This window comes from Chitinivorax sp. B (assembly GCF_005503445.1).
Taxonomy (GTDB): Bacteria; Pseudomonadota; Gammaproteobacteria; order Burkholderiales; family SCOH01; genus Chitinivorax.
Genome location: NZ_SCOH01000005.1, coordinates 115,344 through 173,014 on the forward strand (window position 1 = coordinate 115,344; position 57,671 = coordinate 173,014).

At 53.6% G+C, this 57,671-nt stretch carries 56 protein-coding genes (2 of these 56 cut by a window edge); 30 read left to right on the forward strand and 26 right to left on the reverse strand.

Going from position 1 to position 57,671, the window contains the following annotated elements; translation table 11 throughout:
• Positions 1 to 311, reverse strand: the start of a protein-coding gene (locus tag FFS57_RS05075) for an AAA family ATPase (protein ID WP_137936676.1). Its footprint begins 1,006 nt before the window's first position; only the first 311 of its 1,317 coding nucleotides appear in the window; its start codon is at positions 309 to 311; the stop codon falls past the left edge of the window.
• A 50-nt stretch (positions 312 to 361) separates the two neighbouring features.
• Positions 362 to 1,828, reverse strand: coding sequence for a sigma-54-dependent transcriptional regulator (locus FFS57_RS05080; RefSeq protein WP_137936677.1), 1,467 nt, complete (start codon positions 1,826 to 1,828; stop codon positions 362 to 364).
• A 531-nt stretch (positions 1,829 to 2,359) separates the two neighbouring features.
• On the opposite strand from FFS57_RS05080, the gene FFS57_RS05085 reads away from it, so the two are divergent.
• The 6 genes from FFS57_RS05085 to FFS57_RS05110 all read left to right on the forward strand — a co-directional run bounded on the left by FFS57_RS05085 (position 2,360) and on the right by FFS57_RS05110 (position 6,443).
• Positions 2,360 to 3,175 (forward strand): ABC transporter ATP-binding protein, encoded by an 816-nt coding sequence (locus FFS57_RS05085; RefSeq protein WP_137936747.1) that lies wholly within the window; start codon positions 2,360 to 2,362, stop codon positions 3,173 to 3,175.
• Entirely contained in the window at positions 3,168 to 3,962 is a 795-nt protein-coding gene (gene mlaE, locus FFS57_RS05090) for a lipid asymmetry maintenance ABC transporter permease subunit MlaE (RefSeq protein WP_137936678.1), read from the forward strand. The genes FFS57_RS05085 and mlaE overlap by 8 nt, the downstream gene beginning before the upstream one ends.
• Positions 3,963 to 4,472 (forward strand): outer membrane lipid asymmetry maintenance protein MlaD, encoded by a 510-nt coding sequence (gene mlaD, locus FFS57_RS05095; protein ID WP_137936679.1) that lies wholly within the window; start codon positions 3,963 to 3,965, stop codon positions 4,470 to 4,472. It begins immediately after the preceding gene.
• A 42-nt stretch (positions 4,473 to 4,514) separates the two neighbouring features.
• A complete protein-coding gene (locus FFS57_RS05100; RefSeq protein WP_137936680.1) occupies positions 4,515 to 5,105 on the forward strand; it encodes an MlaC/ttg2D family ABC transporter substrate-binding protein in 591 nt (196 codons plus the stop codon).
• 10 nt (positions 5,106 to 5,115) lie between these two features.
• Entirely contained in the window at positions 5,116 to 5,394 is a 279-nt protein-coding gene (locus FFS57_RS05105; protein ID WP_137936681.1) for an STAS domain-containing protein, read from the forward strand.
• A gap of 263 nt (positions 5,395 to 5,657) precedes the next feature.
• Positions 5,658 to 6,443 (forward strand): MlaA family lipoprotein, encoded by a 786-nt coding sequence (locus FFS57_RS05110; RefSeq protein ID WP_137936682.1) that lies wholly within the window; start codon positions 5,658 to 5,660, stop codon positions 6,441 to 6,443.
• Between the two features lie 463 nt (positions 6,444 to 6,906).
• Here the strand turns inward: FFS57_RS05110 and FFS57_RS05115 are convergent, their stop codons facing one another.
• The 6 genes from FFS57_RS05115 to hutC all read right to left on the reverse strand — a co-directional run bounded on the left by FFS57_RS05115 (position 6,907) and on the right by hutC (position 14,133).
• The gene (locus FFS57_RS05115) at positions 6,907 to 7,128 is read right to left on the reverse strand and encodes a hypothetical protein (RefSeq protein WP_137936683.1); all 222 of its coding nucleotides are present in this window, start codon (positions 7,126 to 7,128) and stop codon (positions 6,907 to 6,909) included.
• 281 nt (positions 7,129 to 7,409) lie between these two features.
• Positions 7,410 to 8,939, reverse strand: a complete 1,530-nt coding sequence (hutH, locus tag FFS57_RS05120) for a histidine ammonia-lyase (protein ID WP_137936684.1) — start codon at positions 8,937 to 8,939, stop codon at positions 7,410 to 7,412.
• Positions 8,940 to 9,113: 174 nt separating this feature from the next.
• Entirely contained in the window at positions 9,114 to 10,775 is a 1,662-nt protein-coding gene (hutU, locus tag FFS57_RS05125; protein WP_137936685.1) for a urocanate hydratase, read from the reverse strand.
• Positions 10,776 to 10,812: 37 nt separating this feature from the next.
• Positions 10,813 to 11,754 (reverse strand): formimidoylglutamase, encoded by a 942-nt coding sequence (gene hutG, locus FFS57_RS05130; RefSeq protein WP_137936686.1) that lies wholly within the window; start codon positions 11,752 to 11,754, stop codon positions 10,813 to 10,815.
• 5 nt (positions 11,755 to 11,759) lie between these two features.
• Complete coding sequence (gene hutI, locus FFS57_RS05135) at positions 11,760 to 12,998, reverse strand: imidazolonepropionase (protein ID WP_137936687.1); 1,239 nt, start codon at positions 12,996 to 12,998, stop codon at positions 11,760 to 11,762.
• 427 nt (positions 12,999 to 13,425) lie between these two features.
• Positions 13,426 to 14,133 carry a histidine utilization transcriptional repressor HutC gene (hutC, locus tag FFS57_RS05140; RefSeq protein WP_171013638.1) on the reverse strand — a complete coding sequence of 236 codons (708 nt, stop codon included), beginning with the start codon at positions 14,131 to 14,133 and terminating at the stop codon, positions 13,426 to 13,428.
• A 363-nt stretch (positions 14,134 to 14,496) separates the two neighbouring features.
• Between hutC and FFS57_RS05145 the strand changes: the two genes are divergently transcribed.
• The 6 genes from FFS57_RS05145 (at position 14,497) to FFS57_RS05170 (ending at position 23,418) form a co-directional block, all read left to right on the forward strand.
• Positions 14,497 to 15,642: a DegT/DnrJ/EryC1/StrS family aminotransferase gene (locus FFS57_RS05145; protein WP_137936689.1), complete on the forward strand. Its 1,146-nt coding sequence runs from the start codon at positions 14,497 to 14,499 to the stop codon at positions 15,640 to 15,642.
• Between the two features lie 48 nt (positions 15,643 to 15,690).
• Complete coding sequence (locus tag FFS57_RS05150) at positions 15,691 to 16,227, forward strand: GNAT family N-acetyltransferase (protein WP_137936690.1); 537 nt, start codon at positions 15,691 to 15,693, stop codon at positions 16,225 to 16,227.
• Between the two features lie 4 nt (positions 16,228 to 16,231).
• The gene (locus FFS57_RS05155) at positions 16,232 to 17,248 is read left to right on the forward strand and encodes a DegT/DnrJ/EryC1/StrS family aminotransferase (RefSeq protein ID WP_137936691.1); all 1,017 of its coding nucleotides are present in this window, start codon (positions 16,232 to 16,234) and stop codon (positions 17,246 to 17,248) included.
• Positions 17,249 to 18,124, forward strand: a complete 876-nt coding sequence (locus FFS57_RS05160) for a GNAT family N-acetyltransferase (RefSeq protein WP_137936692.1) — start codon at positions 17,249 to 17,251, stop codon at positions 18,122 to 18,124. It abuts the gene before it with no gap.
• Between the two features lie 62 nt (positions 18,125 to 18,186).
• Positions 18,187 to 21,588 (forward strand): bifunctional diguanylate cyclase/phosphodiesterase, encoded by a 3,402-nt coding sequence (locus tag FFS57_RS05165; protein WP_137936693.1) that lies wholly within the window; start codon positions 18,187 to 18,189, stop codon positions 21,586 to 21,588.
• 72 nt (positions 21,589 to 21,660) lie between these two features.
• Positions 21,661 to 23,418: a GspE/PulE family protein gene (locus tag FFS57_RS05170; protein ID WP_137936694.1), complete on the forward strand. Its 1,758-nt coding sequence runs from the start codon at positions 21,661 to 21,663 to the stop codon at positions 23,416 to 23,418.
• A 75-nt stretch (positions 23,419 to 23,493) separates the two neighbouring features.
• Here FFS57_RS05170 and FFS57_RS05175 read toward each other — a convergent pair whose 3' ends face one another.
• From FFS57_RS05175 to FFS57_RS05185, 3 genes are read right to left on the reverse strand one after another with little or no spacing between them, the layout of a single operon-like run.
• Positions 23,494 to 23,814, reverse strand: coding sequence for a metal-sensitive transcriptional regulator (locus tag FFS57_RS05175; protein WP_137936695.1), 321 nt, complete (start codon positions 23,812 to 23,814; stop codon positions 23,494 to 23,496).
• Positions 23,804 to 24,010, reverse strand: coding sequence for a heavy-metal-associated domain-containing protein (locus FFS57_RS05180; RefSeq protein ID WP_137936696.1), 207 nt, complete (start codon positions 24,008 to 24,010; stop codon positions 23,804 to 23,806). Before FFS57_RS05180 ends, FFS57_RS05175 begins: the two co-directional genes overlap by 11 nt.
• A gap of 30 nt (positions 24,011 to 24,040) precedes the next feature.
• Positions 24,041 to 26,407, reverse strand: a complete 2,367-nt coding sequence (locus FFS57_RS05185; RefSeq protein WP_249383893.1) for a heavy metal translocating P-type ATPase — start codon at positions 26,405 to 26,407, stop codon at positions 24,041 to 24,043.
• A 92-nt stretch (positions 26,408 to 26,499) separates the two neighbouring features.
• Between FFS57_RS05185 and FFS57_RS05190 the strand changes: the two genes are divergently transcribed.
• The gene (locus FFS57_RS05190; RefSeq protein WP_137936697.1) at positions 26,500 to 27,198 is read left to right on the forward strand and encodes an SMI1/KNR4 family protein; all 699 of its coding nucleotides are present in this window, start codon (positions 26,500 to 26,502) and stop codon (positions 27,196 to 27,198) included.
• A gap of 145 nt (positions 27,199 to 27,343) precedes the next feature.
• Here the strand turns inward: FFS57_RS05190 and plsY are convergent, their stop codons facing one another.
• Entirely contained in the window at positions 27,344 to 27,949 is a 606-nt protein-coding gene (gene plsY / locus FFS57_RS05195; protein ID WP_137936698.1) for a glycerol-3-phosphate 1-O-acyltransferase PlsY, read from the reverse strand.
• A gap of 93 nt (positions 27,950 to 28,042) precedes the next feature.
• Between plsY and folB the strand changes: the two genes are divergently transcribed.
• On the forward strand, positions 28,043 to 28,399 hold the full coding sequence (gene folB / locus FFS57_RS05200; RefSeq protein ID WP_137936699.1) for a dihydroneopterin aldolase: 357 nt from the start codon (positions 28,043 to 28,045) through the stop codon (positions 28,397 to 28,399).
• Positions 28,400 to 28,463: 64 nt separating this feature from the next.
• Here folB and nadC read toward each other — a convergent pair whose 3' ends face one another.
• Complete coding sequence (gene nadC, locus FFS57_RS05205; RefSeq protein WP_137936700.1) at positions 28,464 to 29,297, reverse strand: carboxylating nicotinate-nucleotide diphosphorylase; 834 nt, start codon at positions 29,295 to 29,297, stop codon at positions 28,464 to 28,466.
• A gap of 116 nt (positions 29,298 to 29,413) precedes the next feature.
• Between nadC and FFS57_RS05210 the strand changes: the two genes are divergently transcribed.
• Both FFS57_RS05210 and FFS57_RS05215 read left to right on the forward strand, forming a co-directional pair.
• Entirely contained in the window at positions 29,414 to 30,475 is a 1,062-nt protein-coding gene (locus FFS57_RS05210) for an FIST N-terminal domain-containing protein (protein ID WP_137936701.1), read from the forward strand.
• A gap of 12 nt (positions 30,476 to 30,487) precedes the next feature.
• Positions 30,488 to 30,931 carry a DUF1841 family protein gene (locus tag FFS57_RS05215; protein ID WP_137936702.1) on the forward strand — a complete coding sequence of 148 codons (444 nt, stop codon included), beginning with the start codon at positions 30,488 to 30,490 and terminating at the stop codon, positions 30,929 to 30,931.
• Between the two features lie 50 nt (positions 30,932 to 30,981).
• On the opposite strand, the gene FFS57_RS05220 is transcribed toward FFS57_RS05215, so the two are convergent.
• From FFS57_RS05220 to FFS57_RS05250, 7 genes are all read right to left on the reverse strand, one after another.
• On the reverse strand, positions 30,982 to 31,299 hold the full coding sequence (locus tag FFS57_RS05220) for a c-type cytochrome (RefSeq protein ID WP_349306716.1): 318 nt from the start codon (positions 31,297 to 31,299) through the stop codon (positions 30,982 to 30,984).
• A 20-nt stretch (positions 31,300 to 31,319) separates the two neighbouring features.
• On the reverse strand, positions 31,320 to 31,604 hold the full coding sequence (locus tag FFS57_RS05225) for a c-type cytochrome (protein WP_137936750.1): 285 nt from the start codon (positions 31,602 to 31,604) through the stop codon (positions 31,320 to 31,322).
• Positions 31,605 to 31,887: 283 nt separating this feature from the next.
• Positions 31,888 to 33,126 (reverse strand): UDP-2,3-diacylglucosamine diphosphatase, encoded by a 1,239-nt coding sequence (locus FFS57_RS05230; protein WP_249383894.1) that lies wholly within the window; start codon positions 33,124 to 33,126, stop codon positions 31,888 to 31,890.
• A 118-nt stretch (positions 33,127 to 33,244) separates the two neighbouring features.
• Positions 33,245 to 33,742, reverse strand: coding sequence for a peptidylprolyl isomerase (locus FFS57_RS05235; RefSeq protein ID WP_137936704.1), 498 nt, complete (start codon positions 33,740 to 33,742; stop codon positions 33,245 to 33,247).
• A gap of 77 nt (positions 33,743 to 33,819) precedes the next feature.
• Positions 33,820 to 34,395 carry a peptidylprolyl isomerase gene (locus tag FFS57_RS05240; RefSeq protein WP_137936751.1) on the reverse strand — a complete coding sequence of 192 codons (576 nt, stop codon included), beginning with the start codon at positions 34,393 to 34,395 and terminating at the stop codon, positions 33,820 to 33,822.
• A 95-nt stretch (positions 34,396 to 34,490) separates the two neighbouring features.
• Positions 34,491 to 35,771: a L,D-transpeptidase family protein gene (locus FFS57_RS05245; protein ID WP_137936705.1), complete on the reverse strand. Its 1,281-nt coding sequence runs from the start codon at positions 35,769 to 35,771 to the stop codon at positions 34,491 to 34,493.
• Positions 35,772 to 35,774: 3 nt separating this feature from the next.
• Positions 35,775 to 36,863, reverse strand: coding sequence for a nuclear transport factor 2 family protein (locus FFS57_RS05250; protein ID WP_137936706.1), 1,089 nt, complete (start codon positions 36,861 to 36,863; stop codon positions 35,775 to 35,777).
• 204 nt (positions 36,864 to 37,067) lie between these two features.
• On the opposite strand from FFS57_RS05250, the gene FFS57_RS05255 reads away from it, so the two are divergent.
• The 6 genes from FFS57_RS05255 to FFS57_RS05280 all read left to right on the forward strand — a co-directional run bounded on the left by FFS57_RS05255 (position 37,068) and on the right by FFS57_RS05280 (position 45,472).
• Positions 37,068 to 37,409: a DMT family protein gene (locus FFS57_RS05255; RefSeq protein ID WP_137936707.1), complete on the forward strand. Its 342-nt coding sequence runs from the start codon at positions 37,068 to 37,070 to the stop codon at positions 37,407 to 37,409.
• Positions 37,410 to 37,511: 102 nt separating this feature from the next.
• Positions 37,512 to 39,203, forward strand: a complete 1,692-nt coding sequence (locus FFS57_RS05260) for a glutamine--tRNA ligase/YqeY domain fusion protein (RefSeq protein WP_137936708.1) — start codon at positions 37,512 to 37,514, stop codon at positions 39,201 to 39,203.
• A gap of 103 nt (positions 39,204 to 39,306) precedes the next feature.
• Positions 39,307 to 41,052, forward strand: a complete 1,746-nt coding sequence (locus FFS57_RS05265; protein WP_137936709.1) for a DUF885 domain-containing protein — start codon at positions 39,307 to 39,309, stop codon at positions 41,050 to 41,052.
• Between the two features lie 71 nt (positions 41,053 to 41,123).
• On the forward strand, positions 41,124 to 41,642 hold the full coding sequence (locus FFS57_RS05270) for a dihydrofolate reductase family protein (protein WP_137936710.1): 519 nt from the start codon (positions 41,124 to 41,126) through the stop codon (positions 41,640 to 41,642).
• Positions 41,643 to 42,239: 597 nt separating this feature from the next.
• Positions 42,240 to 44,534 carry a M9 family metallopeptidase gene (locus FFS57_RS05275; protein ID WP_137936711.1) on the forward strand — a complete coding sequence of 765 codons (2,295 nt, stop codon included), beginning with the start codon at positions 42,240 to 42,242 and terminating at the stop codon, positions 44,532 to 44,534.
• Between the two features lie 164 nt (positions 44,535 to 44,698).
• Positions 44,699 to 45,472: an AraC family transcriptional regulator gene (locus tag FFS57_RS05280; RefSeq protein ID WP_137936712.1), complete on the forward strand. Its 774-nt coding sequence runs from the start codon at positions 44,699 to 44,701 to the stop codon at positions 45,470 to 45,472.
• A 149-nt stretch (positions 45,473 to 45,621) separates the two neighbouring features.
• Here the strand turns inward: FFS57_RS05280 and FFS57_RS05285 are convergent, their stop codons facing one another.
• Positions 45,622 to 46,134: a MarR family winged helix-turn-helix transcriptional regulator gene (locus FFS57_RS05285; protein WP_137936713.1), complete on the reverse strand. Its 513-nt coding sequence runs from the start codon at positions 46,132 to 46,134 to the stop codon at positions 45,622 to 45,624.
• 77 nt (positions 46,135 to 46,211) lie between these two features.
• On the opposite strand from FFS57_RS05285, the gene FFS57_RS05290 reads away from it, so the two are divergent.
• From FFS57_RS05290 to FFS57_RS05320, 7 genes are all read left to right on the forward strand, one after another.
• Positions 46,212 to 47,111, forward strand: a complete 900-nt coding sequence (locus tag FFS57_RS05290) for an EamA family transporter (RefSeq protein WP_137936714.1) — start codon at positions 46,212 to 46,214, stop codon at positions 47,109 to 47,111.
• Positions 47,112 to 47,163: 52 nt separating this feature from the next.
• The gene (locus FFS57_RS05295) at positions 47,164 to 47,781 is read left to right on the forward strand and encodes a nitroreductase family protein (protein ID WP_137936715.1); all 618 of its coding nucleotides are present in this window, start codon (positions 47,164 to 47,166) and stop codon (positions 47,779 to 47,781) included.
• 380 nt (positions 47,782 to 48,161) lie between these two features.
• A complete protein-coding gene (locus FFS57_RS05300; protein ID WP_137936716.1) occupies positions 48,162 to 48,488 on the forward strand; it encodes an ArsR/SmtB family transcription factor in 327 nt (108 codons plus the stop codon).
• 16 nt (positions 48,489 to 48,504) lie between these two features.
• Complete coding sequence (locus tag FFS57_RS05305) at positions 48,505 to 48,978, forward strand: ArsI/CadI family heavy metal resistance metalloenzyme (protein ID WP_137936717.1); 474 nt, start codon at positions 48,505 to 48,507, stop codon at positions 48,976 to 48,978.
• A gap of 59 nt (positions 48,979 to 49,037) precedes the next feature.
• Complete coding sequence (locus FFS57_RS05310) at positions 49,038 to 49,514, forward strand: arsenate reductase ArsC (protein ID WP_137936718.1); 477 nt, start codon at positions 49,038 to 49,040, stop codon at positions 49,512 to 49,514.
• A gap of 93 nt (positions 49,515 to 49,607) precedes the next feature.
• Positions 49,608 to 50,267 (forward strand): MIP/aquaporin family protein, encoded by a 660-nt coding sequence (locus FFS57_RS05315; RefSeq protein WP_137936719.1) that lies wholly within the window; start codon positions 49,608 to 49,610, stop codon positions 50,265 to 50,267.
• 179 nt (positions 50,268 to 50,446) lie between these two features.
• Positions 50,447 to 50,962, forward strand: a complete 516-nt coding sequence (locus FFS57_RS05320) for a GNAT family N-acetyltransferase (RefSeq protein WP_137936720.1) — start codon at positions 50,447 to 50,449, stop codon at positions 50,960 to 50,962.
• A 66-nt stretch (positions 50,963 to 51,028) separates the two neighbouring features.
• Here the strand turns inward: FFS57_RS05320 and FFS57_RS05325 are convergent, their stop codons facing one another.
• The 5 genes from FFS57_RS05325 to FFS57_RS05345 all read right to left on the reverse strand — a co-directional run bounded on the left by FFS57_RS05325 (position 51,029) and on the right by FFS57_RS05345 (position 57,479).
• Complete coding sequence (locus FFS57_RS05325; protein ID WP_137936721.1) at positions 51,029 to 52,828, reverse strand: methyl-accepting chemotaxis protein; 1,800 nt, start codon at positions 52,826 to 52,828, stop codon at positions 51,029 to 51,031.
• Positions 52,829 to 52,959: 131 nt separating this feature from the next.
• Positions 52,960 to 54,189 (reverse strand): glycolate oxidase subunit GlcF, encoded by a 1,230-nt coding sequence (gene glcF / locus FFS57_RS05330; protein WP_137936722.1) that lies wholly within the window; start codon positions 54,187 to 54,189, stop codon positions 52,960 to 52,962.
• Between the two features lie 6 nt (positions 54,190 to 54,195).
• Complete coding sequence (gene glcE / locus FFS57_RS05335) at positions 54,196 to 55,251, reverse strand: glycolate oxidase subunit GlcE (protein ID WP_137936723.1); 1,056 nt, start codon at positions 55,249 to 55,251, stop codon at positions 54,196 to 54,198.
• Positions 55,252 to 55,257: 6 nt separating this feature from the next.
• The gene (locus tag FFS57_RS05340) at positions 55,258 to 56,730 is read right to left on the reverse strand and encodes an FAD-linked oxidase C-terminal domain-containing protein (protein WP_137936724.1); all 1,473 of its coding nucleotides are present in this window, start codon (positions 56,728 to 56,730) and stop codon (positions 55,258 to 55,260) included.
• A gap of 74 nt (positions 56,731 to 56,804) precedes the next feature.
• A complete protein-coding gene (locus FFS57_RS05345; RefSeq protein ID WP_171013640.1) occupies positions 56,805 to 57,479 on the reverse strand; it encodes a substrate-binding periplasmic protein in 675 nt (224 codons plus the stop codon).
• Here FFS57_RS05345 and FFS57_RS25135 point away from each other — a divergent pair.
• Positions 57,478 to 57,671, forward strand: the 5' portion of a protein-coding gene (locus FFS57_RS25135; protein ID WP_171013642.1) for a hypothetical protein. 19 nt of this gene lie beyond the right edge of the window; only the first 194 of its 213 coding nucleotides appear in the window; its start codon is at positions 57,478 to 57,480; the stop codon falls past the right edge of the window. The two genes, FFS57_RS05345 and FFS57_RS25135, sit on opposite strands and share 2 nt — an antisense overlap.

The following is a 57,671-nucleotide window of genomic DNA, read 5'->3' on the forward strand; positions in this document are numbered from 1 at the left end:
ATCGGCCGTGTCGTATCCCATGGCAGTTTCAGCTCATCGGCGATAGCAAACAGAATGTCATCAGGTGAAATAGCTGGGTTAGACAAATAGACCAGATCGACACTACCCGGTAGGCGGTCGATCAGCATCTGGCACAGCATGGTCTTGCCGCTGCCAACCTCGCCCACCACCTTGACAATGCCTTCACCACTGGTCACGGCATAAAGCAACGCCTCCAGCGTCGCACCACGTTGAGCCCCGTCATAAAAGAAATCGGGATGCGACGTCAACTTGAACGGCGGCTCGGTCAAGCCGAAGTGGGACAGATACATGTGGCCTCCTCTTGCTCAGCATGTAAACCAACTATGGGCCGCCTGCCGTATTATCCCGCGCCACCCGATACACGCTTATCCTCATTACTCAGCCTACCGTACAACGTGGTTCGGTTGATCCCCAGCAACTTTGCTGCCTGGCTGACATTGCCACCGGCCAGCTTCATGGCTGCATCGATATAGCAGCGTTCCCACTCCTTCAGCATTTTGTCCAAATGAAAATCCGGATGGCGCTGTAATTCCTTCATGGCTTGCTGTAGCTGACTGGACAGCACCTGCGCATGTGAACCGGAAACAGGTTGAGGATCAGGTGGCGGCGATGTCAGTTCGAATTCCGGCAACAGTTCTGCTTGATTTAACGTTCTGCCGGGATAGCGGGCAATCAATCGAATAACGATGTTACGCAATTCCCGCACATTACCTGGGAAGGAATAATCCAGCCACGCCTGCTTGCATTCGTCCGATAATTCAAAAGGTGGCATCCCAGCCTGCTCGGCATATCGCTCTCGGAAATGGGCCATCAACAATAGTTTGTCTGGCCCCAGTGTTCGCAAGGTTGGCATTTCAATGGTAAACACGCTCAAGCGGTGGTAAAGATCCACCCGAAACCGCCCATGACGCGATTCCTCGCGTAAGTCGCGATTGGTCGCCGCCAGAACGCGTGCTCGGTTGAATCGAGGCTGCGTCTCGCCTACCCGTTGAAAATCTCCAGTCTCCAACACACGCAACAATTTGGCTTGCAGCTCCATCGGCAATTCGCCGATTTCGTCCAGAAACAACGTACCCTCGCCCGCCCCCTCAAAAAAACCGGCCTTGCCACCGATAGCCCCCGTAAAAGCCCCTTTACTATGACCAAACAAGGCTGCCTCAACCAAGCTGGGGGCAATGGCAGCACAGTTGAATACCAGATAAGGCCGATCTGCATGTGTCCCCTGATCATGCAGACTACGCGCCACCAGCTCCTTGCCCGTGCCTGATTCGCCGACAACCAGCACCGGGAACGGCGCCGACGCATATTGTCTGATTTGCATCCGCAACTTGCGAATGGGCGAGCTATCGCCAATCAGCCCTCCCTCAACCGATGTCTGTTCTGTCGCCTGCTCCCACTGCAGTAGATTGCAACCGCGTTGTAAAGCCGCTTCGATCAGATCCGGCGCGCACGGTTTGGCAACAAATTCAATCGCCCCCAGAACACGCGCATGACGGGCATGGGCTTCATCATTTTGGCCTGAGAGGACAACAATTTTCATCTCCGGCGCAAAGGCAAGCAATTCTGTTATCAGACGATAGCCTTCCGTCGGTGAATGTGGATCAGGCGGCAATCCCAAGTCCACCAGTGCCAATGCGGGTGGAACTGGCATAGCGCGGACAGCGGCCATAGCCGATTCCACGGTGTTGGCCACGGTAACATCAAATCGTCGCCGTAATACAAATTGTAGTGACTCCGCAATCAATGGATCATCATCCACCAACAGTACAGCCCGATGTGGTAATACTACTGTGCCTGCCTTAGCCAATCCTCCACTCCCTGCTGGATACAAGCATATTCCGCATCAATTGACGCGCTGACAGATGGGAACCAATACCGATGGTGCAGTCCAATCCACGATAAACACACCATGACACCTTGCATACACAAACTCAGTATAGGTAGTGGAAAAATAGAACCAACCATGGCCCCGTATTGAACAAACCTATCGGTCGTCAGGCTTGGTTCATCAAACATTGCTGAAAATGGATACCCGGAAAAATGTAACTGCTTGAATTGGCCGGCGTGTCATTGGCTTCACTTTTGGCATTCAGGAACACCAGCATGCGTTGACAGATGCAGCTTGTGTTAAATAGACATGATTGGAATGCAATCTTGATTACAGCCATGCCAGCCAAGTATCCATAATGGAAATGGCATGTCATATGACACCGAAGAAATAGAGTTAACACTCAAATTATTGTTGCATTAATACAACGAATTTCAAGTATTGTTGTGTATCAATATTGCAATGCGACATACTTACTTTAAAATCATGGAATTTTGATTGGGTTCAGTTGTGTCCGCCGAAAATCTGGTCGAACTCGACCATGTCACATTTGCCTACGACAAGCGCCGTGTCATCTTGCGTGACATCAGCCTGCGCATTCCGAAAGGCAAGGTTGTAGCCATCATGGGCGGATCGGGATGCGGCAAGACCACCATCCTTCGCCTGATTGGTGGCCAGATCAAACCCAGCAAAGGCAACGTCAAGGTTGCCGATCAGGTGGTGCATGAGCTACCTGAAGACGGTCTTTACCAGTTGCGCCGCAAAATGGGCATGTTGTTCCAGTTTGGCGCACTGTTCACCGATATGTCCGTTTTTGACAATGTCGCCTTTCAGATGCGCGAGCATACCGATTTGCCAGAAGAACTGATCCGCGATCTGGTATTAATGAAACTGCATGCAGTTGGATTACGTGGTGCACACAAGCTCAAGCCATCTGAATTGTCCGGCGGGATGGCTCGCCGTGTTGCGTTGGCCCGAGCCATTGCGCTTGACCCTATGCTGATGATGTATGACGAACCATTTGCCGGCCTTGACCCCATTTCACTTGGGGTGGTTGGTCAGTTGATTCGCAAATTGAATGATGCGCTGGGTGCCACGTCTATTCTGGTGACGCATGATGTGCAGGAATCATTGCAGATTGTCGATTACGTTTACTTCGTATCAGAAGGTACGATTGTTGCCGAAGGCACCGCACAGGAAATCCGTGCCTCCAAAATGGATTTCGTCAAACAGTTCGTCAACGGCGAACCGGATGGCCCGGTTCCGTTCCACTACCCCGCGCCTGATTACAGTGCCGATCTACTAGAGGGGGTGAAACGTGCTTGATCAGATTGCAGCTGGTTTTCGATTGGTAGGTCGTAAAGTCATCAATGGAATATGGCGACTAGGTTTTATCACCCGCTTCCTGTTTGCCATTCTGATGTACTCAGGTACCAGTTTCCGCCGTTTTGGCCTGACCATTCGGGAAATCTACTTCGCTGGTGTCCTGAGTCTGATCATCATTCTGATCTCGGGATTGTTCGTTGGCATGGTACTGGGTCTGCAGGGTTACGACACACTGCAACGCTATGGCTCATCAGATGCGCTCGGTGTCCTGGTTGCCCTGTCGTTGACGCGCGAACTGGGCCCGGTAATTGCGGCGCTGCTGTTTGCAAGCCGTGCGGGCAGTGCAATGACTGCAGAGATCGGCCTAATGAAAACCACCGAGCAGCTTGCGGCCATGGAAATGATGGCCGTCAACCCGATTGCACGAGTGGTCGCACCACGCTTCTGGGCCGGTGTGCTATCCATGCCATTGCTTGCCGCCATGTTCTCGGCGATGGGCGTACTGGGTGGTTATCTGGTCGGTGTCCGCTTGATTGGTGTTGACGATGGTGCGTTCTGGTCTCAGATGCAATCAGCAGTCGATTTCCGCTTCGACATTGTCAACGGCATCATCAAAAGTGTGGTGTTCGGCATTGCCATCACCCTGATTTCAGTGTTTGAAGGTTACGATGCACCGCCAACCGCGGAGGGCGTCTCTGGCGCCACCACCCGTACCGTGGTGACGTCTTCGCTGGTGATCCTGGCGCTGGATTTCGTGCTCACCGCGTTCATGTTCAAAGGGATTTAAATGAACCGTACTACCATCGACCTATGGGTCGGCATATTCGTCACACTAGGCATTGCCGCAGTGATCTTTCTCGCACTCAAGGTAGGGAATCTGAGCACCTCTTTCAACAGTGAACAGACCTATACCATTACCGCTAATTTCGACAACATCGGCGGACTGAAGGCACGCGCCCCAGTACGGAGTGCCGGTGTAGTAGTGGGCCGCGTGACCAGTGTACAGTTCGACACCAAACAATATGTTGCAGTCGTCACCATGAATATCGACGAACGTTATCCTTTCTCCAAAGACACATCAGCAGCCATCTTGACCTCCGGTCTGCTTGGGGAACAATACATTGGCCTGAAAACAGGTGGCGATGAGGACAATCTGAAAAATGGCGACCGCCTCACCATTACGCAATCCGCTGTTGTATTGGAAGACCTGATTGGACGATTCCTGTTCAGCTCGGCAGAAAAGTCTGCCAGTCAACCCGCAGCCAGCAATCCCCCTGCTGCAACGGCGACCGAATAATCCGTCGTTAATAACGATAAGACAACAAATGCTGGAGTCGACATGAAAAAGTTAATCAGTTTATGCGTACTTGGCTTGGCTTTGCTAGCTGGTAGTGTACGTGCGAACGATGCAGAAACCTTGGTTCGCAATACCTCCAATGATGTATTGGAGATGATGAAAAAGGAAAAGAACGACAAGAAACTGCGCGAACAGATTGAACAACGCGTTCTACCCTATTTCGATTTTTCGCGCATGACCGGCCTGGCAGTGGGTTTGCCCTGGCGCAGTGCCAGTGATCAGCAAAAATCTCAGTTGACTGATGAATTCAAGACCTTGCTGATTCGTACTTATTCATCCACGCTGACTTCTTATAAAGTACAAGCCATCGAAGTCAAACCCGTTAGAGCCGATGCCAATGCTAATGATGTCACCGTCCTGACTGATGTATCAGTATCGGGGCAACAACCTGTCGCCATCAATTACAAGTTGCGCAAGGTCGAACAGAATTGGCGCGTCTATGATGTCGTGGTCGGTGGGGTCAGTCTGGTCACCAATTATCGTGGCAGCTTTGGCGACACCATCAAGCAAAGCGGTATCGACGGCTTGGTCAAGTCGCTGAAAGACAAGAACACTGCCAACGCCGGCAAGTGACAGGATCATTATGCGCATTCCCTTATCAGGTAGCCTGACTTACCGTGAAGCAGTTGACGTGCTGGATCGCATTGCCGCACAGTTGACCGCACCAGAAACCATTCTGGACATGAGCGGTGTTGACGATGTCGATTCCAGTGCCGTTGCACTGCTATTGGCGTGGGCACGTCGAGCCAGAGAACAATCGATTTCCATTCGATGCGAACAGGCGCCGGACAACGTATTGTCGCTGGCCGCTCTGTATGGGGCCGATGGTCTGCTCGCACTCTCTGGCAGACAAACCAGCTGAGCAAGTGGGCGCGGAGTGATTGGCTGCGCCCACCAGTCCTGGCACTTAGGTTAACGACAACAATTTATCCTCACTCGACAACCGAGACGTGACCTGCAGAAAAGCAAAGAAAACAGCACCTACTTGTCAGCACATGACCGTCTGATGTTATACCTCGCGCCCTTGCGTGTTCAGCAGTCAAGGCTTGTCGAGGCCCTTAAACTTGGCATTTCCATTCGCCGGACGAATAATGACATTACGCCCCGGCCGTTTCAGGTACGAACATGCGTTATCCCTTTATGTTGTTGTTCAGCGTCCTTGTTCTGGTATTGACGGGCTGTGCCAGTGCTCCTGACAAACGCGATCCACTGGAGCCGTTCAACCGCAAGGTGTACTCGTTTAATGAGCATGCCGATCGCATGGTTGTCAAACCCGTTGCAGAAACCTACACCACGGTCATTCCCAGTCCGGTTAGAACAGGCATACACAACTTCCTTGGCAACCTGAAGGAAGTTACCTACTTTATCAACAACATGCTGCAAGGTAAGGTAGAAGGTGCGTTGATCAGCATGGGCCGCTTTACCTTCAACTCAACACTGGGGCTGGGTGGCCTGATCGATATCATGACCCCGGGTGGCTTCCCCGTACAACCTGAAGACTTCGGCCAAACGCTGGGTAAATGGGGTGTTGGAACCGGTCCCTATGTAATGCTGCCCTTACTTGGGCCATCCACAGTACGTGATGCCAGTGGCTTGTTAGTCGATACCGCCACCCATATCAATGCCCCTGCCCGTGAACCAGCTGCACGTTATGGCATTGTTGGCTTGAACATTGTCGATAAGCGTGTAGAACTACTGGGCGCAAGCAATTTATTGGATTCCGCGGCACTGGATCCATATGTGTTCCTGCGTGATGCCTATCTGCAAAAACGGTTGGCTGAAATCTATGACGGGAACCCGCCAGTAACGATCGACCCTGAAGATCCGTTTGCAGATGAAAACAAAACGGAAGACAAGCCAACAACAAGCGAGCCAACAACCTCAGTCACACCGATGCCGGTAGGTAGCTGATACATCATCACCAGATACACTACCAGTTGAACCACCGGCAGCAGAAACACCTGCCAATCCACAACAATAAGTAGCAATAAACCAGCTTGGGCACACGCCCTGGCTGGTGTCATGCAATCAAGTCTGACCCATACACAGCGTTACTGCGCTGGGTCGATTTCTTCAGTTGGCAAAAAAGAAAGGGAGCGTTGCGCGGCCCCCACGACCGACACAACCTCCCGACGACAACGCATCTGCTGCGTTATTGGTTTGAATGTTAACCTGAATCGGCCCACATTCGAACAAGCCCAAATCACCAAGCCATGGCACTTGGCAGCATTTGATCTTGTCTTTGTTATCCAGTTTGACAGCCTGACTGGGGTTCAATTGACAATCTTATGAATCACAGATTGTCTTGTTCGATACCACTGCGCTGGTTCAACACTTTGCTTCCAGCACAATTCAAATTCATCCACATCGTGGCTTATGCTGCCAAACGTGCGTTGTGGCCCAGTTCCGGTTGTTCACGCAACCAAGCATAGGCTGCATCCACCGTTGGAAAACGGCTACGCTTTGCCACCACATCCAGATGGCTACCGCGTTCACGCAATACTTCAGCACGCAATACGCTACCCAGCGAATACACGCGGCCGATATAGTTTCCCCCGAGGGCCGGGGCTTCAAGGACGATCAGATTGTTTTCCATAGCAGTTCCCCTGGTTGAGGTAATTTGAGAGACATTGCATTTTGTGCAATGCACAAATATTACTGCGATCCCTACTTAACAATCCATGCGGACAAACCCTGAAACCCTGTCTAGGCTTAGAACTCTAGTAAAATCAACTTCATACATCAGATAATTCTAATTTTGCTCCGCAACATCATCAGCCCATAAAAAATGCCCTGACAAGCAGGGCATTTTGTCATCCATATCGGGGCAAGCAAGATTCTTGCTGTTCAGGCAGATAGCCCGGTCACCACTATTTCTTACAATGACGGCAGCAGGCCATTTGGCAAGAAGCGGTCATAGCCACCTTGCTGAATCAACAACTTGGCACGTTCAATATCTGGCGCAAAATAACGATCCTTGTCATAGAACGATACGCGTGCGCGCAACAGTGCCTTTGCCTGCTCCAATTCAACGGAGGTTTTCAAGGGTGCACGGAAATCGATACCTTGGCATGCAGCCAACAGCTCCACCGCCAGAATACCTGCGGTGTTATCCGCCATATCATGCAGGCGGCGTGCTGCAAAAGTAGCCATCGACACATGATCTTCCTGATTGGCAGAAGTCGGCAGACTATCGACTGAAGCAGGATGTGCAAGTGTCTTGTTTTCGGATGCCAATGCAGCAGAGGTCACTTGAGCGATCATAAACCCGGAGTTCACCCCGCCGTTGTCCACCAGGAACGGTGGCAAACCAGATAGCTTGGAGTCAATCAACAGTGCCATGCGGCGCTCAGACAGCGAGCCGATTTCCGCAATCGCCAATGCCAGATTATCTGCGGCAAACGCGACCGGCTCCGCGTGGAAATTGCCACCGGAAATGATGTCGTTATCTTCTGCAAATACCAGTGGGTTATCTGATACTGCATTGGCTTCGGTCAACAAAATCTCGGCCGAGTTACGGATCTGCGTCAGGCAAGCGCCCATTACCTGCGGTTGACAACGCAAGCTATAAGGATCTTGTACCTTGCCACAATTTTCATGGGAATGTTCAATTTCAGAATGATCCAGCAGATGACGATACGCCCCCGCTACATCAATTTGGCCGGCATGGCCGCGCACTTGGTGGATACGATCATCAAATGGGCGACGCGAACCTTGAGCAGCCTCCACTGACAATGCCCCTGTCACCACGCCTGCAGCAAACAGATCTTCAGCAGCGAACAAACCTTCCAATGCAAAGGCAGTACTGGCTTGGGTACCGTTCAACAAAGCCAGGCCTTCCTTCGGCGCCAGGGTAATTGGCTCCAACCCGGCCAGCTTCATGCCTGCCGCACCGGACAAGCGCTCCCCATGGAAAGTGACTTCGCCTTCACCAATCAACACACACGCCATATGCGCCAGTGGTGCCAGATCGCCCGATGCGCCCACCGACCCTTTTTGCGGCACAACAGGATATACCTGTGCATTGACCAATTTGATCAACGCCTCGATTACTTCACGACGAATGCCCGAAAAGCCGCGTGCCAGCGAATTGATCTTCAGCACCAGCATCAAACGTACAGTCTCATCACGCATACGCCCACCCACACCAGCAGCGTGAGACAGCACGATGGAGCGCTGCAACAGCTCCAGTTCTTCAGTGGCAATACGGGTATTGGCCAGCAGACCAAAGCCCGTATTGATGCCGTAGACTACCCGCCCCTCAGACAGAACACGCGATACAGTCGCTGCAGATTCTTCGATGGCAGGGAAGGCTGCCGGGTCCAGCGTGAATGTGGCTGGGGCACGCCAGATTTGGCGCAGTTCGCTCAAGGTCAGCTGACCTGGTTTCAACAGAAATGCAGTCATTACAGTCTCATCCGATCAAACGGGCAAAGGTTGCCCGATATACTCATTCTTGGTGCATCCAGCTGTTTCTGATTGCAGCGGTAGATAACCTTTACCAATACAACATCCAGAATCAACCTGATCAACACCACAATGCCGGTTGAACGTTCAACCGGCATACCGCTTAGTGATCAATCACAGCATGGGCAGATCCAGGCCATTTTCACGTGCACATGTCTGTGCGATGTCGTAACCAGCATCCGCATGGCGCATTACACCCGTACCAGGATCGTTGCGCAGCACGCGGCCAACGCGCTTGGCTGCGGCATCCGAGCCATCACACACGATCACCACCCCGGAGTGCTGGCTGAAGCCCATTCCCACACCGCCACCATGGTGCAGCGATACCCAGGTCGCCCCGCCGGCTGTATTCAGCAATGCGTTCAACAAAGGCCAGTCGGATACTGCATCCGAGCCATCTTTCATGGCTTCAGTTTCACGGTTAGGGCTGGCCACCGAACCAGAATCCAAATGGTCACGACCAATCACGATAGGCGCTTTCAGTTCGCCTTTGGCAACCATTTCATTGAATGCCTGGCCAAGGCGGGCACGATCCTTCAAGCCCACCCAACAAATACGTGCAGGCAACCCCTGGAAGGCGATCCGTTCACGGGCCATATCCAGCCAATTGTGCAAATGCTTATCGTGCGGAATCAGCTCTTTGACCTTCTGATCGGTCTTATAGATATCTTCCGGGTCACCCGACAACGCCACCCAACGGAATGGGCCTACGCCTTCGCAGAATAACGGGCGGATATATGCAGGAACAAAACCTGGGAAATCAAAGGCATTCTGTACGCCCTCTTCCAATGCCATCTGGCGGATGTTGTTACCATAATCCAATGTGGCAGCACCACGCTTTTGCAAGTCCAACATGGCACGCACCTGTACTGCCATGGAGGCCTTCGCAGCCTTGATCACTGCCTGCGGCTCACTCTGGCGACGCGCCTTCCATTGCTCCACCGTCCAGCCCTGGGGCAGATAGCCATTCAATGGGTCATGCGCACTGGTTTGGTCAGTCACCACATCTGGCGTGATGCCACGGGCAACCAACTCGGCAAACACATCTGCTGCATTACCCAACAAACCAACAGAAATCGCCTTGCCGCTGGCATTGGCTTCATTGATGATGGCCAGCGCTTCATCCAGCGTCTTGGCCTTGAAATCGACATAACGGGTACGCAGACGGAAATCGATTCGGGTTTCGTCACACTCCACCGTCAGCACGTTGAAACCAGCCATGACACCTGCCAGCGGTTGTGCCCCACCCATGCCGCCCAGGCCACCGGTCAGAATCCATTTACCTTTGGCATTGTCATTGAAATGTTGCTTGGCCACGGCAGCAAAGGTTTCATATGTACCCTGCACAATGCCCTGTGTGCCGATATAAATCCACGAACCGGCCGTCATCTGGCCGTACATCATCAAGCCTTTTTTATCCAGCTCGTTGAAGTGATCCCAACTCGCCCAGTGTGGCACCAAGTTGGAATTGGCCAACAGCACACGTGGTGCATCGGCATGGGTCTGGAATACGCCAACCGGCTTGCCGGACTGGATCAACAGCGTCTGGTCATCTTCCAGGCGCTTCAAAACTTCCAGAATCTTGTCATAGCATTCCCATGAGCGGGCAGCACGGCCAATCCCACCGTACACCACCAGATCTTCCGGGCGTTCCGCCACATCCGGGTCAAGGTTGTTCTGGATCATGCGGTAAGCCGCTTCGGTCAGCCAGCTTTTGCAGGTGCGTTCGCTGCCACGTGGTGCACGAATGACGCGGGACGGATCATGTCGGTTCATGGGTTGTCTCCAAACAGAAAGTCGGGCCAGGCCCGTATTATTTGCTCAAACGATAGACCAGCCGCGCAGCCGTCTTGGCGGTGCGATGATCGATATCAAATTCAGGATTCAGTTCGGCCAGATCGGCCACGCGCAACTTGCCAGATGCCTTGACCATATCCACGATGGCTTCAACCACTTCAAGTGCCACACCACGCGCTGCAGGCGCCGATACACCGGGAGCCTGATATGCAGGTAATACGTCGATATCAATGGTCAGATAAATATGGTCAACCTTGGCGATGAATTGCTGTAGCTGTTGTAAGGTAGGCAGCAATTGGGCCACGCCCATGTCTTCATCCAGGCGGTAGCTCACGCCCAATTCATGGGCCCGGGCAAACAGGGCTTCGGTATTCGATGGTTCTGCCACACCAAAGCAAGCGTAATGAAATGGCCATCCATGTGCTTCACAGGATTCAGCAATCTGCCGGAACGGTGTACCGGAATTGGCTTCACGCGCCAAACGCAGGTCAAAATGCGCATCTAGATTGATGATGCCAATGTGCGGCACTTGGTGGTAATTACCCAGATAGCGGGCCAGACCACTGAATGTACCGAAGGCGATTTCATGACCACCGCCCAGCACGATCGGGAAATGTCCTTCGGCCAACAGGCTGTCCACCATGACCGCCAGCTCGGCTTGGGCAGCTTCCAGGTCGTTGCCTTCACAAACAACATCGCCCGCATCCAGTACCGTTTTATCGGCGCCATGCCATGCCAGATTCGCCAAGGCCTGGCGGATCACTTGGGGCCCCTTATGGGCACCTGGCCTGCCATGATTACGCTTCACCCCTGCATCGCAAGCAAAACCCAGTAAAGCGATTCCAACCCCATTGGCCGTTCGCTCACAGCGAACTTGCTGATGCCAGCGGCGGACATCCCCCACTTCCTCACTATCCAACCTGCCCTGCCAACGGGCAGGATCTGGTTTGCTCCACATTCGTCTTACCCTTCAAGCTTGGCGCCACGCCATACCCGGCAGCGCAACGGGTTCACACCCATCTGATAGGCCAATTCGGCCGGATGCTGAATATTCCACACACAAAAGCTGGCTTCCCGGCCAATTGACAGTTCACCCAAGCGGTCAGCACGCCCCAGTGCCTTTGCTGCATGTCGTGTTACGCCGGCAAAAGCTTGCTGCGGAGTCAGGCCAAACAGTACACACGCCATATTCATGGCCCAACGCAACGACGCAAATGGGCTGGTACCGGGGTTCAGATCAGTTGCCACCGCAATCGGGATATTGGCTGCCTGCAAGGCAGCGACAGGTGGTAACTGTTTTTCCCGTAAGAAATAGAAGGCTCCCGGCAGCAATACCGCTGTAGTTCCACTTTGGGCCAAGGCAACTATGCCCTTTTCGCTCAGGAACTCTACATGATCGACTGACCAAGCTTGATAGGCAGCGGCCAATGCAGAGCCATCCAGATCAGATAACTGCTCCATATGACCTTTTACCGCCAATCCATGCTGGCGGGCCACCGCAAATACCCGCTCTGTCTGGTCACGGGTAAAGCCGATGTGTTCACAGAACACGTCAACGGCATCCGCCAGCCCTGCTTCAGCAGCAGCGGGAATCATTTCTTCACAGATCAGGGTGACATAATCATCCGTGCGGCCGGCATATTCCGGTGGCACGGCATGTGCTGCCAGCAAGGTCGTCGATACTTCGACCTGCGCCAGATCACCCAGTCGGCGTGCCACTCGCAGCATCTTCAATTCATCGGCCAATGTCAGGCCATAACCGGACTTGATCTCGATACAGCCTACGCCTTCACTGGCCAACGCTTTTACCCGTGGCCAGCTGGCTTCGATCAATCCTGCTTCGTCCAGTGCTCGGGTCGCCCGGACCGTAGAAAGAATACCGCCACCTTGTTTGGCGATTTCAGCATAAGGGACGCCGCTCAGACGCATTTCCCATTCTTGCGCACGGCTTCCGCCATACACCGCATGGGTATGGCAATCAACCAGGGCAGGCGTTACCCATGCCCCCTTTACATCCACTTGATCCACAGGCAAGTCTGAATGATTCACCTCAACCATTGGCTGGATACAGGCCAAACGACCGTTTTGCACACCCAGCGCAACCAGTGTGGTATCGGTCATACCATCCACCCGAGTACCCCATTGTGGCGATGCCTGCGCATTCAACCAAACACGTTCACATGCCGAGAGAGAAGTTTGCATCTTTCAAATGTATAGTTTTGGCTTAATTTGTATATACATTAAACAGACAACTGCATCACGTCAAGCTTCTTGATAGTGATGCCAGCACCTGAAAGGACGGAATCACTGCCGAGTGGAATAGCAGGCTGACGTCAATGCCGACCTGCTGAAGTACACATAACATCAGCGTGTTAGCACAGACCTATCGCAGATTGTGTTCAGTGTGTATAGCAGTGTAGATGGCCAATTCAGATATGCACTGAATCAAGCAATGAAGGATAGGACGCGGAATGTGGCAACGAGTTGACGCCGTGCACAAAACGCGATGAAGTACTTCTGGATGAGACGCGCAAATGCAGACCGCACGTAGGCGGGACAAACTTGTACAACACCGTCAGAAGGCGTGTATCAACGACACTAAGTGGTGTAAGCCCTACCAGCACAAGGCTTATACATCGACATGAACCTGCGAACGGAGCTTATAACGGGTACCTGGATGGGTCAGGCGGGCAAAACTGACCAAACGATCAGCCGACCATGTACGACGATGCACCAACAGGCAGGGCTCGTTTGGTGAGATCTCCAGTAGGCGCTGAGTTTCCTCGTCCGGCATGATGGCTTCGACAATATGTTCGATATCCGAAAGGGGGCAGGCTTGTGTCAAATACTCATTGGGTGTGATATCGGCAAAGTCCTGCTCAAGATAGTTCGGTACCCAGCGCGGATTCAAATAACGGTCTTCCAACTGGATAGGAATGCCATTCTCCCGGTGCACGATCATCGAATGGTACACAGCGGTACCTACCCGTACCCCCAAACGCAGGGCAATCGTGTCATCCACTACCTCACTACGTAGCATCAACACGGTATTGTCATACTCATGGCCACGACGGCGGATTTCACCTGCAATGCTGCATACCGACAATAATGGCGATTCTGCACGGGTATCCGCCACATAAGTGCCATCACCCGCAAACCGCACCAGCATGCCATCACCTACCAGGTCGCGAATGGCCTTGTTCACGGTCATCCGACTGACGCCAAACTGCTCGGCCAGCTGTACCTCCGGTGGAATCTTGCTCCCCGGCTGGTAAGTCTGTTCGCGAATGCGCTGCAGCAAATAGGATTTGATGGCTTGATAACGGGGCTGTGTCATTGCAGTTATATTGTCTATACAAATCTGTCATTTATTGTACAGCATAATCTGTCATCCCACTTGTCACATGGTGTGTATGTGGTTTAAGCATCATCTGCAAAAGCCTCTTTACAAGCCAGTTAAGAGTAAATACTCTATTCATACTATCGATAGCCACCGCTTTGCTGAATTCCGAATATTTTTTGTAATGTTGGCAAAGCGACAAATGCACCAAGCAAATCAAAAGCCTGATACAGGCACGGCAAAAATAAAAACAGGGCAACGATGGCGGAGAAGGCACAGGTGTTGCAACCCATACCGGTCAATACACAAGTCGGCATGACGTGTTGTGACACAGGATGAGGACGAAACGGGTGCACTGGCATGAAAAAAATTCCCTTGCTTGTTCCTTCACTACCCTCGGCAGAGGAGCTACTCCCCTACTTGCGAGAAATCGACCAGCATCGCTGGTATACCAATTTCGGGCCACTCAATCAGCGTTTTGAACGACAACTCGCGGCATCCTTTCCGGAACAGCCAGGTGCAGCCATCACTACCGTCAGCGATTGCACCGCAGGGCTGGAGCTGGCCCTGCAAGGACTGGGTTTGGCATCCGGTGCCAAGGTGCTGTTACCAGGCCTGACATTTGTTGCATCCGCCACGGCCATCACACGTGCCGGTTTGACACCCGTCATTGCAGATGTGGATGCTGACAATTGGCTATTGACCCCAGCCATCGCGCGTCAATATCTGGAACATATCTCGATTGATGCAATCATGCCTGTCACCACGTTTGGGGCCGAACAGGATGTAATGAGCTGGGATGAGCTGAGTGAAGCAACCGGCATACCCGTGTTGATCGACGCAGCTGGGGCATATGGCAACCAACGACTCGGCCGGCACGTTACCTTGATATTCAGCCTACACGCCACCAAGGCCATGGGGATCGGTGAAGGCGGTTTTGTAATTGGCTGTAATTCGGACACGGTACAACAGGCTCGCCGTTTGAGTAATTTTGGCCTGAATCTGGAAACAGGCTTGGTGGAAACGGCCGGCACCAATGCCAAACTAAGCGAATACCACGCCGCCGTGGGATTGGCAGCCATGGATCGCTGGCAACATATACAACTGCAACGGCAAAAGTTACAACAAAATTATCTGGCGGCCCTGACCGAACGTGACCTACCCATTCGCTTTCAGCAGAAGGACTATACCAACGGTATCTATCCGACCTTTCCAATCCTGCTACCCACTGGTATGGATATGAAATCGACTCGGGCACAGCTTGCCGTACAAGGTATCGAGACACGACAATGGTACTGTCCTCCCATCCATCGGCACCCAGCCTTCGCGCAATTCCCCTTACCGCAACATCTACCCGTATGCGAGACAATCAGTCAGCGCTTATTGGGCTTGCCCTTTCACCTGTATTTGAGCGAGGATGATATTGAATTCGTCGCCGATACCCTGGCTGAATTACTCGCCGATGTGCCGGCAGACCATAACAAGAGCGCCATACTGGCAGCGTGACCACACATCGAGCAGGTCACTGCAGTCACTGACCGGAATCCAGACATCATGCACATCGCCGGGTCACGCATTTTCCTGCGCGCCGTTGAGCAGCGCGACTTACCTCAGCTGCATCGCTGGGCAAATGATCCGGTTATCTGGCAACAACTGGGTGGCTGGCATTTTCCTTATTCAGAAACCGATCAACATCACTGGTTCACCTCATTGTCGTCCCATTCCCCGAATCAGCGATGGTGTATCGACGACCTGGAGAGGGGGCTGATTGGCACGGCCAGCCTGACAGAAATCAACTGGAAAGACCGGAATGCCTTTGTTGGCCTGTTGATAGGTCAAACAGAACTGCGTGGCCAGGGATATGGTGAGGAAACCCTGCGCACCTTGATGCGGCACGCCTTTGACGAGCTGGGCCTGCATCGGTTGGAAAGTACCATCATTGAATACAATGCACCATCGCTCAAATTGTTCACAGACAAATGCGGCTGGCAGGTCGAAGGCCGGCAACGGCAGTGGTATTACCGCCAAGGCCAACGCTGGGACCGCATCTGGGTGGGCATTACAGCTGACGACTACCGACAGGCAGGTTGAACTTATGCATTTCGATCGCCCCATTGGCGGCTTTTTCGAGCTGGAACTGCCCGCCCCACAATCAGGTAATTTACTGGCTCACTGGCAAGCCGACGCACTCAACAGCCGATGGTACGCCAATGCACGCTCCGCGCTGGCCCATTTGTTGCGTCACAAACAATGCACACGAGTCTGGTTGCCCGCGTACCTGTGCGACGCCTTGGTGGACGCCATCCTCTATGCTGGTTGCCGGGTACAGTTTTATCCGGTAGACGAACAGTTGCATCCGGATAGCAATTGGCTGGTCAGTCGTATCAATACTGGTGATGCGGTGCTGGCCATCGACTATTTCGGCCGCTCCCCGAACTCACTGTTTAGGGGGCTGGTACAAAGCCGGCAAGATGTAATCTGGATTGAAGATCGGGCACAAGCTATCGACACGGGACAGCCTCCATGGGGCACATGGCAATTGTTCAGCCCACGCAAACTGCTGGGTGTGCCAGATGGTGGATTGCTGGTCGGGCCACAGCTGGCCGACTTACCCACACCACATGGTATACCCCCCATTCATGTCTCGGCATGGTTGCGGCGGGAAGATAGCCATGGTAGCCGCAACAGCGAATGGTATGGGCGTTTCAAGCAGGACGAAGCAGACATGGATATCGATTTGCGCCCCGCCAGCAAGCTGACTCAGCATCTGTTGGCCTGTACGCCTGCCCATACATTGATCCAGGCACGGCGACAAAACTACGCTCGTTATCAGGCTGCGTTACCCTATATGTCTTTTTTGGGTGAGACACGTGCCTTCGTTCCATTCGGGTTTGTCATCCGAACGCCACATGCCGATGCCCTGTGGCAGCACCTGATCGATCAACGCATCTTTGCACAACGGCATTGGCGTGAATTGAGTACAGCGGTAGAAGAATTCCCTGTCGCCCATCAATTGGCCGGGGAGCTGCTGACGCTACCTTGCGATCATCGGTTGAACAACGCAGACGTCGATCGGGTGATCGCTGCCATCCAGGTTTTCTTCGACGAATAAATGATGCAGCATCCCTATGCCAGTTCAGACTATGCATACTGCTTCAGCGAATGGGGGCAGCCAGTACCGTTAGGCAAGCAGACAACACTGTTAGCCAGATCGTTGCCCCACCATTCCGGTCACGATCTGACCGGCCTGTATCCGCGCTTACCCCTGTCCGAGATGCTGAACTGGCCATCGGAGTTTGAAGCACTGGCGGCACAGGGGTATGTCAGCCTTGCCTGGGTGAGCGATGTATTCTTCGCTCCGGATCCAGCGCAATTGTCGATCTTGCTGGATCGCCATTTCGCGTTCAAGACCCATTTCATCCACGATCGGCAGCAGCCATTTGCTTATGACCGCCATCACCGCTACGAAGTGAACAAGGCGCATCGACAGTGCCAATTTCGCGAAGTCGCACTGGCCGACATTCTGCCGGCATGGCAGACCCTTTATGCCGAGCTGGATACCAAGCATCAGCTCGAAGGATTCGCCAGATTCTCTCCGGCCCATTTTCAGCAACTGGCCCATCTACCATGGCTGCGTAGTTTTGGCGCCTTCCATGAAGATGAGCTGATTGCAGCGCAATTGTGGGTGATCGATGGTGACTATGCTTACTATCACCTCAGCGCGGCGTCATCTGTCGGTTATCGGCGTAGTGCCTCCTACGGTCTGCTGGATGTCGCACTACAGGCCTTACCCGTTCGTCAGCTGGATCTGGGTGCCGCTGCCGGACTCAATCCAGCACCTGACGATGGTCTGACAAGATTCAAACGCGGTTTCGCCAACAGAACCGCTGCCGCTTATTTTTGCGGCAAGATCTTGCACCAACCTACTTATGCCACACTCTGCAACGGGTTGGCTCCCACCTCATTCTTCCCGGCATATCGGCAATAAGCGGGGGTGCAAACATCTTCCTATAATGCAGTTGCACGCAGCCGTAACTAGCACGGAATCCAATGACCGAACCTGCCGTACGCCAACCGCTGACCCATCCTCTTGTGATCGCCTTGGTGATTTTCGCATGCGGTATCGCCCTGACATTACTCGTGATCTGGCTGCATCAAACCACACTGAGTACCGAACAAAGTCGAGCCAGCCGGCTGTATCTCAATATTGCCAAAGAGCGCATGACAGCCCGATTCAACCGGACTGCCGATATGTTGCGTGGGACACGCAATATCTGGACAGAGCCTAAAATCGATGTCATGCGCTTCAATCGAGCGTTGCACCAATTCGGATTACAAACTCACCTCCCAGAAGTCGCCTCAGTCGCTTACTTGCAATATTTACCTGTTCCAACAGGAAACGCACAGGATAAGGAACGCCTTCAAGTCCGTTTCGTCATCCCCTCTCGCAGCAATGAAAACCTGATTAACCGTGATTTGTTTACCGACCATGCCACTGCCATCAAGGAAACCCGGCGGGCCGGCACCACCCTGTTTCTGTATCCCAGCCCGTTGCAGATCGACCAGCGCATGCCGACCATTGGTGTAGGAGTACCGGTTTACGAAGCCAGCGCCTCCATAGAAAGTGCCAGTCAACGACAACGGGCCTTTGCTGGCATGCTGCTGGCGACAATTCGCTTGGGGGCCATGCTGGCAGAGCTGCAGGATACGGCCCAGCACCAGGGTTTGACCCTGGCGGCGAGCATCAGTACTTCATCAGGTAGCAGCACCCCATTGGTCGACAATGTTCCACTGACCCTGCCACCCACCAAAACAAGACAAATATTGGATGTACCGATTGGTACGGTCACCATCCGGCTGATGTCAGCCGCAGACAGCAATGGGCATCATACGGAGTCCTACACCATTTTAGCCGCTGGCCTCTCCGCCAGTACCGTGCTGGCTTGGCTAATTGGCTTACTATGGGCGCGTGGTGAACGACAACGTGCTGACTTATTGGTGATGCAGCGCGACATTCAGCAACTTCATGAGACCCGACATTTCCATCTGCAACTGCTGAACTTGGCAAGCGAAGGGCTGCTGGCCACCGACAAAGATGGTGGCGTTACGTTTGTGAATGATCGGGTCGCCGCCTTACTGGGTATGCCCATTCAGCAGCTACCCCAACACACCATCGCATCACTTGGCATTCAAAGTCAGGCCGACCAGATCGAGATCTTCCGCAATCTGGCCAATGGTGAAGGGGTTGTCTACACCCACACAAGCGAACGTAATAATCAACTTCACTCGCTGGAAGTCCACCAAGCTCCTTGTTTCAAGGCAGATGGTCGTCGGCAGGGCTACTTACTGACCATGCAGGATACCTCGATCCTGACCATGAAGGACCAGATGCTGCAAGAGATACATCAGCGGCTGGATGATCTGATCGATCTGTCATCAGATTGGTACTGGGAAACAGATGTCGAACACCGCTTACGCGTCTTGTCGCGCGGAGCATCAGACTCACTGGGTGGTGCCGTCGAACGCAACATAGGTAAAACCCGCTGGGAAATCGATGGATTCGAAGCAGAGCCAGGCGTACTTGACAAGCACATGGCCGACTTGCGCAAACGAGCACCGTTCCGAAACTTTGTATACAAGACCAAACACCTTGATGGCAGCGACCGTTATATCTGTGTCTCCGGCAAACCCATTTTCGACGCTGCTGGCAATTTTCTGGGTTATCGGGGGACAGGCCGTGACCTGACTGAAACGAGATTGGCAGAAATTGCATTATTTGCAGAAAAGGAACGTGCTCAGGTCACGCTCGAATCAATTGGTGAAGGGGTCATCACCACCGATATCGAGCTACGTATCCAGTACATGAACCCAGTTGCTTCACAAATGACCGGTTGGTCGCTGCAGGAAGCTGTCGGCAAACCGCTCAGTTTCGTGTTCAAAACCATCCACGACATCACTCACGAACAGTTGCCAGATCCGGTTCAACAAGCACTGACTCTTGGTCGGACAGTGACCCCTAGTGGCCATGCCGAACTACTGCGAATGGATGGCGAAGAATTTGCCATTGAAGAAACTGCGTCACCAATTCGCGACCGGACCGGTCGACTGATTGGTGGTGTTCTGGTGTTCAGAGATGTCAGCCATTCCCGCGAACTGGCAGCCAAACTCACCTATCAGGCCACTCACGATGCGTTGACCGGCCTGCTGAATCGTCGTGAGTTCGAGATGCGTCTGAACCGGTTGCTGATGCAGGAACGCGCCGATACCAGCCATGCCCTGTTGTACCTGGATCTAGACCAGTTCAAAGTGGTCAACGACACCTGTGGCCACATCGCCGGGGACGAGCTGCTCAAGCAGCTTTCAGCCTTGATGCAAACCCAGCTGCGCGTATCCGATACCTTTGCCAGAATGGGGGGGGATGAATTTGCCGTGCTGTTGGAAAAATGCCCGACCAACATTGCCAGCCGCATTGCCGAGCAGCTGCGTTCGGTTGTAGCAGAATTCCATTTTGCGTGGGACAACAAACTGTTTTCCGTGGGCGCCAGTATTGGCTTGGTCAGTTTTGCCAGTGGCAGCCTGGATATCGCCACGCTGATGAGTGCCGCCGATACCGCTTGCTATCTGGCCAAAGAAAAAGGCCGAAACCGGGTACATGTGCACCACGCAGAAGATACGGAAGTCCAGATGCGGCATGGTGAAATGGAATGGGTTGCCCGTTTGCACAAGGCCCTCAACCAGAATCGCTTCCAATTGTGCTATCAGAAAATTCAGCCGGTTGGCGTGGAAGAAAACGGCCTGCATTTCGAGGTATTGTTGCGAATGATCGATGAAAATGGTGACACGATCCCACCCGGTCGATTCATCCCCGCGGCCGAACGTTACAACCTGATGCCTGCCATTGATCGCTGGGTCATTCGAAACCTGTTTGCCTTCATTCATGACCACCGGACCCGATTGCCCGCCTTGTCAGCTTGTGCAATCAATCTATGCGGGGGGTCGTTGGGCGATGAATCATTATTACCATTCATCCGCGCCCTGTTCGAGGAGTACCTGATTCCACACGAACTGATCTGTTTTGAGGTGACCGAAACTGCGGCCATTGCCAACCTGAACGGCGCGACCTTGATCATTCGCGAACTGAAATCGTTAGGTTGTCGTTTTGCTCTGGACGATTTTGGCAGTGGCATGTCGTCATTCGGATATTTGAAGCACCTACCTGTCGACTACCTGAAAATCGATGGTAGTTTTGTCAAAGATATGTTGCATGATCCGATTGACACAGCCATGGTGCAGGCTATCAACAATATTGGCCACGTCATGGGTTTGCAGACGATTGCCGAATTTGTGGAAAACGACGATATTCTCGCCCGTTTGGCGGAGATCGGCGTCGATTTTGCACAAGGCTATGGCATTGGAAAGCCGTTGCCTATCGATACCCTGATTGAGTATTAAGAAATCCAATCTTTCCTTTAATTTATACCGTCTAATATCCACATAAACGCATATCCATGAGGGTGTGGCGGCATGATTGTTGAACAACCATGGCAGAAAGATATACCGCGGGCACATAACCGTGCAGAGCTTTGTGGTCAGCTCGCCCTCAATAGCACCCGTGCGCACAGCCCCCTGGGACAACACCTGCTGCAATCCAACCTGATCACCACAGAGGCGTTGAAACAGGCCCTCAGCAAGCAAACCAAGCAACATGGCAAAAAATTGGGCGAGCTATTGCTGGAATCCGGCGCGCTCAGCCGCGAAGACCTGGAAATAGCACTGGTTGAGGCCCTGAACGTACCACGAGTCTGCTTAGGTGACTTCGACATTGATTCCGATGCGATTCACTTAGTGCCAGAATCGCTAGCCAGACGGTATCGTGTCATGCCGTTGATGTTGTCGACCGATACCCTGGTTGTGGCCGCTGATTCCATCTTATCTGGCGAGACCCTGGATGCATTGCGGTTCGCCACACAACGGCGGATTCTGCAAACCATCGCCAGCAGTCACGATATTGATGAATCCATCAATCAGCATTTTTTCCGCCTGGCGGATAGCCCGGTCCTACAACAGTTTGAAGCGCAACTAGTCGAATCGGAAGCAGATCAGGTCGACATCAAGGAAGCCGAACAGCTCGCACATCGACAGCCGATAGTTAAGCTGGTGGATTCAATGTTGCTGAACGGCGTACAACAAAAGGCCTCGGATATCCATATCCGCCCAGAATATCGTCATTTCGAACTGCTCTACCGGATTGACGGCACATTGGTCAAAGTGCGCGAGTTCCCGAAAGCAGTGCTGGCGGCTATCGTCAGCCGGATCAAGATTCTGGCTCGACTCAATATTGCGGAACGTCGTCTGCCCCAAGATGGCCGAGTACGCTATTCCGTCGATGGCAAAGCCGTGGACCTGCGCATTTCCATCATCCCAATGATGTGTGGCGAGAGTGTCGTGATCCGGGTATTAAACAAAAGCCAGGGCATGCGCAGCATTCACGATATTGGGCTGGCCGGTGAAGATGAAGCTCGATTCATAGACCTGTTGGAGCACTCGCACGGCATCATTCTGGTCACCGGGCCAACTGGCTCAGGCAAATCCACCACGCTGTATGCCGCCTTACAGGAAATCCACAAACAGAACGCCAATATCATCACCGTGGAAGATCCGGTGGAGTATGAAATGCCTGGCGTCAGGCAGATTGAAGTTCATCCGCACATTGACTACACCTTTGCCAAAGCCTTGAGATCAATCCTGCGACATGACCCGGATGTGGTCATGATCGGCGAAATGCGGGATGGCGAAACCTGCAAGATCGCCGTAGAAAGCGCCTTGACTGGCCATTTGGTACTATCGACCTTGCACACGAATGATGCAGCCAGCTCGATCGTGCGACTGATGGAAATCGGCATCGAGCCTTACATGATTCGGGCTGCACTGATCGGTGTCATGGCCCAACGACTTGTGCGGATGAACTGCCCACACTGCCTGGAAGAGGAAAAAGTCTCGCCACTGATGCGGCAGAATCTAGGACTACACTCGGATGAAGTGTTCTATAAAAGCAAAGGATGCGACCAGTGCCATGGTACTGGCTTTTCCGGGCGGCGGGCGGTGTATGAACTGCTCACGATGAGTGACATGATTCGTGAGCACATACAGCCTCTTGTCTCGACCGATGTGCTGCGCACACTTGCCATTGAAGGGGGCATGACCCCCATTCACCTCAATGGCCTGTCTCTGGCACGCAAAAAACTGGTATCTGCTGCAGAGATCTATCGGTCTTGTATGTAACCCTTTGGTCAGCTGTGCTGATGGTGCATATGATCCAAGTATCATTGATGACAGCAGTACTTACCCACTACCTGATCACCCCTTCCACTTGGCCAGCAATGTGGTGATTTCCTCGATCGCTTGGTCTCCCTCGCCATGCTGTACCGCCTGCTGTACACAACCTCGCAGGTGATCCTGCAGAATCTGCAAGGACACCGCATCCAGCGCAGCGCGTGCCGCCTGGATCTGGGTCAACACATCTACGCAATAGCGATCCGATTCAATCATGCTGGCTATGCCTCGAACTTGGCCTTCAACCCGCTTCAAACGCTGCAGCAACTGTCGTTTGTGCGGTTGTACGGTCTGGCGATCTGGTTGCTCATCATGGCAACATGCTGAATTCACCTCAGACGACATCGTAGCCCGCCGCTTCCACGGCAGCTTTAAGCTGCTGTGGCTGCACTTGTACCGGGTCATAGGCAATCTGTACTTGGCCACTGGCCAGTTCCACATTGACAACCCCTACCCCCACCACTGCCTGCAACGCCTTGGTGACGCTGTTGACACAACCGCCACAACTCATTCCACCCACCTTGATTTGCAACTGTTCCATGATTCGCTCCTTGATTACAAAGAAAAGTCTTTATCGATTTGGCCGCCAACGCTTCAGCAACAATGCATTCGATACCACCGATACAGAACTCAACGCCATGGCCAACCCGGCGATGATCGGGCTCAGCAAACCAGCAGCGGCCAATGGGATACCCAATATATTGTAAAGAAACGCGAAAAACAGGTTCTGCCGGATTTTGTTCAGGGTGGCCCGCGATAGCTCAATCGCATCGGCCACCGCATGCAGGCTATTGCGTTTGAGCGTGATATCCGCCGCAGCCATCGCAGCATCGGTACCGCTCCCCATGGCAAAGCTGATATCTGCTGCAGCCAGGGCTGGTGCATCATTGACCCCATCGCCAACCATGCCAATATGCACTCCACTGGTTTTCAATGCCGCAATTGCTTCCGTTTTGTCTGCCGGCATCAGTTGCGCCTGCCAAGACTCGATATGTGCTGTATTAGCAATAGCCTGCGCGGCAGTGGCATGATCTCCAGTCAGCATCAGGCTTGTTACGCCCAACCGTTTTAACCTGGCCAGTGCCTCGGGCGAGTCGTCCCGAATTGGGTCTGCCATGGCAAATCCAGCCAGCAATCGATCGTCACATGCAAATCCACTGACAGCCCAACCTTTGCTACGCCATTCGTCAGCAGGCAATAAATCAGTTGCCACCCCATGTCTGGCCAACCAGCCCAGCGCACCAAAACGATAGCGGTGATTACCTAGTTGAGCCCAGACCCCTTGCCCCGCTTCATTGTTGACCGCTGCACCAGGTACAGGTACCACATCCTGCCCATGCAGCCAATCAGCCACCGCTGTGGAAAGTGGGTGGGTCGAACCAGCAACCAACGCCGCGAGCACTGCTGGCATCGGCGTATCTTGCATGATCGATTGCGGCCAATGTGCCACCACAGCGGGCTGACCTGCCGTCAATGTTCCAGTTTTGTCAAAGGCTACCGTTGTCAGCCGGCCAGCGTGCTCCAATGCCGTAGCGTGCTTGATCAAAATGCCATGCCTAGCTGCCAACCCACTGGCGACAATCACTGCAGTTGGCGTCGCCAAGCCTAGTGCGCATGGGCAGGCAATGACCAGTACAGCCACCGCATTGATCAGCCCAGTTTCAAATCCATCAACCCACCACCACCCCAGCCAGGTCAACAGTGCAAGCACCAATACCACTGGCACGAAAACCGCTGAAACCCGATCTGCCAACTGTTGAATGGGAGCCTTGCTACCTTGTGCCTCGCGAGTCAACTTGATGATTTGCGCAAATTGGGTATGTGTACCGGTTTGTGTTGCACGGCCGTGCAATGTCTGATCTTGATTGATGGTGGCTGCAAATAGCGGGCTACCTTGAGCTTTACCGACTGGCAAACTCTCTCCGGTCAAGGTCGATTCATCCACACTGCTTACGCCTTGTTCAACTACGCCATCGACCGGGATGGCATCCCCTGGCAGCACCACAAACAGGTCACCGGGCAACAAGCTGGCAGCAGGTACCTTAACCAGACGGCCATCTCGCTCCACGTTAGCGATCTGGGGTGCCAGTTTGGTCAATGCCTGCAAAGCCTCCAAGGTGCGGTACTTCGCCTGCCCTTCTAGCCACTTGCCAAGCAACACCAATGTGATGACGGAGGCACTGGCCTCAAAATATACATGGCCGTGGTCCTGAGTCAGCCATATCACCGTACTGAACAGCCATGCAGCCGACGTACCCAATGCTACCAGTACATCCATATTGGCAGCCCCACCACGCAATGCGTTCCAGGTCCCGCGATAAAAACGCCAACCTGCCACAAACTGAACTGGGGTTGCCAACACAAATTGCAACCACAGCGGGAGCATCCACTCATGGCGATCTGCAAACATGCCAACCATCTGTATCACCAACGGTACAGTCAGCATTATGGATACCCCCATCAGGTACCATTCGCTCCTCGCCGGCCCTGCAGATAGGGCCCCACCTACACCAATGGGAGTTGCACCATAGCCCGCTTTCTCAATTGCGGCCAGCACACCATCAAGGCTGGTCTGCCCCGGCTGAAGCGTTATTTGCGCGGTTTCTGCCGCAAAATTCACCTGGGCCATCACACCTGGTAGTCGATCCAATACTTTCTCGATTCGACCGGCACAGGCGGCACAGGTCATACCAAGAATTGCCAGCTCATGTTCTGCAGGTGATACTGCATAGCCAGCTCGCTCGATTGCCTGTACTACTGCACTGGTATTCGTACCATCGAGTAAATCCACCTCTGCCGATTCGGCCCCAAAGCTCACGCTGGCCGATACCCCAGGCAAGCGATTCAGTACCTTCTCGATTCGCGCAGCACAGGCCGCACACGTCATACCAGAAATGGGAAGGCTGAGATGGCGAAATGATGAATGCTTGATGGCCATGATGCTTACCTAGTGAAATGGTTGAGATCAATATACCCCTAAGGGGTATAAAAATTCAAGCGCAAATTAACTGTCAAAGTAGACTAAATTGCATGGAACATTCACCTTCGCTATTCAGGCTTGCATCTGAAATCGGGATCGCCATACCGGCGTTACTCAGTAGTCTGCTTGAATCCGGCAAAACCCAATATGTGTTCAGCAAGGAAAATTCATCTGGGGAACATGACCTGATTGATCCACCCGCCCTGTTCAGTTCAATTGATTTCGAATGGATCAGTGCAGCGGAAAGTGCCGAGATCATGACGGATTGGCTCCATCCTCGATTTCAAGCAGGCCGCCGCTTTTTGCCATTTGCTCAATCTGGCGCTGGTGATAGCTATTGCTTGATGCCTTTGGCCAATAGTGAAACTGGCGTGGCTTTGATCTGGCATGACAGTGATGAAAGCCTGCTGGAGCATGGCAGCTTTTCTGACTTTGTTTGCGTACAGTTTTTACAAGCGTTTTCGAATTTGAATCACCTGCTTGATCACTATACTGAATCAGACACGGTCAAGCTTGTTCGAACCGACGTGGACAACATCACCCGATTCATGGCGCCGGAAACACGTCAGCTGCTGCGGTCTCTCTGCAACCTTGAGCCAACCTACCGACCATTCGTATATGGGCCAAACGCACGACCCAAACAGGTGTTGTCCTTCATCTCACAAGCCCAACTTGAAGAAGTCCTGCTTAATTTCCCACAACCCAATGAGCCCCCTTTCCCCGTGACGCCCCGGTGGGATTGTGAATGAAATCACTTATGAACAGCATTGTATGAACGTAGTCCGGGTCTGGTAACAGGTAATCTCGCCTGGGCTACGCTCTGCAACAAAAAACGGCACCCATTCTTCTGGTGCCGTCATTCTTCCTTCAGTCCACAGCTTTCGCTGTCAACGTTCATTCGGCCCGCTCGCCTATCCGCCCTTCCTTACCGGCCAACAGACCCAGAATATTCTGCTTGTGACGCCAGATCAGCAATGCGGCGATCAATGTCACGGCAATCACCGTCTCGGTATGACCAATGAAGCGATAAGTGACGATGGGGCTAGCTATCGCAGCACACAAAGCAGCCAGCGATGAAATCCGCAACAATAACGCTACCACCATCCATACCAGCAAGGTGGCCAAACCGACCCACAGATTCAATGCGAACAACACCCCGGCAGCGGTTGCCACGCCCTTACCGCCCTTGAAGCGGAAAAACACTGGCCACATGTGACCAACCACCACTGCCAGGGCCACCAATGCAATGTCGTTTTGAGTCAGACCCAATTGCGGCGCCACCATGTTGGCCAAAAACACTGCCAGCCAGCCCTTCAAGGCATCCCCCAGCAAGGTAAGCACAGCCGCTGCTTTGTTGCCGCTACGCAACACATTGGTTGCCCCCGGATTGTTTGAACCGTAGGTGCGAGGGTCTGCCAAGCCGAATACGCGGCTGACCAAAACGGCAAAGCTGAGTGATCCAATCAAATAAGCAACAACAGCTGACGCTATCGAGAGCATGGCAATTCCACTAAAATAGACAGCTTTGATTGTAAGGCATCGCGCCACGCAGCCATATCGGGACAACCCCGTCGACCTGCCGCGCCTATCACGATGGATATCATTTTCCTGCACGAAGTCCGTATCGACACGCTGATTGGCGTGTATGAGTGGGAACGCCAAGCGCCCCAAACCCTACAATTGGACCTCGAAATCGGTTTGCCACAAACGGTAGCCTGTCAAACCGACAATATCGACGACACCATTGACTATGGCAAGGTGGTCGAACGCCTTCGCCAAACCCTGGCGGAACAACATTTCCTGCTGCTGGAAGCGCTGGCAGAACACATTGCCCAGCTGATCATGCTCGAATTCGGCGCCCCTTGGGTCCGCATCAGCGTGGCCAAACTTGGCCTATTGCGCGGGGTGAAGCGGGTTGGGGTCAGCATCGAACGTGGCAAGCGAGGCTAAGCAATACAACAGGATCGGCATGAACAGAGATAAGTCGCCAGTTCATGCCAATCCTCGTGCGACATTACATTTTGAAGCGCATCGATAAATCGACGGCTTTGATGTCTTTGGTCAAGCGACCGATCGAAATGCGGTCGACACCGGTAGCAGCGATATCGGCCACCGTATCCAAACCCACGCCACCGCTGGCTTCCAGCTCGGCACGACCTGCTGTCATTGTCACAGCTTCCTGCATTTGATCCAGGCTCATATTATCCAATAGAATCAACGTCGCACCGGCCGCCAACGCTTGCTTCAACTGGTCAAGCGTCTCCACTTCGATCTGGATGGTGACACCTGGTTTGGCCAACGTCAGGGCTTGTTGCAGTACAGCGCCGATTGAGCCTGCAGCCATGATGTGGTTTTCTTTGATCAGAATGCCATCAAACAGCCCGATCCGTTGATTGTGGCCACCACCCACGGTCACCGCGTACTTCAACCCCAGGCGCAGACCAGGCAAAGTCTTACGGGTATCCAGAATCTTGGCCCGAGTTCCCTTTACCGCCTCTACATATTGACGGGTCAAAGTAGCAACTGCCGACAATGTCTGAAGAAAATTCAACCCACTGCGTTCAGCGGTCAAGAGTGAGCGTGCTGGGCCCGACAGTTCGCACAAACGCTGTCCCGGTATAACCAGCTCACCTTCCGCCACTTGCCAGGCCACTGTAACGTTCGGGTCAACCTGCCGGAAGACTTCCTCAAACCATGCCGTACCACATACCACCGCTGCTTCACGTGAAATGACCGTTGCCACACCCAGTCGATCAGCCGGGATCAGTTGAGCTGTCAAATCACCATCACCGATATCTTCGGCCAAGGCGGAAGTAACGTTCTGGCGGATTACATCATTGAGTGTCATGCTTAAATGGCTCCTGCCCGGTTGAAGTATCGCCCCGCACTTTACTGAAGCCAGCCGGCCGCTGCAACTTGCGGCAGCATGCGTATAATGCCTCTCTTTTTGATTTGAGCCACCCGATGAAAGTTGCCTCCAGTATTGCTACCGCCCGCCAGGCCAGCGCCGAGCTGGTGGTCGAGGTCATCGAGGCGGCGCGCGATATGGCAGGGTTGAGCCGAGTGGAAAGCACGTTACTGTTTCTCACCAGCGACTTTTCACCCGACATCGCCAACACGCTGCGAACTGCGGCCAGGGCTGCTGGTACAACTCAAATCTTCGGTTGTACCGCAATGGGGCTGGCCACTGAAGAAGAATGGGTCCTGGATGGTGCCGCAGCCTGTGCCATGGTCTTTGGTGAAGGTGTTGGTATCGGCCCTGCACCGATCGGCCGAGAGCGTGAACAACTACTGACGTTGGCAGCACCTAGTGCTATCAATCAACTATGGCTGAATTCCCCTGGCAGTCGTTTTGGCGGTGTGGCAGGTGATGCCACTGGGCACGGGCCGTACGCCATTTTCCGCAACGCGGGATCTGTCATGGAAGGTCATATCGACTTCCGATTGACAGGTATGCGTTGTCGCGTAGCGGCAGCCCACGGCTATCGACCATTGGCCGACGGCTTACCTGTCACCGCAGTCAACCGCTTCACCATTACGGAATTGGATGGCGTACCACCCTGGCAAACACTACAGCGCGTATTGCCTGGTTATGAACGGGCCACGCCGATGCGCCAACTGGAAACGCGTCTGGCCCTGCTCGTCGAAGCTGGCAACGATATCGTACCCTGCCCTTTGTTATGTTTGGATGAGCATAGCATCACCATGACTCGCCAGCTGGAACCTGGTCAACGGGTGTTTTGGGGGTTGCGGCAAGCCTTGTATAGCGAACAGGAAACCGCCAGCTTGCTGGAGACCATGACGACAGACATGACTGAGCCCCCCAGCTTTGGTCTGATGTTTACCAGCGCCGGCCGGGGCCCCGCGTTTTATGGTGGGGAAGATCTGGACTTGGTCCAGTTTCGTCGTCAATTTCCCAATGTCCCGCTGTTGGCCTTGTACGGCAATGGCCAGATCGCGCCTGGCCAACCTGCCCGTATGCTGGACAACAGCGTAGTATTTGGCCTGTTCTGGCCCACTGCATGATGGAAGTTTGAAATGTTCAATCCAACCCGAGATCAGGCCCGCCAGTTTTTATTCGATACATGGCGCAAGTATCGCGAACAACAACCTCTGACCGATCTGGAAAAAATCACGATCGGTATTCTGGTGGCACACCCTGAATACCACACTATGCTGGACCAACCTGATCGTTATCTGGATCGGGACTACCTACCCGAACATGGCAACACCAACCCGTTCTTGCATCTGTCCATGCACCTGGCTATTGAAGAACAGTTATCAATCGACCAACCGGCCGGGGTCAAGGCGCTGTACTTGAAACTATGCGAGCAGCAACAGGATGAGCATGCCGCGTTGCACGATATGATGGATTGTCTGGCAGAAATGATCTGGCATGCCCAGCGTTATCAGACCTCACCCGACCCGGCGATCTATCTGGGGTGCTTACGTCGTAAATTAGGGCAACAGGATTCAGCATAAACAATGGCCGGGTCAACCGGCCATTGTTACTGACTGCTTCAACAAAATGATCAGCGCTTGATGGTCAGATCACTCGGCTGGCTGGCAAAGTAGGCTGCCAGATTGTTGATGTCATCCTTGCTCAGACCCTGAGCCTGTGGTGCCATGATGGCATTCTTGCGTTTGCCGCTCTTGTAATCTTTCATTGCCTGAATCAGGTAATCCTTGTATTGCCCTGCCAGTTTTGGGAAATCCGGATTGGTGCTGTTACCGCCTGGGCCATGGCATGCTACACAGACCTGATCTGATTTGCTCTTGCCCGCCTCGATATTGGCCGCACCTGCTTGCACCACCCACATACAGGTAGTCAGTGCGCATATTGTGATCATCGATTTCATCATGCACCCCTTCATTTGGCTTTGCCGTAATAAGCAGCCAGATCTTCCATATCCTGATCGCTCAGACTACTGGCAATGCCGCGCATGGAGGGATGATCACGCTCGCCCGTTTTATAGGCTTGCAGCGCTTTGACGATGTATTGCGGATGCTGCCCGGCAATCTTGGGCACGGAATAGACACTGGGAAATGCGGTTTTATAGGTCTCGATGCCATGACAGCCCATGCACATCGAGTTCTTTTTTGCGCCAGCCTGGGCATCACCCACAGCCTGCGCCTGCAGCGAGATGCTGCCCATCAACACTGCCACCAGCAGTGCTGACCCCTCCACTTTGAAGTTGCTCACTTTCTGCCTCTTGTGTTGTCTGCCTCTGTATCCAATACGGGGGCATTGCAGTATGCCCCTGAACAACGGGCTCGACTGCAGCGAATCCAGCCTCCGCCGGGCATTGTAGCATCGCTTTTTCAGCGGCTACCAGCACCGATCAGCATTTCAATGAATGCGCACATAAACAAGAGTTAATACATTGATGATTAAACAGAAATGGTGTAGCCAACGCTACACCACCATTTGTTTCCTATTAGGCTCGCCACTGGTAAAACGCCACTGCACCCGACTCATCCAATTCATCTCGTTGATGAACAAAGCCCAACTTGCCCAACACACTGGCTGATGCATGATTTTCAGGATCAATCGTTGCCAACAATTCAAGAATACCCCACTGTGATGTCGCATGTGACAGGAATGCCTGCCCGACTTCGGTCGCCAACCCCTGCCTCCAATAGGTCGGAGCAAAAGCGTAGATCAACTCCAGTGGTTGATCGGTCGGTGAGCTGATCCCCACAAAACCGATGATCTGGCCATCTTCTGGCAGTACCACTGCAAATGTGCCATATCGCCAGCGTTCATAGCCAAAGGTCAACCGTTCGATCCAGTAATGGATGGTCGGTACATCCAACGGCTTACCATCCCCCATCCAGCCTATGGTCTGTGGGTCACTGCACAAGCCAAACAGCGCGTCGAAATCAGCCCGTCCAAACTCGCGAACCAAAGTGCGAGAGGTGGTAAACAGCGTCTGCAATACACGCGCCGGGCCATAATGCCGCATGTGCCAACCTTGTTCATCCAGCATCAGGTAACCGCCATTGCCCGCATACCAGTCCGGAAGTACCATCCGCGTACGGACCTTCCCATCGACATCATAGTGATGACGACCGGGACGGTGGGTATGGCCGTGAATCAACAAATCACATCCCTGATCACGGAACAGTGACAATACTGCATCACGGTTCACATCCATGATTGCCGTTGCTTTGTTTTGCTTGGCCATCTCACTTTTTTTGCGGATCTGCTCAATGACAGCCTTGCGTGCCTCCAATGGTTGCAGCAGGAACTGCGCCAGCCATTGCGGATTGCGTACCATGGTTCGGAACTGCTGGTATTCGATGTCGTCGGTACACAATGCATCACCATGTGACAGTACAACCGACTGACCATTCAGTGTCAGTAGATAGGGGTCAGGCAGCAAAGTCAGGCCTGCAGCGCTTGCAAACCCTTCTCCCAGCAGAAAGTCACGATTGCCATGCTGCAGATAAAGTGCCACACCTTGCTGAGCAACGCGCTGCAACGCATCAACAATTTCCTGATTGAACAACGCTGGCAAGTCGTCGTCCCCTGCCCAATATTCAAAGAAATCGCCCAAGATGTATACAGCACCGGCAGCAGGCGCCAATTCACGACAAAACTGGTGAAACAACTCGACAGTTTGTGGCTCATCTGGCGTCAGATGCAGGTCGGAGATGCAATAGATCGGTTTCATGATGACTCGACGAAGAAACGGGCGCATAGCGCCCGTTTGGATGCGGCAAACAAAGGCGTAGTAGAGGCCGATTCGAACCCATACTACTGCTACCAGTCATGCCAGATTCGCGGCAGACTTACAATACCTCGGCGCTCTGAATCACAACATCATCCACTGGTACATCCTGATGGAAACCCTTGGAGCCTGTTTTTACCTGACGAATACTGTCGACCACATCCTGACCGGCAGTGACCTTGCCAAACACTGTATAGCCGTACCCACGTGGATCAGGTGAAGTGAAGTTCAGGAAATCATTATCCCCCACGTTGATGAAGAACTGGGCGGACGCCGAATGCGGATCGGGTGTACGGGCCATGGCGATGGTATAGATATCGTTCTTCAGGCCGTTATCTGCTTCGTTCTTGATCGGGTCACGTGTATCCTTTTGCTTCATACCCGGCTCAAAACCGCCGCCCTGAATCATGAAGCCATTGATCACACGGTGAAAAATGGTGCCGTTGTAGTGGCCATCGCGTACATATTGCAAAAAGTTTTCGACCGTAACGGGCGCCTTTGCCTCATTCATTTCGATCACGATATCGCCAAAATTGGTCACGAGTTTGACGCTGGCCATGGTGGATTCCTTATGTTGAAACGGGCGACACCCTGTCGCCCTGTATTGTGTTACTAAGCAGTGTAGACCGAAATCGTTTATTTGCCGGTTGCCAGCGCATCGCCGTCTTTCAGCAGTTTCACCGATTCAATCACAACCGGTTTTTGCGGCACATTTTGATGCATGCCCTTGTTGCCAGAAGGTACGGCAACAATTTTGTTGACCACATCCATGCCCTCTACCACCTTGCCGAAAACGGCGTAGCCGAAATCGCGCACACCGTGGTCGAGAAAGCCATTATTGTTCACATTGATGAAAAATTGCGCCGTGGCCGAATCCACGTCAGCCGTACGGGCCATGGCAACCGTGCCAATTTCATTTTTCAAGCCATTGTCGGCTTCATTCTTGATCGACGCCTTGGTGGATTTCTCCGTCATATCCGGAGTCATACCACCACCTTGCACCATGAAATTGGGGATGACGCGATGAAAAATAGTGCCCTTATAGTGGCCGTTTTTCACATATTGCAGAAAATTATCCACGGTTTTTGGTGCTTTTTCCGGATACAGCTCCAGCTTGATGGTGCCCATACTGGTCTTCATTTCCACCAAAGGATTGGCGGCGAATACATTGGCGGCCAATGTCAACATGGCGCCGAACACCATCTTTTGCATGATGCGCATATTATCTCCTGAACAATGTGGAATCAGTGCGCGCGGATCAGCGCGCTACGAATAGGTTACCAATTGTGGAACGGACAGACAGTCGGTCAGCCGGTTCCTTCATATACGATCTTCCAGCGGCCCTCTTCGAACGCCCAGAACTGACGCTTCCTGGTCTGATTGACCAGGTTATTGCTTTGATAGTTCTGATCGAAGGTGATCAGGGCCATGGGCGTCGCCCCGGGGTAACGCAGCATGCTGATGTTCAATAGCTGTACGCGTGCCCAGGTTTTGCTTTCGTTAATTTGCTGCTTTTGCCGAGCCCAGTATTCAAGATCACTGCCATCGGCAGAAAATCTGGTGGAATAATGAGTCAAATACCGGCTGGTATCCAGGCTTTCCCAATCCTTGCGCCATCCCTCCAGCTGCTGCGCCAATGCTGCACGTTGCGCTTGCCATTCGGACTGATTGACCCATTGCACACCATTGGAAATCACCACCGGTGTGCCGCCGATGCGCAACCACCGGCCTACTTCGCCCATGTCCTGATTGGTCAACACCACACAACCATTACTGGCCAGCGGCGCACGGCTATAGGTGTCATAGGGCGTGCCATGTAACCAGATACCGGAGCCTCCCCGCTTTTGGCGTTTGTCCCACTCATTGGGGTAATTCAGCGGCCAAGCCCCAATGCCATACAGTTCGGCTTGTCTGCCATACAACTTATCCAGCTTGGCGCGTTCCAGCTTGGAGGTAACATGGTAGACACCGATCGGTGTACGTTGATCACCCTCTTTGGCCTTTTCAAACCCCTTTTTACCGATCGTGATGTAGTAATCGCTGACATAGCGCGGCACACCATTTTCATTACGATAGACAAACAATCTTGAGCGTGTGGTATCCACCACTACCGCGTAGGGTTGATCGGGAGCCAATTGTAAAAGTGCCGACGGTACCGCATTAGCTGGTGGTGGTGCCTGATACCGCGACAAGCGCACCAATGCTTCATGTCGCAAGTCGGACACCACCTCGCCAGAAGCACCATTGGCATCACCCATGGTACTCAATGGCTTGCTACGGGCCAGCAACAGGTCACCTTTGATCAAATGTGCCAACCGGTAATTAGGTTCGATTTCAAGCAGACGATCGACAATCTTCAGTGCCTCACCCAGTCGTCCCTCACGAATACGCTGCAGAGTCGCAACCAGCAAGGGCTCCGGCTTGCTGGGCAACGGAGCGAGCAAATCGCGCATCACTTGTTTGGGCAAGCGCACAATACCAGAACTCATGGAATTGGCCGTCGGCGGTGCCACATACAATACCCCAGCCATCACCACAATCAGCCGTGTGGCGGTTTTAAAGTGGGGGCGACGATTACGTGCGCTCATCGCTTAGCGGCCAAGCCGCTCTTCGACGATTTGCCAGCGACCACCGGTCTTGGCTAACACCAGCGTTTTACCTGTTGTGGATTTCAGCGCATCTGAACTGTAGCGTTGAATAAACGACACTACCGCGCGATCGCTTCCCTCCAGCTTGACTTGTGGCTGCGCCACCCCTATGTCGATACGCTTGGCACGACCAATACGGTCGCGGCGGGAGTCCTCCCACTTGCTACGTGCTTCGCCATTGGGTGGACGAAAACCTTTTGCATAGTGCTCCAGGTAGGCAGCAACCTTGCGGGATGACCAAGCCTGCGCCCAATTGTTTACCGTACGCAGGACATCATCCACCACAGCATCATCACTACTATTCTTCGGTTGCCTCTCAGGCTCCGCAGGTTTGGCCGGTTCCGGCTTTGAATCAGGCGCTGCAGCTGTCGAGGGCTTCTCCGCCGGCTTGCTTATGGGTGCGGGGGTAGCTACGGGCTTGACCACAGGAACTGGCACGGGAGCAGGCGCTGTGGTGGGTGTCGAAGCCTTGGCAGTTGGGGCCGGCGTGGGATTGGTAGCTGGGTTTGTTTGCTGACGACCACTACCTGCACGGCTGAAAAGTTCACGAATCAGTGATAGCTTGGTATTGGCGTTGCTGTTGCTTTTGTCCAGTTGCAATGCCTTGTCATAGGCTTGACTGGCCAGCTTGGCGTAGATGTCACCCAGGTTTTCATGGGCCACGGAATAACTGGGATGAGTCTGAATCGCCATTTCCAGCGCCTGCCGGGCCTTGTCATACTGATTTTGGGCGGCGTACAGCACTGCCAGATTATTGTATGGCTCTGGCAATTCCGGAAAATCTTCCGACAAGGCGGTGAAAACCTTGATGGCTTCCTGTGTACGATTCATCTCCGCCAGTACCAGCCCCTTCTGAAATCGCACCTGGGCATCCTTCGGATTGGTGGCAAGGAACTTGTCAGCGCGTTCCAGCGCTTGGGCATACTGGCCCTGTTTGGCCATTTTGGCGATTTCCTGTGGCTCGGCAGCTTGGACGGACAAGAGCGGCAACAAGGCAAAAACAGCGGCTGAAACAATCGGACGCAATTTCATGGTGAAGGGGGTCACATTCCAAGGACGCATAATTTACAAATTTTATCAGAAGCCGCCCGCAAATTGGCTGCCATGCATTGAGTTACCCATGATGACAGGCTCCGTGCGCTGTCTGGCAGAATAACCCTATCGCTCGAAGGCCAACCAAATCACTCGCAGAATTCCACAAGGCTTTGTAATATGTAAGCTTTTTCGATATCCAGCATGTCTCCTACACTACAAACCGTTTTATTACTCTCGGCGTCCAACGTGTTCATGACGTTTGCCTGGTACGGCCACCTCAAAGACATGTCCAGCAAGCCCTGGATTATCGCCGCGCTGGCCAGTTGGGGTATCGCCTTGTTCGAATACCTGTTGCAGGTGCCTGCAAATCGCATCGGCCACACCACGCTCAGCCTGTCGCAGTTGAAGATCATTCAAGAAGTCATCTCACTGACCGTCTTTGTCCCCTTTGCAGTGTTCTATATGCAGCAACCGTTCAAATGGGATTATGTGTGGGCTGCCATGTGCATTCTGGGTGCGGTGTACTTCATGTTCCGGGCGTAACCACTGGCCATTGCGCATGACCAGTCCACGACACAAAACCGTTCCTCTACTGTTTTAGGTTAAAATCCCGCTTTTACACGATATTCTCCAATTCCTCGCATTATGAGCAGCGACAACACAACGCCCGTCATTTCCAATTTCATCCGTTCGATCATCGACGACGATCTCGCCACGGGTAAGCACAAAGGCATCATCACCCGCTTCCCGCCTGAGCCGAACGGTTATCTACATGTTGGCCATGCCAAATCCATCTGCCTGAATTTCGGGCTGGCGGAAGACTATCAGGGCCAATGCAACCTGCGTTTCGATGACACCAACCCTGAAAAAGAATCGGTTGAGTATGCCGAATCCATCCAGGCTGATATCAAATGGCTGGGTTACCAGTGGAATGGCGAAGTAAAGTGGGCTTCCGATTATTTTGATCGGCTCTATGATTTGGCCGAAGAACTGATCCGTGCCGGCAAGGCTTATGTATGCGAGTTAACTGCAGAACAAATGCGCGAATATCGCGGCAATTTTTCCGAGCTCGGCAAGAATAGCCCTTACCGCGATCGCAGTGTAGATGAGAACCTTGATTTGTTCCGCCGCATGAAGGCAGGGGAATTCCCTGACGGCAGCAAAACCTTGCGCCTGAAAATCGACATGACTTCGCCCAACCTGAACCTGCGCGATCCGGTGTTCTATCGAATCCGCCGTGCACACCACATCCGTACTGGCGACAAGTGGTGCATCTATCCAATGTATGACTACACCCATTGCATCTCGGATGCCATCGAACACATCACCCATAGCCTGTGCACATTGGAGTTCGAGGCACATCGTCCATTATATGACTGGGTGCTGGATAACATCAGTATTGGATGTCACCCTCAGCAGATCGAATTTTCCCGTGCCGAATTGCTTTATGCCGTCACTTCCAAGCGCAAGCTGAATCAATTGGTAACCGAAGGCCTGGTAACCGGCTGGGATGATCCTCGCATGCCGACCATATCTGGCATGCGTCGTCGTGGCTATAGTCCGGCTGGTATTCGCTTGTTTGCACAACGTTGTGGTGTCTCCAAGAGCGAAAACGTCATGGACTATTCGGTACTGGAAGGTGCTGTACGTGAGACGCTGGAGGCCGAAGACCCGCGCGTCATGGCAGTGCTGGACCCAATCAAGGTCACGCTGACCAACTTTGAACCAGGTGTCACCAGCTACCGTTCCGCACCGTTCCACCCACACCACCCAGAATTCGGTGAGCGCGATGTGACAATTTCGCCAGTCATCTATATCGAACGGGATGACTTTGCCGAAGTGCCGCCAGCAGGCTGGCAGCGCCTGACACCGGGTGGCGAAGTACGGCTGCGCTACAGCTATGTGATGAAATGCGACGAGGTAATCAAGGATGCCGACGGTCGTGTCATTGAGCTGAAATGCTCACTGGACCCGGCGACCCTCGGACAGAATCCAGTTGGCCGCAAGGTCAAAGGCGTGATTCATTGGGTATCTGCTGAACATGCTGTCGAGGCGGAGGTGCGCCTGTATGACCGACTGTTCACCGTCGAGCGCCCAGATGCTGTACGTGGCGACGACGGCGAATATGTCGATTTCAAACAGTTCATCAATCCGAACTCATTGAAAGTGGTCACTGGCTATATCGAGGCATGCGTAAAGGATGCCGTACCTGAAACCCGTTATCAGTTCGAACGCATTGGCTATTTTGTGACCGACCGCTACGATCACCAGCCGGGTAGCAAGCTGGTGTTCAACCGTACCGTTGGCCTGAAAGATTCATGGGCCAAGCAAAACTGACCCAATGAGCCAGTGGACGCCTTGGGCGACGCTGCAATAGACTGTGAGCCGGCCTTTTAAGCCGGCTTTTTCATTCCTTTGCAGTGTCACGAAAGCCAGAATAATGAAGCGTACACTCATTACCCTTAGCCTTACCGCACTAATACCTGCTGCCAGCTGGGCACAGAATCAAGACTGGATCAAAACCAGCGACCGATACACCCAACCCATCCTGGAGATGAACAGTCGTTATCATCCTGAAATGGCGTCACTCGATGGCTTGGAAGCCTTTGACACCCAGATCGTCGATCTACAGCCCAATCTTGATCAACGACGGGAGCGCGATCTCAAAAAGGCGTTGACGACCCTCGCCAACGCTGACAAGACTGAGCGCGACCCACGCGTCAAACAGGATCTGATGATCCTGACTCGACGCCTGCAACAGGATTTGACGGGAAACCAGCTTTTTCGCACCCACTTGATTCCCTACATCAACGTATCGGAAAACATCTTTCATGGGTTGGAAGCATTGTTGCAGGAACAAAACCAACCGAACCGTAAGCAACGAGCCGTCGAGCGACTGAAACGCTATGCTGGACTGATACCGGGTAACCAGCCCTTGGTAGAACTGGCCAAGGCTCGTACCCAGGAAACCTTCAAACAGCCGGGTTTGATCGGTCCTTATCGCGATGATCTATTACAAGGAATGGGTAACACACAACGGTATCTGGATGGGATTGCCGACCTGTTCAAGACTGCCAAGCTGACCGGCTGGGAAGCCGCCCATGCCCAGCTTGCCCAGCAATTGAAAGATTACGACGGGTGGTTGAAAACCAACCTGCTGCCCAAGACTCGACGCCAAGCACAGCTACCACCAGCACTGTATGCATTCCGGTTGAAGGCAAATGGTGTGGATCTGACTCCCTCTGAGCTGATTGAACGTTCCACCGCCAGTTTTCTGGAAATCCGTGACGAAATGCAAGCACTGGCCGACCAGATCGCAAATGAACGCAAGCTGCCCAACAAGGACTACCGGGAAGTATTGCGGGTGCTGTTGGCAGAAACCCTGCCAAATGACCAGGTCTTGCCGCATTACCAGCAGCGGCTACGCACGATTGAGGCAATCATCCGTCGGGAACGTATTCTCAGCCTGCCGGAACGCGATGCGATCATCCGTCTTTCCACAGAGGCCGAAGCCGCAGCCGTACCTTCTGCACAAATGAAGCCACCTCGGCTGATCGGCAATACGGGGGAGCGAGGAGAATTCCTGATCCCACTGCGTAATCCCAATGCCAAGAGCGGGGCTGACACCAGCGACGATCTGAATCCTTCTGCATCCTGGACCTTGACCGCCCACGAGGCCCGCCCCGGCCATGAATTGCAGTTTACCCGCATCGTTGAAAACGGAGTTTCGCTGGCCCGTGGCCTGTTTGCAAATGACACAGCCAACATCGAAGGGTGGGCATTGTATAGCGAAGCATTGATACGACCTTACATGCCACCAGAAGGCCAGCTGTTGTCACTGAAGGATCGCATGTTGCGTATTGCACGTGGCTTCCTTGACCCCATGGTCAATACTGGCCAGATCACCCCGGACCAGGCCAAGGATTTCCTGATGAAAGAAGTACTGATTTCCGAAGCCTTTGCCCAACAGGAAGCCGACCGCTATGCCTTCCGTGACCCAGGCCAAGCCACATCCTACTATCATGGGTATCTGAAACTGCGGGCACTGCGTCATCAAACCGAGTTCAAGCTGGGTAAGCGTTTTGATCAGCAAGCTTTCCATGATTTCATTCTGGCGCAGGGGCTGTTGCCACCTGATCAATTGACCGATGCTGTCCGCAAAGACTTCATCCCGCGTTTTCAGTAACACCACCTGCAACCTGCCCATGCGGCGGGTTGCAGCCATCGTCAACATGATTCGCGAAAGGAGCACCCGTCATGCGCCCGGTCAGCCTGTTCATTGCCACCAGTCTGGATGGCTATATCGCACGTGAAGATGGCCGTGTCGACTGGCTGTTTGCAGATCAGGATTACGGCTATACAGCCTTCTATGAACGCGTTGATACGGTGTTGATGGGTCGCCACACTTGGCAGCAACTGAAAAGCTTTGGCGATTATCCCTATGCCGGCAAGCAAGGAGTTGTATTCTCCCACCGTCTGGCTGGGGTGGACGACCCTGATGTCAGTTTCATCATTGATCCGGTCGATACCTGGCTACGCGAGGCCCGGCAACAGGAGGGTGGAACAATCTGGCTGGTAGGCGGTGCCAAACTGGTGGATAGTTGTCTGCAGGCAGATCTGATCGACGAATTCATTCTGTCGGTACACCCGGTGATTTTGGGTGATGGCATCCCGCTGTTTCGTCCTGGCCATCGATCCCTTCCGTTGCAACTGGTCAGTCAGGAGTCATTTGATACCGGGTTGGTGCAACTGACTTATCAGCGTCGGCGCGAGTGACTTAAGGTCGAGGCACTGGCAGTGCCTCTCTCTAATACCCCTCATTTTTCCCTTCATCACCTACCCATCAAGCCAGGTAGATGGTGTGGCAGCATCCATTCCACCGTGCCTACCATCACTCCATGACCTGCACTGCAATCATTCAAAGCCATATTCAGACGATCTCATGTCCGTATAAGCAATTGACCGGAAAAGAGGCATGAGCGCTCAAAAGTCACATGGTACTGTTGGTCAGCCAACCTATTCTTCATTCCGTCACACTCTTGTCAAAAATCCCCATACATACGTCGATTTAGTGCAATACCCGGCTAATGCAATCCGCCATATTTCCGCACATAGTCAGTCAGTTACGATGTGATGCATTCCCCTCATCCATTCAATTGCCTGCAGATTTGACGAGAATGCCGATATCGTCAAATACAGATATATACGGCGAAGCCGACGGGGTTTAACTACACACCACCGTCACATCCGCTGGGCGATCAGTCGCCCGGTATGTTCTGAAGGGCATCTGGACAAGCCTGGGGTTTCATGACTAGGACAATGAGCGCCAGATTCAAGACAGTGCCCGGATATGTAAACAATGATAGGAGCTTGATGATGTTGACGCCCCCGTTTACCCGCCGTTTGCTGCTGGTGTTGCTGGCAACTGCCGGCTCCAGCAGTTTCGCTTTTGCTGCCGGCCCACAGGACCATGCCGATGAACACCGCCATGAGCGCCTTACCCAAGCTGCCCCACCCCATCAGCGCCAATCGCTTCCACCAAGCGACGCCCAGATCCGCTTCAATCTACCCGCTTCCACCAAACCTCGTCTGGATCTGGTACCGACTCAACAGGCACATCGGTTGACCGCCCCGACCACCGAGTGTAGTGATCTGGAAAAGATGGCAGCGTACAGTGGCACAGCACTGGCTGACTATGTAGCCAACCTGCCTGATGTCGAATGTACCTATGGTCTGTTCTCTGCTACCAGTAGCCAGGAAACACGCATCTATACACAAGATAACCTGCATGCGGTCGCCAATCGGCTCGCGCTGGAAGCAGCTCGTTACGACAATACCAGCCGTGCCCTGGCCAATCTGGTGCTATATCTGCGGGCAGGCTACTACCTGGCTGCGGGCGATGCCAACCGAGCTCCACCCACCAGCGTCCGCGATATCGTACGGCCCGCTTTGGCTCAGCTGATGGACAAGCCGTCACTGTTTCAGCCCAATGCCAAGGCTCGCAGTACAGCCAGCGAGGTGATGAAACTGATCACCAATATGTATGACGAGGGCTATTTTCTACCCAGAGTCAAACAATGGATCATCCAGTTGACCAACTCACCCGCCAATCCCAATGCCAGTGATATGTTCAGCACTTATGAGGCCGACGCTGGCTATACCGGATTGCTGACCATTCTGTATTACGCCCACTGGCGACCCGATGCCAAGCCCATTCTGTTACAGGATGACAGCTATGCGACGGCCTTATACAACTTCCTGCAACAAAACAAGCTGGCCCTGCTGGCCAACAAGAAAGCCTATCAACTCAGCGATACGGCCAATGAACTGTTCCGCTTCATGCAACATGATGTGATGAAACCCCGTGTCAAGCCGATGCTGAAAGGCATTCTGGCTGGCAGTAGCATGACCGGACCAGACAGCCTGTTATGGATTGCTGCTGCAAAAGGTGTGGATTACTACGACAAAGCCAACTGTGCCGAATATGGCACCTGCAATTTCCAAGACAAATTGATCGATGCCGTCCTGCCAAACCGTTACACCTGCAGTCCAACCATCCGCATCATGGCGCAGGACATGAACACAGAGCAGATGCAGGCCAGCTGCGCGGCATTGGGGGCAGAGGAAAACTATTTCCATACCATGTTGCGCACTCAGCGCAAGCCGGTTGCCAACGACAACAACACATCGCTGGAAGTGGTGGTGTTTGACGATTACACCAACTATGACAAATACGCCGGTCCGATCTTTGATATCTCCACCAACAACGGCGGCATGTATCTGGAAGGCAATCCCGCCACACCAGGCAACCAGGCCCGTTTCATCGCGCATGAGGCCTCCTGGATGCGCCCCCAGTTCAGCATCTGGAACCTGGAGCATGAATACGTCCATTATCTGGATGGCCGTTTCAATATGTATGGCGATTTTGGTGATTCCACCCAGAAACCCAGCGTCTGGTGGATTGAAGGTATCGGTGAATACCTGTCGCTGCGCAACAACAACCAGAAGGCCATCGACGCCACCCGCAGCGGCACCTACCGTCTAAGCCAGATTTTTGGCAATACCTACTCAATGAGCGACTACGTCACCCGAGCCTATCGCTGGGGCTACATGGCGACCCGCTTCATGATGGAACGGCACCGCAGTGATGTGGACAATGCTCTGGCACGCTTCCGAGTGGGCGATTACATCGGTTATCAGAATCTGATGAATCAGATCGGCACCCGTTACGACAACGAATTTGCCACCTGGGTGCAGCAAGCCACAACGGATGGTGAACCGCCGATACCCGGCGATCTGCCGGACTGTAATACCAACAAGCAGCTGGAAAATGGCTGCATGATCCGTGATATCGGCAGCAACATGGTGAAATACCTCACCCTATGGGTACCGGAAGGCGCCACCAATCTGTCTGTCCGTGTCAGTGGTGGTACAGGCAATGCCGATGCCTACCTGGGCATCAACGTTTGGCCCAGCCCACGTCACTATCACTATCGCTCGACCAATCAAGGAAACGAGGAATCCTTCAACATTGCCAACCCGGCTGGTGGCAGATGGCACTACCTGGCATTGATGGCAACCAAGCCGTTTGCGGGGGTCACCGTCTCAGCCAGCTTCAATACCCCAAGCACAATCAACCTGGCCACACAAAACGTGCAATCGCGTTGAAACTGGCTGGGGGCTTTCCTACACTGCCAACAGTGCAAATCCGCTGTTGGCAGTGGTATTGATCGCTCAGCAACCAATTGCCTCGATATTCGCAGAAAGACACACATCTAGGCTGATCGCAGCCCAGAAGCTTCATGCCACAGCCAGATGCCCAGGAGACCCCCATGCCAATCCAGCTGGATACCCATTCGCCTACACGTCATGTGGTATCCGATCTTCGCGACACCCTGTTTGTACAAACCCTGTTTGATCGATTGCCGGATATTGTCTTCTCGGTCAAAGATACAGCGGGACGTTATGTCGCCATGAGCGAAGCCTGTGTCGAACGTTGTGGCTTACGCCACAAACGCGATGCCATCGGCAAAACTGCTCATGACCTGTTCCCCGCCCATATGGCAGACCGTTACACGGCACAGGATCGCATTGTCTTTTCGCAAAACTGTCCAATCGTCGACAACCTTGATCTGACGGTCTATAACAACCGACTGCCTGGTTGGTGCCTTTCCAATAAGGAACCTGTTTTTGACCGGACTGGTCAGTTGATCGGCCTGGTCTGCCTCTCCAAAGACCTGACCGAACTTAGCCGCGACGGCTTGGTAGACGAACATTTCGCCCAAACCATTGATTTCATCCAGTCCAACTACCACCGCCACCTGCCGCTGGAAGAACTCTCCGAACTGTCCGGCCTCTCCATTGCTCAACTCGACCGCCGCATGAAACGTGTTTTTCAGATGAGTACCGGCCATTTCGTCCGCAAAACCCGTCTGGATGCCGCCACCCACGCACTGGTCTACACAACGTTACCCATTGCCGATATTGCAGTTGATTGTGGATTCTTCGACCAAAGCGCGTTGACGCGACAATTGCGACAAATGACTGGGATGAGCCCACGGGAATATCGACTGGTGATGCGTGAAGGTACAGCCCAACAGAAGTAATCAAACGCTGGCGGCCCTGTTTCACGCCAGCCAGAACAGAACCATTCCGGCACGTGAAGTAGTCGCTCACAAGGCAATCCAGTGAGACTGTGGCAACGATTCCCTGACACCGCCGAAACACCAAACGTCTGGCCATGACAAGCAACATATCAACCCTGACCGGATTCCAGTGCAATCAACAGTCGTGACAAATGTACATCCAGTAAGGCCAGATCGGCCGGTTCGATTGACGCCAGGATTCGTCGTTCATTCTCCACATGTGCTTCCACTGCACGGTTGATCAATGCTAGGCCCGCATCGGTCAACTGTACCATCAGGCTGCGCGCATCATCACGGTTTGCGAAGCGTTGAACCAGACCACGGCCTTCCAGCCCTTTCAGGCGATGTGTCATCGTTCCGGAAGTCACCATCAAAGCGGCGAGTAATGTCGTCGGCGCCAAGCTGTACGGTGCACCCGAGCGCCGCAAAGTCGCCAGCACATCAAATTCCCACCCGGTCAATCCAAAAGTCGAAAAGGTAGCGTCCAGCCGACGTTGCAACAAGGCGGAACAGCGCTTGACCCGCCCAATCGGCCCCATCGGACTGACATCGAGATCCGGGCGCTCCTGACGCCATTGCGCCAGAATCGCATCAACGGCATCACCAGAATGATCCGTATTCATTTTTCCACTCCAATTATCTTGAATTCAAGATATTTCTGTTATACTCGTCCATATTACCTTGAATTCAAGATATCTGGATGACTGCCATGCCGAAACAGGTTGTTTGGACAGATGTACTGCTGACTGCGTTAGCCCCCACCATCTGGGGTTCCACCTTTATCGTTACGACCGAGCTGTTACCGCCGGATCGCCCCTTCATCGCTGCCCTGTTACGTACCTTACCGGCCGGACTGCTACTGACACTTTATAGCCGACATCGCCCCAAACCGAATGAATGGGGACGCCTGCTTACCTTAGCGGCACTGAACATCGGCTTCTTTCAGGCATTTCTGTTTGTCGCCGCCTATCGACTCCCTGGCGGACTGGCCGCAGTGGTCGGTGCAATCCAGCCGATGCTGGTGATGGGGTTGGCATGGGGACTGGATCGACACCGGCCAGCCCAGCTGGCTATTGGCGCCGCCATACTAGGGATTGGTGGCATGGCAGCCTTGCTTCTGTCACCAGGGTCCATATGGGACCCACTAGGCATCACCGTGGCACTTGCAGGCTCAGCATGCATGGCCACCGGCACCTATCTGGCACGGCGCTGGCAATCCAGTTTACCCGTATTGGCTTTTACCGGTTGGCAGTTACTGATGGGGGGATTGATGCTGACCCCACTGGCTTGGCTCGTTGACCCACCACTGCCCACGCTCGGTATTACCCATATCTTGGGTTACACCTATCTATCTGTATTCGGTGCGCTGCTGGCTTATGCGCTGTGGTTTCGCGGCATTGCCCGTCTATCCCCGGTGGCCGTGTCCTCACTGGGGCTGTTGAGCCCGGTAACCGCCGTGGTACTTGGCTGGATGCTGCTTGACCAAACCATGCGTGGCTTGTCGCTGATCGGACTGGCCACTGTATTAGGCAGCATTGTGGCAGTGCAATGGGCTACTCACGCACCACGGCAGTCCAGTTCAACGCAGCATAGATATTGATACCCATCCTGCCTGTTTCCAACCCTTATCCGTCATTCCAATGGAGGTACCCATGTCATTTTCCATCCAGTCGCTGATCGAATCACGTGTCTCAACCAATCACTATGACCCGAGCCGACAGCTATCCGACACCGAGATCGCCGAGCTGGTACGTCTGGCCACACGGGCGCCATCAGCCTACAACTTCCAGAACTGGAAGTTCATTGCTGTACGCACCCCAGAGGCCAAAGCCCGCCTGAAAGACGTATCCTACAGCCAGCACAAAGTCGTGGACGCCGCCGTGACATTCATTATCTGCGGCAAACTGGCAGCACATGAAGGGTTGCCTGAGGCCCTGAAACTCTCGGTTGAGGCTGGTATTTTTGATCAGTCGCTTGCTGATCGCTGGATCAGCATGGCCCAGTCATCACACCCAACCAACCCACAACTGCAACGTGACGAAGCCATTCGTTCCGCGTCTTTGGCAGCCATGACCCTGATGCTGGCAGCACAGGGTATGGGGCTCGCGACGTGCTCAATGAGTGGATTCGACGCTGCCGGTATTACACGTGAGTTTCAACTGGCAGACACCGAGATTCCAGTCATCCTGGTGACGGTTGGCTATGCTGCCGACGGCAATTGGCCGCAAAAACCTCGCAAGCTCGTAGAAGATGTCATCGAATTTGCATAAGCCGTATATCCTCATCGACAAGACGATGAGGCATGTAGCCATAGTTGAATTCAACCAGCCATCAACTGACTGGTCATAGCCACTTCACTACCATATGCCACATCCCGGGGGTTACCCGCGCCATTTCGTGGCGGGTAACACACCTGCCCCCGCTTCCCCTCATCTTCGATGCCGCCCCAGCCAGGGGGCTAGCAAGAGTCAGCAAAGCAACTGAGGCAAAGCAGGCCACCAGCTGACACAACGCAGTACCAAGCCTTTGTTAGCCACGCTTGTTTTCCCCTCATATCTAACCTGGCAAAAGAGCTACGTTTTTTACGTCCAACAATTGGATAGCTAAAAAACAGCTAGAAATGATTCTATATTTTTATTATTATGGAAATATGGAAAATAAAACTGCTGTCACACTACTTACCGCGCTCGCTCAGGAATCACGACTGTCCATCTTCCGCCTACTAGTCCAACATGGTCCGGAAGGATTACCGGCCGGCAAGATTGGTGAGCTACTGGGTATCCCGCCAGCGACCTTGTCGTTTCACCTCAAGGAACTGAGCCGAGCTGAGCTGGTTCTGGCCCGGCAGGCGGGACGATTTGTATTCTATTCAGTCAATTTTCCAACCATGAACGATTTGCTTGGTTTCCTGACCGAAAACTGTTGTGCCGGTTCGGCATGCGAAGTATCCGATCCGGGCTGTCAATCCTGCCTCTGATTGCAAAGGAGTCATCATGAAACGCCTGCATGTGCATGTTTCCGTCAAAGATCTATCGGAAAGCGTCCGCTTCTATCAAGGACTATTCGCCACCGAACCTACCGTATTGAAAACAGATTACGCCAAGTGGATGCTGGATGATCCGTGCGTCAATTTCGCCATTTCCACCCATTCAGCAGAAATCGGTCTGAACCATTTAGGCATCCAGGTAGAAAGCGATGAAGAATTGGCAGAAATCGAACAGCGTGTGTTGACTGCCGGTCTAATTGCCGTGCCGGAAAAAGGTGCGAACTGCTGTTATGCCCAATCAGACAAACAGTGGCTGACCGATCCACAAGGCATTACTTGGGAAGCATTTCACAGCACGGGTGAAATTGCCACCTACGGCGGTCAGCGTGACAGCAAGGGCGCATGCTGTGCCCCCGCCAGCAGTCCCAAGGTCAAGCTCGCTGAAGTCACCACCTGCAGTCCTGGTTCTGGCTGTTGCTGATTCCGTGTAGACCGACGTGTCACCGGTCTGCCAATTCGATTTGGACTCGATAAAATACAATGAACATCCTGATTCTCTGTACTGGTAATTCCTGCCGTTCGATTTTGGCTGAAGCAACCTTCAACGCCCTGGCGCCTGCAAACATTCGTGCGATCAGTGCTGGCAGCAAACCTGCTGGACATGTCCACCCACGTTCGCTCGCCCTATTGCAACGGGAAGGCATTCCAACCGAAGGTTTGCACAGCAAATCATGGGATCAGCTGTCAATCACGCCAGATATTGTCATCACGGTTTGCAGTAACGCGGATGGTGAGGCCTGCCCGGCTTACCTGGGTTCGGTACTACGTGCTCACTGGGGTGTGGCAGACCCGGCCCATGCCACAGGAACCGATGCCGACATTGACGCAGCCTTCATGCACACATATTGCACCTTGCGAACCCGCATCGAAGCTTTTCTGGCACTACCCCCAATGCTATTGAGCGACCCGGTTCAATTGAAATCAGAACTGGATCGGATTGGTTTGATTGGTACCTGATTCAACGTACTTCAGTATTTGCCTACACATGCCATGCCAATCGCATGGCATGTGATTTTCTGCTAGTTATCAACTGATTATGAGTGACCACAGATGGACTTGAAACGTCGTCTATTTGCCGAATGGCTAGGTACCGCGCTGTTACTGGCGATTATAGTGGGTTCGGGCATCATGGCTGAACGACTGGCTGGCGGCAACATTGCACTTGCTCTGCTGGCCAATGCACTCGCCACCGGTGCAGGCCTGGTGGCGTTGATCTTAACCTTTGGTGGTGTGTCTGATGCCCATTTCAATCCAGCCGTTACGCTCGCCATCGCTATCCAGCGCAAACTGAGCGTGCGCGAAGCATTGAGCTATATGCTGGCCCAAGTGATTGGTGCTTTCTGTGGCATTGCCACCGCCCATGGTATGTTTGGCGAACCTTTGTTCTTTGCATCACAACACATACGTAGTGGGCCCGCACAATGGTGGAGCGAGTTTGTCGCCACATTCGGTCTACTGGCCGTGATCCTAGGTTGCGCACGCCATCGACCGAATGCGGTTCCCTTTGCTGTTGCAACCTATATTATTGCTGCTTACTGGTTTACCGCCTCTACCTCATTTGCCAACCCCGCTGTTACCCTGGCCCGTGCCGCAACCGACACTTTTGCTGGCATTCGGCCCATCGACGCCCCAGGCTTTATTGCAGCGCAGCTGGTTGGTGCCGTTGTTGCCACATGGGTATTTGGCTGGCTTCTGCACGATGCCCCCTGATCTTAATCAAACGCAGCCAGCAAGTCTCGGCCACCTGAGGCAAAGCATGTCGCTGCAAGCAAGCGGTGCAGATAACATGAATTCATCTGAATAATGGACCCAACTGGCTTGACCGACCACCAGACCCAGTCTAGGCTTTGTTGACATCGATTCATTCCAACTGACAGTCAAACACACGCATGATCACCACCCGCACAGCCGAAGCCAGTGATATCTCCAACCTGCACACCTTCATTCTCACCCATGGCCCCAACGCCTGGAACTATCTGCCAGTAGAAGGTGTACGTGATCATCTCACGGCGATTGCGAGCGGTGAGGTGCAAGCTATCATGGCCGAAGAAGCTGGGCGTTTGGTTGGATTTGTTACCCTGATGGTATCCAGCCACCTTGCCCGTTATTTACGGGATAGCCCAAACCAGCAGCATGGCTATATCGGTGAAGCCGTTGTGGACCAAAGTCTGGCGGGGCGTGGAATCGGAAGCCGTTTGTTGCAATTGGCCGTGACAACCTTGCAACAACAAGGCTTGAAGACGATTTTCGTCGAACGACATGAAGAAAACCTGGGTTCCGCCGGCATGATGCGCAAAGCCGGGTTTGTGGAATGCGATACCTTCGATGACCCGGCACGCCGGCCCAATGGCTCGCGCCGCACGACAGTCTGCGTGTATGCGCCGCAAAGCCTGGGCCAGGGATAATCCACCGGAGTTGGCACCTGCCGTGCCAACGCTATGTGTTGCTTATCGACGGCCCAATGCCCCGCATCACACTGCACTCAACATGATGCTGGAATCAAATCCCACCCGCAGATTGCCCCACAAGCGTTTGTCGATATACACCGGCATGTCGATCTCGGTCATGATTTCACCGGTATCGCGCAGATAAGTATGCAATAGGAATGGCAGGGTATTGCGTGCCGCGCGCAAGCCTGCCTCATCAGCAAATATGCGCTTGTCCCGGCTGTTGACCAAGTCAGATTCCATATGACCGGTCGGCGGTTTCGAGTACCAGCTGTTATGTGTCGGCGCATAACCCTTGGTATCCACCAGTAACGCAAACTTGCCGCCGGGAATGGCACGCGCCAGTTGATCAAACTCAGGCTGAAAGGTGCGTGCAAACTGCTCATCATAAGCCGTGCGGTATTTCTGAGGGTTGGTACTGGTAATCGGCACATAACGCTGATCGAAGATGTCCACCCCACCTCGTTTCATTTCCCACATGCGCTCCACGATCTGGTCGCGGAAACGGGCTGTAGTCTGAATTGCTTTGTCGAACTCACCCACGCCCACCACAAATCGGCCAATCAACTCCTGCACCTCTTCAGAAGCAGCCACCAGATCATGGGTGGAGGTTTCTGAACGCGACATCTGATCCGACACCGCCATGGTCAGCTGATGGATTTCCGATACATTCTGGTTGGTTTCTGCATTGCCTGTTGCAATTTCCGACATGCGCTGTGCCATCTCCGTCAGGCTGCCTGCAGCGGTTTCAAAATCACCCACCATTTTGGCAAAGTGTTGAGATGACTTACCGACCACTTCCTGAGCAACCGCAGTGTCCTGTTTGATCTGGCCCGTCTGCTCCAAGGTTCGGTTCACTTGGTCAAGCATGGCATCAATATCGTTGGTGATGTCATCGGTTGCATTGCGCACCCGCTCCGCCAAACGGCGCACTTCATCGGATACCACCGCAAATCCACGCCCGGCTTCACCCGCACGAGCCGCTTCAATGGCGGCATTCAAGGCCAGCAGGTTGGTCTGATCTGAGATCTCCTTGATCAGGCCGACAATATTCTTGATCGAACTGCTGCGATCGTTCAATGCACCCACTGTGCTACTGAAGCTTTCAACCTTGTCGTTGATGGCAGTGATACGACCTACAAGGTCCAGCAACTCTTGATAAGAGTCATTCGCCACCACCATATTATCGTGCGTAGTATCAGCCAACGCTTGTGAGCGCAGATTGACATATTCAATACGCTCGGTTGTGGCGACACTGGACTGGTACACCTGCTGCGCAAGCTTATCCTGTGTATGCGCACTGATATTTGTATCGCGAATGTTCTTCAACGATTTGGCCGACTCCATCGAAATCTGCACGGTCATGCGGCGCACATTGCTGATGATGTCACGCAGTTTGGCCAGAAAGCGATTGTGCGCTTCCGACATCTCACGTAGCTCGTCGTAGGTCTTGACTGGAATATCCTTGGACAGGTCGCCTTCTCCCGCACCGATGTCATTGAAAATGGTGATGATCTCGCGAATCGGTCGCACAATCAGGTAACGCAGGTACCAGATCATGAAGGTGATGAAGCCTGCCGAGCACATGGTCAGTACCAGCACCAGCCGGACTGCCCCATCCAATTTGCCAACCAGCTTGTGCATCTGCTCTGCAGCCAAGCCAGATTGGCGCAAGGCTGCGGTGATATCGCTAGTGGTTGACCAGACTGCCCATAAAACCAGCAATTGGAACAAAATGACAAAGCTCAGGCTCATCAACTTGCGTGTCAGCGTGTAAAAAACACTGCGCTCCAGCCATTCGTAGGTCTGCCAGAACCCGTTCATGTATTTGTCTCCAGGAGAATCCACAATCAGCCACGAGCATGCCTGACGGCAACTATCAGGTAAAACAATACATTAGTGTTTGTTGATATTCGTCAACCAGTACACCCTGCGCGTATTTCGACGTACTTAGGTCAGGTTTCCCGAATCAGCATGTCGATCAGTTCGATCCAATGCAAGATAGGTGTCGATGTCACCTGTTGCAGGTGCATCATGCATCCTATATTAGCAGTCGCAATACATTGCGGCTGGCCCGCATGCAAGGCTTGCAGCTTGTTGGCCCGCAATTGGTCCGATAGTTCAGGCTGCAGCAGGGAATAGGTGCCTGCAGAACCGCAGCACAAATGCCCATCCACCACCTGGGTCAATTCAAAACCGGCATCCGTCAACAACTGCTCAACCAGCCCCACCAACTGTTGCCCATGCTGTAGCGAACAGGGTGCCTGTACCGCTACCCGCCGTACTGTTTGTGGCGGCTTCAGTAATGGCCGCAGCGAGGGCCAGACTTGCTGGATCAGCTCCACCAGATCTTTACTCATCAGGCTTAAACGTGCAGCCAATCCGGCATGGTGCGGATCATTGCGTAATTGCCAACCATAGTCTTTCAAATAGGCACTGCAACCACTTGCAGTACTGATCATGGCTTCTGCAGGACCTTGCAACTCAGTCATCCAGGTCTGAAGATTCCGCTGCATCCGGGTTTCAGCTTCGTCCGCATACCCCATATGGGCACTCAGTGCGCCACAACAGGCATGTGGCAGACGAATCGCACTGATCCCGGCGAGATCCAGGACACGCGCCGCAGCCGCATTAATAGCCGGAACCAATATCGGTTGTACGCATCCATCAAGTAACAATACCCTTCTCGGGTGGCGAGGCTCAGGCCAGCTTCCAGCCTCCCGGGCCAAGGGAACACGCCATTTCAACCGCCCAGGCAGCACCGGTCTGACCAGCCGTCCCAACCCCACAGCCAAGCCAAACCACGGGCCCTTCAATAGCCCGTCGTGCAACACGGCACGCCGAAATCGAACTTCCGGCCCCCGCTCCACCTGTCGTGCAACCAATTCACGCCCCAGCTCGGCCAGATGGCCATAACGTACGCCAGACGGGCAGGTTGTCTCACAGGCACGGCACATCAGACAACGATCCAGATGCAATTGCGTACTGGCAGTCACCGCCTTGCCTTCCAGCATCTGCTTGATCAGGTAGATGCGGCCACGTGGGCCATCGCGTTCATCCCCCAACAGCTGATAGGTTGGGCAGGTGGCATTGCAGAAACCACAATGTACACAGGCCTTGATCAACTCAGCCGCCTCAACCGCCTGGGCATCATGCTGGTAGGTGTCAGCCAGATCGGTATGCATAGCGCGTTACACCCCTGGGTACAATCGGCCTGGATTCAATACGCCCGCCGGATCAAAACGTTGTTTAAGCCGCCGATGTAGCGCCAATAAGGCCGTAGACGGCGGTGTAAATACCGGACAGGTTTCGCCCCCGTGCCGAAACAGGGTCGCATGCCCCCCCTGTTGAACCGCCCAACTACGCAATGCGCTGCCCTCATCGCTTACCACCCAGCGCAATGCGCTCCCCCACTCCAACAGACAATCGGCCTGGTCCGGCAGCCATGGTGCAGTAGCCGGCAGGCTCAACCGCCACAATGGTCGGTTACCGGTAAAAAACATATGGTGCTGGTGGCAAAGGGCAGACCAAATGGCATCGTCACTCGGCTCCCCGCCAAGTTGAAGCGATGCCGCCATCACTGCCGACTCGGCACCTGACAAACGCAACCACAATCGCCCCTGATGCCAAGCACTGGCGGAGATCGGTAATGGCTGGCCAGCCCAGCGATTCAGGTTGGTCAAAGCATCCAATGGGGTCATTTCCAGCACACGGGTTTGTTCAAAACGGGGGCGAGGCATCACCTTCAAGGTCACCTCAGTGAGAATGCCCAAGCACCCCATACTACCAACCAGCAGCCGGGAGACATCGTAGCCGGCCACATTCTTCATGATCTTGCCACCAAACTGCAGTGGCTGACCACGGCCATCCAGCATACTGACGCCCAAGGTGAAATCCCGGATGGCCCCCACATAAGCTCGTCGTGGCCCAGACAAACCGGCGGCCACCATCCCGCCGACCGTGGTGGCCTCAGTGAAGCAAGGTGGTTCAAATGCCAACATCTGATTGTGTTCAGCCAGCGTCGCCGCCAATTCGCTCAAACGGGTTCCGGTACGAGCTGTGATATAGAGCTCTGTCGGTTCATACTCGACAATACCTTGATATCCCGTCACATCCAGCGGTTGGCCTGCCACAGGCTCCCCGTAAAATTGCTTGCTGCCACCGCCATGGATCCTGATGGGTGTTCCACGCGCAGCTGCTTCACGCACGGAATCAATCAGCTGTTCAAGGATAGGATTAACTGTCATTCGGCCTCAGAAACGCGGCAGATCAGAATGTGGTAACTGGCCATGATGCACATGCATGGCGCCCAGCTCTGCACAACGATGCAATGTAGGCACCGCCTTGCCGGGGTTCAATAGCTCGTCTGGATCAAACGCATGCTTGATGTCGTGGAACAGGCCGAGCTCACGTACACCAAACTGGCCACACATGGCATCCAACTTTTCCACGCCCACGCCATGCTCACCGGTTACCGTGCCCCCCACCGCCACACATAAGGCCAGAATGGCGCTGCCAAAGGCCTCGGCCCGTGCCAACTCACCCGGCTTGGCAACATCGAACAAAATCAAAGGATGCAGGTTGCCGTCTCCGGCATGAAACACGTTCACGCAGCGCAGGCCATATGTCCGTGACAAGTCAGCAATCCGCGTTAACACCTGGGCAAGGGTTTTGCGAGGAATCGTGCCGTCCATGCAGTAATAGTCCGGGCTGATTCGGCCAACAGCTGGAAATGCCCCCTTCCGCCCGGCCCACAACCGTAGACGCTCGGCCTCGGTAGTCGATACCCGCAGACTGGTAGCGCCATAAGCTTGCAGCAAGGCTGACATCCGTTCGATGTCGTCACTTACTTCGGCCTCATTGCCATCGGCCTCACACAACAGGATCGCCGCGGCATCCGTCGGGTAACCGACATGCACAAACGCTTCTGCAGCCTGGGTAGCATCATGATCCATCATCTCCAGCCCAGCGGGGATGCTGCCTGCAGCAATCAATCCGGCCACTGCCTGCCCCGCTTGTTCTACCGACGCGAATGCAGCCAGAATCACCCGTGCCAGTTGAGGTTTGGGCAATAGACGTACCGTTACCTCTGTGACAATCCCCAGCAGCCCCTCCGAACCGATCATCAACGCCAGCAAGTCGAAACCGGGACTATCCAATGCCTCGCTGCCAATTTCCAGCACCTCGCCATCCATCAACACCACTCGTAGACGTAACACATTATTCACGGTCAGCCCATATTTCAGGCAATGCACTCCGCCCGAATTCTCGGCGACATTGCCGCCAATGGTGCAAGCGATCTGGCTTGATGGATCGGGTGCGTAATACAGCTGATGCACGGCCGCTGCTTGCGAAATCGCCAGATTGGTTACCCCAGGCTGCACAGTGGCGGTACGGGCCATGGCGTCCAGCGATGCGATACGATTCATACGCGCCATCGATAACAGTACACCATGTGCCAGTGGCAGGGCACCACCGGAGAGGCCAGTCCCCGCGCCCCGCGCCACCACCGGAACATGTGCTTCAGTGCAGCAACGCAAGATAGCCACGATGTCGGCTTCATTGGTCGGCATCAGTACCAATCCTGGCACACAACGATGTGTCGTCAGACTATCGCATTCAAAGGGCCGGGTATCTTCCGGGTCGTCCAGAATATCCAACCCGGGCACTGCCTGTCGGAGCTGACGGGCAAATGGTTGCAGATCAACGTGATGAAATCCAGTCATGGGTCAGACCAATGAAGGCAATAGGCCATCATAAGGTGAACCCATGCCAGCCGCAGCCACATTCGTTTTCAGCGCTATTTGGTAGCCCAGCGGTCCTCTATGTCTTTCAGCTTTTGCTGAACGTCAGGTGTTTCCAACGCCCGATTCAAATCATCCAGCAACTTGGCCATACCCGGCGTCCGCATGCCAATACCGATGCGAAACTCCGGTTGCTGAGGCGTCAACTCTGGCAAGGGCAGCATGACAAAGCGGTCTTTGGATCCATACAGGCGCAACTGTTCATTCAAGGTTGGCACATTGCCAATAAACAAGTCGGCCAGCCCCCGGTCAATGGCCCTGATCACATCCTGAGCACCATTCATCCATAGTAGCGGGAACTGCTGCAAGTTCTGTGCGCTCCAGCCATCCCCCCGATAGCTGGCTACCGAGAATCCTTCCAGATCCTGCAGTTTGTGAACCTGCTCAATCTCCTTCAGCCGCGGATTATTGACAGAGGCTAATAGCGCTAACTGGATACGATACATCGGTTTCCTGACAAACACCGCATAGTGACGACGAGCTTCGGTCTCCACCGTGTAGAACAGGTCAGCCTCCCCCACCTCCACCAGACGTTGTGCCCGTTTCCATGGATAGGTTTTGACCTCAAGCGGCAATCCCAGATGTCGGCCGATCAAGTACTCCACTTGCTCCACCAGCAAGCCACTGGGCTTGGGCCGGGCGGCATAACTCAAAGGAGGAAAATCTTCCATGAATACGGCACGTATTGGCTCCTTGCCCGCCACCTCTGCTGGCCAGACCACCCACATCACCCAACATAACAGCCAGCATAATATTGTCCGAATCGACACTTTCTCGCCTATCACACTACATAACGATACGTTCATGATAGACATCGACAGCTTTTTCGCCGGCGCTTCCTATCGCAAGCAGATGCATTCATT

Bases quoted from the DNA above. Each gene is read 5' to 3' on its own strand.
- mlaD (WP_137936679.1), top strand. From the start codon at position 3,963: ATGAACCGTACTACCATCGACCTATGGGTCGGCATATTCGTCACACTA.
- FFS57_RS05100 (WP_137936680.1), top strand. From the start codon at position 4,515: ATGAAAAAGTTAATCAGTTTATGCGTACTTGGCTTGGCTTTGCTAGCT.
- FFS57_RS05105 (WP_137936681.1), top strand. From the start codon at position 5,116: ATGCGCATTCCCTTATCAGGTAGCCTGACTTACCGTGAAGCAGTTGAC.
- FFS57_RS05110 (WP_137936682.1), top strand. From the start codon at position 5,658: ATGCGTTATCCCTTTATGTTGTTGTTCAGCGTCCTTGTTCTGGTATTG.
- FFS57_RS05115 (WP_137936683.1), bottom strand. From the start codon at position 7,128: ATGGAAAACAATCTGATCGTCCTTGAAGCCCCGGCCCTCGGGGGAAAC.
- hutH (WP_137936684.1), bottom strand. From the start codon at position 8,939: ATGACTGCATTTCTGTTGAAACCAGGTCAGCTGACCTTGAGCGAACTG.
- hutU (WP_137936685.1), bottom strand. From the start codon at position 10,775: ATGAACCGACATGATCCGTCCCGCGTCATTCGTGCACCACGTGGCAGC.
- hutG (WP_137936686.1), bottom strand. From the start codon at position 11,754: ATGTGGAGCAAACCAGATCCTGCCCGTTGGCAGGGCAGGTTGGATAGT.
- hutI (WP_137936687.1), bottom strand. From the start codon at position 12,998: ATGCAAACTTCTCTCTCGGCATGTGAACGTGTTTGGTTGAATGCGCAG.
- hutC (WP_171013638.1), bottom strand. From the start codon at position 14,133: ATGACACAGCCCCGTTATCAAGCCATCAAATCCTATTTGCTGCAGCGC.
- FFS57_RS05145 (WP_137936689.1), top strand. From the start codon at position 14,497: ATGAAAAAAATTCCCTTGCTTGTTCCTTCACTACCCTCGGCAGAGGAG.
- FFS57_RS05150 (WP_137936690.1), top strand. From the start codon at position 15,691: ATGCACATCGCCGGGTCACGCATTTTCCTGCGCGCCGTTGAGCAGCGC.
- FFS57_RS05155 (WP_137936691.1), top strand. From the start codon at position 16,232: ATGCATTTCGATCGCCCCATTGGCGGCTTTTTCGAGCTGGAACTGCCC.
- FFS57_RS05160 (WP_137936692.1), top strand. From the start codon at position 17,249: ATGATGCAGCATCCCTATGCCAGTTCAGACTATGCATACTGCTTCAGC.
- FFS57_RS05165 (WP_137936693.1), top strand. From the start codon at position 18,187: ATGACCGAACCTGCCGTACGCCAACCGCTGACCCATCCTCTTGTGATC.
- FFS57_RS05170 (WP_137936694.1), top strand. From the start codon at position 21,661: ATGATTGTTGAACAACCATGGCAGAAAGATATACCGCGGGCACATAAC.
- FFS57_RS05175 (WP_137936695.1), bottom strand. From the start codon at position 23,814: ATGTCGTCTGAGGTGAATTCAGCATGTTGCCATGATGAGCAACCAGAT.
- FFS57_RS05180 (WP_137936696.1), bottom strand. From the start codon at position 24,010: ATGGAACAGTTGCAAATCAAGGTGGGTGGAATGAGTTGTGGCGGTTGT.
- FFS57_RS05185 (WP_249383893.1), bottom strand. From the start codon at position 26,407: ATGGCCATCAAGCATTCATCATTTCGCCATCTCAGCCTTCCCATTTCT.
- FFS57_RS05190 (WP_137936697.1), top strand. From the start codon at position 26,500: ATGGAACATTCACCTTCGCTATTCAGGCTTGCATCTGAAATCGGGATC.
- plsY (WP_137936698.1), bottom strand. From the start codon at position 27,949: ATGCTCTCGATAGCGTCAGCTGTTGTTGCTTATTTGATTGGATCACTC.
- folB (WP_137936699.1), top strand. From the start codon at position 28,043: ATGGATATCATTTTCCTGCACGAAGTCCGTATCGACACGCTGATTGGC.
- nadC (WP_137936700.1), bottom strand. From the start codon at position 29,297: ATGACACTCAATGATGTAATCCGCCAGAACGTTACTTCCGCCTTGGCC.
- FFS57_RS05210 (WP_137936701.1), top strand. From the start codon at position 29,414: ATGAAAGTTGCCTCCAGTATTGCTACCGCCCGCCAGGCCAGCGCCGAG.
- FFS57_RS05215 (WP_137936702.1), top strand. From the start codon at position 30,488: ATGTTCAATCCAACCCGAGATCAGGCCCGCCAGTTTTTATTCGATACA.
- FFS57_RS05220 (WP_349306716.1), bottom strand. From the start codon at position 31,299: ATGATCACAATATGCGCACTGACTACCTGTATGTGGGTGGTGCAAGCA.
- FFS57_RS05225 (WP_137936750.1), bottom strand. From the start codon at position 31,604: ATGGGCAGCATCTCGCTGCAGGCGCAGGCTGTGGGTGATGCCCAGGCT.
- FFS57_RS05230 (WP_249383894.1), bottom strand. From the start codon at position 33,126: ATGAAACCGATCTATTGCATCTCCGACCTGCATCTGACGCCAGATGAG.
- FFS57_RS05235 (WP_137936704.1), bottom strand. From the start codon at position 33,742: ATGGCCAGCGTCAAACTCGTGACCAATTTTGGCGATATCGTGATCGAA.
- FFS57_RS05240 (WP_137936751.1), bottom strand. From the start codon at position 34,395: ATGCAAAAGATGGTGTTCGGCGCCATGTTGACATTGGCCGCCAATGTA.
- FFS57_RS05245 (WP_137936705.1), bottom strand. From the start codon at position 35,771: ATGAGCGCACGTAATCGTCGCCCCCACTTTAAAACCGCCACACGGCTG.
- FFS57_RS05250 (WP_137936706.1), bottom strand. From the start codon at position 36,863: ATGAAATTGCGTCCGATTGTTTCAGCCGCTGTTTTTGCCTTGTTGCCG.
- FFS57_RS05255 (WP_137936707.1), top strand. From the start codon at position 37,068: ATGTCTCCTACACTACAAACCGTTTTATTACTCTCGGCGTCCAACGTG.
- FFS57_RS05260 (WP_137936708.1), top strand. From the start codon at position 37,512: ATGAGCAGCGACAACACAACGCCCGTCATTTCCAATTTCATCCGTTCG.
- FFS57_RS05265 (WP_137936709.1), top strand. From the start codon at position 39,307: ATGAAGCGTACACTCATTACCCTTAGCCTTACCGCACTAATACCTGCT.
- FFS57_RS05270 (WP_137936710.1), top strand. From the start codon at position 41,124: ATGCGCCCGGTCAGCCTGTTCATTGCCACCAGTCTGGATGGCTATATC.
- FFS57_RS05275 (WP_137936711.1), top strand. From the start codon at position 42,240: ATGATGTTGACGCCCCCGTTTACCCGCCGTTTGCTGCTGGTGTTGCTG.
- FFS57_RS05280 (WP_137936712.1), top strand. From the start codon at position 44,699: ATGCCAATCCAGCTGGATACCCATTCGCCTACACGTCATGTGGTATCC.
- FFS57_RS05285 (WP_137936713.1), bottom strand. From the start codon at position 46,134: ATGAATACGGATCATTCTGGTGATGCCGTTGATGCGATTCTGGCGCAA.
- FFS57_RS05290 (WP_137936714.1), top strand. From the start codon at position 46,212: ATGACTGCCATGCCGAAACAGGTTGTTTGGACAGATGTACTGCTGACT.
- FFS57_RS05295 (WP_137936715.1), top strand. From the start codon at position 47,164: ATGTCATTTTCCATCCAGTCGCTGATCGAATCACGTGTCTCAACCAAT.
- FFS57_RS05300 (WP_137936716.1), top strand. From the start codon at position 48,162: ATGGAAAATAAAACTGCTGTCACACTACTTACCGCGCTCGCTCAGGAA.
- FFS57_RS05305 (WP_137936717.1), top strand. From the start codon at position 48,505: ATGAAACGCCTGCATGTGCATGTTTCCGTCAAAGATCTATCGGAAAGC.
- FFS57_RS05310 (WP_137936718.1), top strand. From the start codon at position 49,038: ATGAACATCCTGATTCTCTGTACTGGTAATTCCTGCCGTTCGATTTTG.
- FFS57_RS05315 (WP_137936719.1), top strand. From the start codon at position 49,608: ATGGACTTGAAACGTCGTCTATTTGCCGAATGGCTAGGTACCGCGCTG.
- FFS57_RS05320 (WP_137936720.1), top strand. From the start codon at position 50,447: ATGATCACCACCCGCACAGCCGAAGCCAGTGATATCTCCAACCTGCAC.
- FFS57_RS05325 (WP_137936721.1), bottom strand. From the start codon at position 52,828: ATGAACGGGTTCTGGCAGACCTACGAATGGCTGGAGCGCAGTGTTTTT.
- glcF (WP_137936722.1), bottom strand. From the start codon at position 54,189: ATGCATACCGATCTGGCTGACACCTACCAGCATGATGCCCAGGCGGTT.
- glcE (WP_137936723.1), bottom strand. From the start codon at position 55,251: ATGACAGTTAATCCTATCCTTGAACAGCTGATTGATTCCGTGCGTGAA.
- FFS57_RS05340 (WP_137936724.1), bottom strand. From the start codon at position 56,730: ATGACTGGATTTCATCACGTTGATCTGCAACCATTTGCCCGTCAGCTC.
- FFS57_RS05345 (WP_171013640.1), bottom strand. From the start codon at position 57,479: ATGGAAGATTTTCCTCCTTTGAGTTATGCCGCCCGGCCCAAGCCCAGT.